Below are 56285 nucleotides of genomic sequence, written 5' to 3'. Positions count from 1 at the left end.
GTCGGCGAGAATCTTCTCGATGACCAGCCACCGATCGGGGCCGAGAAGTCCGCGTAGTTCGGTGAGGTAGCCGGCGGGGTCGGCCAGACCGTCGGGATGGTCGACGCGAAGTCCGTCGATCAGACCGTCCTCGATCCAACCGGCCACCTGACGATGGGAGTCGGTGAAGACGTCGAGGTCTTCCTGCCGAATTCCCGCCAGGCCGTTCACCGAGAAGAACCGTCGGTACCCGATCAGCCCGTCGGACCAGCTCACCAGTCGGTACGACTGACGGTCGTGCACGGCCTGCGCGTCGCCGCTGTCCGTGCCGTCGGCGATAGGGAAGCGGTGCTCGTAGAACGCGAGCAGAGGCTGGTCCTCGGAGCGGTCGACGGTCAGCTCGCCGACGTCGCTCGCGCTACCCAGGACGGGGATGGCGATCTTGCCGTCGACGCCGTTGTCGGCTCCGAAGTCGATGTCGAAGTACGTCGCGTACTCCGAGTCGCGACCACGCCGCAGTACGTCCCACCACCATCCGTTCTGCCGCGGATCCTCCACTCCGACGTGGTTGGGCACGATGTCGACGATGATCCCCATGCCCAGTTCGGCAGCACGAGAATGCAACTGCGTCAATGCCTCTCGGCCCCCGAGTGCGGCCGAGACAGTCGAGGTGTCGGTGACATCGTAACCGTGGGTCGAGCCCTCGGTCGCAGTGAGGATGGGCGACAGATAAAGGTGGGTGACCCCGAGGTCGTGTAAATAATCGACCACATCGGAGGCGTCGGCCAGGGTGAAGGCATCGCCCCGCAGTTGTAACCGGTATGTACTGGTGGGCAGCGGCATATGTCAGGCAGTCTTTCGTAGAACGAGCAAGGAACGAGCGGTGACTTCCACCGGTGTACCCGCTTCGATCGATTTCTCACTTGTCCCGGTTCGCGACGCGGTGTTCAGCGCCACCGTCCACTCCTTGGCGTAGTTTCCGTCCGGGGTCACGAACTCGATGGTCTCGTGATGTGCGTTGAAGCACAACAGGAACGAGTCGTCCACCACGCGCTCGCCGCGCTGGTTCGGTTCCGGGATTCCGTCACCGTTGAGGAACACGGTGAGCGATTTGCCGAATCCGCTGTCCCAGTCCTCCGGAGTCATCTCCTCGCCCGCGGGGGTGAGCCAGGCGATGTCTCGGGCCTGCTCGCCGGTTCGAATGGGACGGCCCTCGAAGAACCGTCGACGCCGGAACACCGGGTGCTCGGCACGCAGCGCGATGGCGTTGCGGGTGAACTCGATCAGTTCGGCGTTCTTCTCGGCCAACGACCAGTCCATCCAGGCCAGTTCGGAGTCCTGGCAGTAGACGTTGTTGTTGCCCTGCTGAGTGCGCGCCATCTCGTCGCCGTGGGCGATCATCGGCGTGCCCTGGCTGAGCAGCAACGTCGCCATGATGTTGCGGATCTGGCGAGCACGCAGGTCGAGGATCTCCGGATCGTCCGTCGGGCCCTCGACGCCGCAGTTCCACGAGCGGTTGTGGCTCTCGCCGTCGTTGTTGTCCTCGCCGTTGGCGTCGTTGTGCTTGTCGTTGTACGACACCAGATCGTTGAGGGTGAACCCGTCGTGCGCGATGACGAAGTTGATGCTGGCACCGGGGCGACGGCCGGTGGCCTCGTACAGATCCGAGGATCCGGTCAGTCTCGACGCGAACTCGCCCAGCGTGGCCGGCTCGCCCCGCCAGTAGTCGCGCACGGTGTCGCGGTACTTGCCGTTCCATTCCGTCCACAGGCCGGGGAAGTTACCGACCTGGTAGCCGCCTTCGCCGACGTCCCAGGGTTCGGCGATCAGCTTCACCTGGCTGACGACCGGATCCTGTTGCACCAGATCGAAGAACGCGCTCAGGCGGTCGACGTCGTGCAGTTCGCGAGCCAGAGTGGACGCGAGGTCGAAGCGGAATCCGTCGACGTGCATCTCGGTGACCCAGTAGCGCAGTGAGTCCATGATGAGCTGCAGCGTGTGCGGGTGTCGCGCGTTGAGGCTGTTGCCGGTACCGGTGTAATCCATGTAGTGCTCGAGGTCGCCGTCGACGAGCCGGTAGTACGCGGCGTTGTCGATGCCGCGGAAGCTGATGGTCGGGCCCATGTGGTTGCCCTCGGCCGTGTGGTTGTAGACCACGTCGAGGATCACCTCGATGCCGGCGGCGTGGAACGAACGAACCATGGCCTTGAACTCGGTGACCGCGGCACCGGGGGACTTGTGTGAGGAGTACTCGGCGTGTGGGGCCAGGAAGCCGAATGTGTTGTAGCCCCAGTAGTTTCGCAGTCCCTTGTCAAGCAGAACCTGATCTTGCATGAACTGGTGCACCGGCATCAGCTCGATGGCCGTGACACCGAGGTGGTTGAGGTGGTCGATGATCACCGGATGCGCCAGGCCTGCGTAGGTGCCGCGCTCGGTTTCGGGGATGTCGGGATGGTTGATCGTCATGCCCTTGACGTGGGCCTCGTAGATCACCGTCTCGTGATACGGGCGCTTGGGGGCGCGATCGGCCTGCCAGTCGAAGAAGGGGTTGATCACGACGGTGGTCATGGTGTGTCCGAGCGAATCGTGCTGGGGGAAGTCCCTGTTCGACGCGTCGTCGTGCGCGATGGGAGCGTCTTCGATGATCTCGTCGTCGGGATCGGCGAGATCGGTGGTGTCCTCGAACGGTGCCTCGGTGTCGAGTGAATCCACGGATTCCTCGTCGATCCGTACCTCGGCCTCGGGTTCGGGAGCCGGCGCGTCCATGTTGTACGAGAACAGCGATCGGTCGCCGTCGAACGATCCCTCGAACGCCTTGCCGTACGGATCGACGAGCAGCTTGCTCGGGTCACAGCGGTGCCCGGCTGCCGGATCCCATGGGCCGTGCACGCGGTAGCCGTAGCGCTGACCCGGTTCCACCGTGGGCAGATACGCGTGCCAGACGTAGCCGTCGGACTCCTCGAAGCGGATGCGGGTCTCGGTTCCGTCGTCGGCGATCAGGCACAGATCCACGGCCTCCGCGACCTCGGAAAACAGTGCGAAATTGGTTCCTGCTCCGTCGTAGGTCGCGCCGAGCGGATAAGCGGATCCCGGCCATACTGCGATGGCAGGCGTGTCGTCGGAGGCTTCGTGCAGCATGGATCAACCCTACTGTGACGGGTGGGCCCGGGCTTACCGAGCGCGAGCCGCTCCGCTCACGGTCCGGCCCACCAGCCGGTGGCCGATCCGATCTGTCGGCCCAGCTCGGTGGTGAGGGTTCGCACGTAGGTTGCGGTGAGATGGTGTTCGTCACGGTAGATCAAAACGTTGCCCTGCTCGACGCGGCATACGGTGTCGTCGCACACTGCGTCGGACAGGTCGAGAGCAGAGAACCCGGGCAGCTGGAACGAGGAGGCAAGGGCCGGGTTGACGGGGTCCAACGCCTCGTCCCTCGGGATACCGCACGAGGCGGCCGTGCCGCCGTCCGCGAGGCAGTCGATAGCCCGATACGCGAGCCACGGGGTGTCCCTGACACCCAGTATTCCCACTCCGTCGCCGATCAGTTGCTGCCACACAGAGGCGTACCAGTTGGGGGTGTAGTCGCCGGGAACGTCCTCTCGGGGGCGGGTGGCGGTGGTGAACACGTAGTCCGGCTGCATCGCGGCCACGTCGGCGAGCACGGTCTGCGTCCAATCCAGGCAGTCGGGGTACTCGTTGGGGCCGAGCATCGGCATCGTGTCCGCACTCAACGGACAGCCCATCTTGAGAAACGTGACGACCTTGAAGCCGTGCCGGAGGCCGAGTGTGTCGAGGGCCGTCACCCAGTGTTCGGCATGTGAACTGCCTGCCAGCACGATCGTCCGGTCCGAGTCGACGTCGCCGTAGGTGCAGGAGATCGCGTCCCGGGTCTCGAAATCCGCGATACAGCCTTCGAGGGTGGTGACGGGGAGATCCTCGGGAGCGGAATAGAGCGGCGGACTGACGTCGGCCGGCTCCACGCGAATCCCGTCGGTCAGCTCGAGCGCTCCGGGGTGAGTCAGTTCGTCGACCGATCCATCCGCCTGCACCGCGGTGATCGACCGATCGATGTGGACGTTCCATGCGACGGAGCCGGCCGTCACTGCGACGGCGGCGATCGCCGCGGTCGCAGTGACCGCGATGCGTCCTGGAGTGAACGTGCTCGACTGGGTGGGGCGCTCGACGAGACGGACGGTGAGCCATGCCAGTGCGACCGAGGCTCCGATGATGCCGAGACCGCCGAGTACGTCGGCGTGGGGCCGGCCGGTGGCCGACAGATAGAAGATCAGCAGCGGCCAGTGCCACAGGTACAGCGGAAACGCGATCGATCCGACCCAGGCGAAGAACCGATTGGAGAGCGTGGCCGCGACGGCGGTCTCGGAGCCGGCGACGATCAACGCGATGGTGGCCAACACCGGAACGAGGGCCAGGGGGCCGGGAAAGGCAGTCACTCCGTCGACCACGAAGCCGCACCCGACGATGACGGTCATGCCGAGCACGGCGAGAACCGAGCGCACGGTCGACGACGAGCGGGGGTATCGCGACGACGTCTCGGTCGGCCCGTGGCTTCGTGCGGCGAACACGGCGGCGACCGCGGCACCGAGCATGATCTCCCAGAGCCGCGCACCGGTGTCGTAGTAGTTCCACGCCTGATGGCGTTGCACACCGTCCGCTGCGTAGACGAAGGACACCACCGCTATCGCGGCGAATATCGCCGCGAACGTCTGCGGTCGGAGGCTTCGTGGTCCGTCGGGACGCACGGTGCGTCGTACCCACGCGAGACCGAACACGACGGCAATGGCCAGTAGATAGAACTGGAACTGCACGGCCACCGACCACAGGTGCTGCAGTGGGCTCACCGAGGGGTCGGCCGCAAGGTAGTCGTTGGCCGTCGTCGCCAGCTGCCAGTTCACGTAGTAGAAGACACCGGATACCAGTTGATCGCCCAGGTCGGCCCAACGAGTGCGCGGCAGCAGGAACACCGATGCGACGGCAACCGCAAGCAATGTGATCAGCAGGGGAGGCCCGAGCCTGCGCAGCACCCGCGTGATCCGGGTGAACGGATTCAGGCTTGCCCCGGCCTCGGCCGATCGAAGCAGAGATGCGGTGAAGAAGAAGCCGGACAGGGTCAGGAATACATCGACGCCGCCCGAGACCCGACCCATCCAGATGTGGAAGACGACAACGAGGGCGATCGCGACACCGCGCAGGCCGTTGAGATCTCGGCGTTGCGGTGGCCGGTGCGTACCGCTGGGCGGAGAATCTGCATCCCCCTGAGCCGCAACAACCGGGGCCGAGGTATCGGCGACCGAATCGGTGCCGGCTCTGCTGTGGGGTACGTGCATGGAGGAGAAGTGACTTCCCGGCTGTGTATCGACCACTCGGTCGGGGGTCGCGGACGGTGGTACCCGATCTTGATGAGACCGGGATTCTGGGGCAAACAATACGTGTACGTGAGGTGAAGTACTCCTCGGAGTCTGCTTTGCCGCAATCGGCCCAGTTCGGGGGCGGTTTCGGGCGCATTGCGCATCGTACGGCTTGCGCATGTATGAGGCGTATGCAAGCATTTATAAAGCGCGTGCAACTAAACGCGATAGCTCGATAAATGCGTACGCATCTTCCATTCAGGAGTTCAGACATGCCACTCGGCTTGCTCGCCCTCGCCATCGGGGGATTCGGAATCGGTTTGACCGAATTCGTCATCATGGGCCTACTGCCCGAAGTCGCGGCCGATTTCGCGGTCACCGAGGCCACCGCCGGCTGGCTCATCACCGGCTACGCGCTGTCCGTCGTCGTCGGGGCACTGTTCGTCACCGCAGCCGTGACACGGTTTCCTCGCAAGAACGTCCTGCTCGCACTGATGTGCCTGTTCATCGTCGGCAATCTCGTTTCCGCACTGTCGAGCAGCTACGAGATGATGCTGTTCGGCCGCGTCGTCGCAGCGCTGTGTCACGGAGCGTTCTTCGGCATCGGTGCCGTCGTCGCGGCGAGCCTGGTCGAGCCGGCGAAGAAGGCCGGAGCCATCGCCATGATGTTCGCCGGCCTCACCGCCGCCAACGTCCTGGGAGTTCCGTTCGGGACGTTCCTGGGTCAGAACCACGGTTGGCGCTCGACGTTCTGGGCGATCACGGTGATCGGCATCGTCGCGTCGATCGGCATCGCCGCCCTCGTTCCTCGCGACACCGGGAGCGGTGAGGTGAGCAATCTGCGGCGAGAGTTGCGCGCGTTCCGATCGGTGCAGGTATGGCTGTCCATCGTGGTCACGGTGCTCGGGTACGGCGGCATGTTCGGTGCGTTCACGTACATCGCGTTCACGCTCACCGACGTCAGTGGCTTCGCGTCGAGTTCGGTGCCGTGGCTCCTCGTGCTGTTCGGCGGCGGGTTGTTCGTCGGCAACTATCTCGGCGGCAAGGCGGCAGACCGCAACCTCACCGGCACGCTGACGATTCTGCTCGGTGCGCTGACCGTCGTACTCGTCTCCTTCGCGCTCACCGCGGAGAGTCGTCCGGCGACGATCGCATCTCTCGTGCTCATGGGTGCGTTCGGCTTCGCAACGGTCCCGGGGCTGCAGATGCGGGTGATGTCGTTCGCATCCGACGCTCCGACGATGGCGTCCGGCGCGAACATCGCCGCGTTCAATCTCGGAAACGCGTTGGGCGCGTGGCTCGGCGGTGTCACGATCTCGGCCGGTCTCGGCTACACCTCGCCCATCTGGGCCGGATCCGGCATCACGGCGGCTGCCTTGATGGTGTTGTTGTTCGCGACCGGTCTGCTCCGACGCGCCGACGCGAATCCGATCGCGGGGGCGGGCCGACCGAGCGCTGCAACCAGTGCCGCGGGATCGTCCACCTGAAGGCCGAAGGAGTGGGCGCTGCCCTCGACCCTCCACCGCTGCAGGGGCGCGGGCACGGCAACCGTTGTAGCGCAGGACAAATCGATGTCGACGGTGGTGCCGTCCTGATTCGGTAGGACGAGTCGGCCGCCGTCGAGCGTCGGCGACACGACGCCGTAGCGGCGGTGGATTCGGGCGGAGACGATGGTCGCTCGGTCCACCGTCGCGACGACCTTCCCGGAGGTTCGCAGAGTGAGCGTGGTCGGCGAAAGAACGTGAGGATGGACGCGGGCCAGCGCGACCGACGAGGTGAGCACCATCAGTGACGCCACCGACAGAGCTGCGAGGACTGCACTGATCCACAGCACCGGAATCAGCAGGTGCAGAACGACCATCTCGATGACGGTGACGACGCCGAACATCACCGGCATCGCAAGAGTTCCACGTACCGCGGTGAACACTGCCGAATCCGCGCCGATCGGCGCATGCCGTCGACGGCCCCACAGCAGCAATGCGTGCCATCTGCCGACCCGGACCGGGGTGTGGACCGTCATCGAGCAGCACCGGGGCGGCTGGGTTCGCTGGTCTGCAGACGTGCGATGGCTTCGATGCTCACTGCGCGCTGAGCGGGATCGGGCACGATGTCGTCGATACTCAGCGGGCCGGTCTCGTGGGTGGAGACCTCCGGCTCCGCCGAAACGAGAGCGGGAATATCGAGCACCGACGCCAATTCTGCTGCGAGCGAATCGATGTCGGCTGCGGCATCGTCGACCCCTCGGCCTTCGAGCGCGCTGAATCTGCGCAGGAGCGCCAGGTACTTCACCCGGGTGTCGGGATCGGCCAGCGTCGCTGTCATCGACTCGAAGAACGACGAGGGGACGGTGCCCGAGATCGCCATCACCTCGAGCAGGTCACGCTCACGGAGCAGCGCTTCGCGGTCGGTCTCGGCAGCGGCATCGATCAACGCGGCCAGTGTGTCCGCCGCATCGCGCGGCAGCGCGGTCAGTGGACGATGCTCGACGGCGTCGTCGAGCAGGGCCGACAAGCGAGTGTGCCGGTGCGCCAGAGCTTTCTGCTGCGATTCGATACCGGACAACAGAGCGCGTAGATCGGCGACCACGTCGCTCTCGTCCGCCTCGGACCGGTCGAGGGCGGCAGCTATTGCGCCGAGAGGCATTCCGCAGTCGGCAAGCCAGCGGATTCTCATCAGTCGAACCACGTCGTCGATCGTGTACTCGCGATAGCCGTTGGACAGACGGCGTGGCTCACCGAGCAGGCCGAGACGGTGATAGTGCCGCACTGTTCGAGGTGTCGTTCCGGCGGCGTCGGCCAGGGATCCGATTCTCATGTGTTCAGTGTGAACCGTGACGCTACGTCAAGGTCAAGATCGGCAGCGCCCTGCTCACAGGCGGCCCCTGTGCGACGCACCGAGTATTCTCGGTGGTCCGTGCGATTCGACGTGGTTCGCACTGTTCGAGGAAGAGACCTGGCTGAAGATGGTCGACACCGATCGTTGGTATCGGGAGATGTTCGAGGCCAGCACGGTCGGATTGGCACTGGCCGACGAGAACGGACTGTTGGTTCTCGCGAACGAGGCGTACGCGGCAATTGTCGGTTGTCCGCGTCATCTGTTGGCCGGCCGGTCCTCTCGCGAATTCACCCATCCCGACGATCTGGCCCAGCACGCCGCCATGGAACAGATCATGGACGACGCCAAGGCGCGTGGGGAATCGGTCCACGTCGAGAAGCGCTACCTGCATCCGGACGGCACGGTGCGGTGGGGGTGGATCTCGGCCAGTGAGGTCCCCGGCCCTGGGGGCATTCGGTGGACGATGGCCGTCGTGCACGACATCACCGATCGTCGGCGCCTCGAGGACGACCTCCGCCAGGCCGCGCACACCGATGCCCTCACCGGATTGCTCAACCGGCGTGGATGGCGCGATCGGCTGCATCAGTTGACGACACCGCGTGCTGCCGGTGTCGCACTGGCTCTGGCGATGGTCGACTTCGATCGATTCAAGTCGTACAACGACAAGTACGGTCACGGACGCGGAGATCGGCTGTTGATTCAGTTCTCTGCTGCTGCCGAGGACCTGCTCGGCAGTCGAGCCTCCATCGCCAGGTGGGGCGGTGAGGAATTCGCTGTCGTCATGCCCGATGTGGGTCCGACGACCATGTCGGCCGTGCTTGCCGAGTTGTCGGCGGTCGTGCCCGACGGACAGACATTCTCGGCCGGCTACACGACACTGCGTGTGGGGGAGTCCGTCGACGACTGCTTCGACCGCGCGGACATGTTGCTCTACCGAGCGAAACGCGACGGTGGTGCGCGTTCGTACGGGGATGCAGCCGCGATTCCGACGTGACGACCGTCAGTTCTGCAGACGACCGAATCCGACGACCCCGGAATCGGATGCGTAGTGCAGCGTGTGCACCCTGATCTTGCCGGCTTCGTTGCCGCCGACGGTGATGGCCTCGTCGCCGTCCACCGCGACGATCACGTTGGTGTGCTGGCCGGCCCAGCTGGCGTTGTCGTAGAGCACCACATCGCCCACCGAGGGCGTGTAGTCGCCGACCGCTTCGAATCGGCCCTGCTCCTGGTAGTACTCCTGCAGGGTGTAGACGCCGGGAATCCGCCACGAACCCGAATTGGGGTTCGACAACGGCAGGCCCGCCTCCTTCATGATCCAGCTGACGAAATCCGCGCACCACGCTTCGTCGACGCCCTCGGCGTAGAACGTCCCCGGCCGCTGCTGCTCGTGCTCGGTACGGAGGAGTTCGACCACACGGGCCTGATCGGTGGTCAGCTCGCCTGCGTTCACATCGGGGAAGGCTTCGGTGTCCCACGGGAGATACCGGCTCGGTGCCAGCCACAGAATTCCGACCGCCACCACGACGACGACAGCGGCGCAGGCCGCCGACCACAGGGGCCAGCGTCGTCGAGTGCGCGCGGTGGTGTCGATGCTCATGCGACCACGGTAGCGCGACGTGCCACACCGCTCGGCACAATGACCGTGTGACCACTTCCGAGAATCAGTCGCCCGTTGCCGTTCCGCAGCCTGTCGTGGACTCCGCGCGAGAGGCGTCGCGGATCACCGTACTGACCGGCGCAGGCATGTCCGCCGAGTCGGGGATCGCCACATTCAGGGACGCCCAGAGCGGGTTGTGGAAGGACTTCGACCCCAAGGATCTCGCCAGCCCGGAGGGGTGGCTGGCCGACAGTGACCTGGTGTGGGGCTGGTATCGATGGCGAGCCGAATTGGTCCGACGCTCCGAGCCCAACGCCGGTCACGTGGCACTGGCTCGGTGGCAGGCCCGCGCGCACGTCGACATCGCCACCCAGAATGTCGACGACCTCCACGAGAGGGCGGGCGCCACAGTCCTCGCGCACGTGCACGGCAGCCTGTTCGAGCCGTACTGCAGCGACTGTGGGGTACGAGCGCAGTTCGACGGTGCCGCCGACGCTCCGGCCGAGGCCGATCAGCGGGTTCCGCCGCCGGAGTGCCCGCTGTGCGGTGGGTTGATCAGGCCGGGAGCGGTGTGGTTCGGCGAATCGCTGCCCGAGGCCGCGTGGGAGGCGGCCGAGGACGCGGTGCGCACTGCCGACCTCGTTCTCGTCGTCGGCACGTCGGGAGTGGTGTACCCGTTCGCCGGGCTGCCTGCGATCGCGCGCAGCGCCGGAGCGACGGTGGTCGAGATCAACCCGGTCGAGACCGAGGTCTCGGACATGGCCGATCACCGGTGGCGCACCACGGCCGCGACGGGATTGCCTGCGTTGGTTGCTCAACTCTGATCCGCCACATCAGGCCGGTGGCCACTCGCCGCTTCGTCTGATGACGGACCTGCCGTCACGGGCGCAGCCGCCGAACCAGGAGCAGTGAAAGCCCACCGAACAGGCCGGCGATCACCAGGGTCAGGGCTGTCTCCATCGCTTGGAATCGCCAGAACAGTCGATCCTCGTGGTACTTCGTCTCGAAAGCCTCGGCACCCTGGGCGCGGATGCAGTCGATCTCGATTCTGGCGTTGTTCGCGCGCTGACGATCGGAGTACTGCTCGTATTCTGCGACCGTCTCGAATTCGCTCATGTCTCGGTAGTCGTCGGGCCAGTCACACTGCTGCAGGTCGATGGCTACGGCATCACCGTGTCGATCGACGTAGTCCGACGAGACGTTCCACCGCGGATAGATCCTGATCGAATCCATCGGCAGATAGAAGTCAGGGGTGCCGCCGTACATGTCGCCCACCTTCTGCTCCACCGTCAGTCGCTCGACTTCGGGGTTCGCGTAGTGCTCGCGGATCTGCGTCGGCAGCAGCGCCAGGAACGCAGTGGACACGACGAGGGTCGTGATCATCGCGGCGATCGTGTTCCTCGTGGCCAGCGCGCATGCTGCGCCGAGCATCAGTCCCACAGCCGTGTACGCGCCTGCTACGAACCCCGTTGCCCCGAATGTCGGGAAATCCAAGCGCGATTCGCCGGTGCTCATGAACGTGAACGATCCTGGGGAAGTTCGATATTTCGCCCAGTACAGGGCGCAGCCGAGCAGTGCCATGGCGAGCATCGTCGGTACGAACACGACGAGCACGCGCACTCCGTACCACCGTCGTCTGCTCACCGATTGGGTCAGACCGAGTACGTGAGTTCGACGTTCGAGATCGCGGGAGAACACGGTGACCCCGACGAAAGTTCCGAGCACGACCGGGAGGGCGATCGTGAGAAGAATCGCCAGGCTCTGCGCGGTCTCCGCTGTGCAGTAGTCCTCACCGATCCCGAGGCAGCCCTGCAGCGCGGGAATCGGTGCCACACCGCCGTCGATCAGCGTGATGGCAATCGTGATGGCCGCCAACAGCAGTGGGGTCAGCACTCCGAACAGAATCGTCGCGCGGAACTGTCTCCACGTCACCCAGATCATGCCGCTACCGCCGCTCCGAGGTGGGCGAGCACGACGTCGTCCAGGGTGGCGTCTTCGACGCTCCAGCCCGGTGGCGTCGTCTCCGGCCGGGTGCCGTGGACGACGAACACTGCTGCGCTGGAACCGGATACGTCGGAGACGATGGTCCCGTCCTCGACGGTGGGTTCGGCATCGGTGCTCCCGACGAGCAGGTAGTGCTCGGCCGTGATGGTGTCGAGTTCGCCGTCGAGTCGAATTCTCCCGTCGCGCAACAGGAGTAGTCGATCGGCGACGTCGACCAGTTCGGACAGAACGTGTGAGGACAGGACGATCGTCGTGCCGTTCTCTGCTGCGTCGCGCATCAGCGTTCGGGCCACAGCACGTCGGGCGACGGGATCGAGGTCTGCGAGCGGCTCGTCGAGTAGAAGTACCTCCGGTCGTCGGCCCAGCGCCAGAGCCATCGCGACGCGGGTGCGGTGACCGGGGGAGAGAGCTTTCACTCGCGCCGAGACGGAGATTCCGGCCGCATCGACGAGCTCGGCGGCGTAGGCATCGTCCCAGTGCACGTTGGTGTTTCGGCCGAATCGCAGCATGTCGTCGACGGTGAAGTGGGGGTAGAGGGGCTTGTGCTGGGCCAGATAGGACAGGCCGGGCGCTATTCCGCGTTGGCCCACGACCTCGCCGAGCACTCGGATGGATCCGGCGTCCGGTGCGAGCAGCCCGACTGCCAATGACATCAGAGTCGACTTACCTGCACCGTTGGAGCCGACGAGTGCTGTGACGCTTCCTTTTTCGATGTCGAACGAGCAGCCGTCGAGTACGGCCCTGCGTCGGAACGACTTGACCACCTCGTCCATGGTGAGAACCGCGTCGGTCATGAATCGCTTCCTTCGGGTCGGTCGAATTGTGTGTCGAGTGCTGCGGTGACGATGGCCTCAAGGTCCGGTCTGTCCAGTCCTGCTGCGAGGCAGTGGCGAATCCAGCGGCCGAGTTCGGCCTCGAGCGCCGACCTTTCGGCCATGCCGGGTTTCGCCAGCGAGGCGACGACGAAGGTTCCCGATCCGGTCCGTGGTTCGACCAGGCCTTCGCGCTCCAGTTCGCGGTAGGCCTTGAGCACGGTGTTCGGGTTGATGGCCAGTGCCGTGACCACGTCTTTCGCCGTCGGGAGCTTGTCGCCGACGGTGAGTGATCCGAGGCGTAGGGCCTGTTTGGTCTGCAGTATCAGCTGGACATAGGTGGGGATGCCGGACCGACGATCGATGCGGTACGCGATCATCAAGACCCTTTCACTAGTTGATTAGTGGAAGACGGTAATGCGGACTCCTCGGTTTGTCCAGATCTCACGGTCACTCGGTGGTCAATGCCTCGATCAGAGCGCTCATTGCCGATGCGGCACTGTCAGTTTCGCTGGGTCCCAGGGCGGCGAGGCTGGCGATGAGTGCTGCTATCTCGGGGGCGGTCAATCGCACTGGCCGGGGCGTGGCGACACTCGTCAGCCGAGATCCGCCGTGCACACCTGGCGCTGCATCGACAGGAACCCCGGACTCACGCAACCGGGCGAGGTCGCGCTCGACGGTGCGCACGGAAACCCCGAGCCGCTGCGCGAGTTCGGGCGAGGTCAACGGCGCAGCCGCCGACCCCAGCCATTCGACGATCCGCTGCTGACGCGCGACACGGCGCAGGGTGAGCACGCTGTCGAGCGACCGGGGCGCATTCTCCTTCGGCACCGTTCGAATTCTTCCCGATTCCCGACACAGCCCTGACGGGAATGAGTCCTACCGTTGTCGATATGACACCTGACACCGAATCGATCGACCGCTTCTTCGCTCGTTATACGGGGTACCTGACCTCGGGTGATCTCGACGGTCTGGCCGAGATCTACAACTACCCGGCTCTGGCGGTCACGGCACGTGGATGTGCGGCGATCGCCGATCCGCAGCAGACTCGAGAATTCTTTCGGCAGGGGCAGACCTACTATCGGTCGCGCGGAATAGAGGGTGTGCGGGCCCGCGACATCGTCACCGAGGCAGAGGTGCCGGGTATCTGGGTCGGGCATCTTCTTCTGGAGAACCTCGACTCCGACGGCTCGCCGGTGGGAACCGAGCGCAATGCCTATCAGGTGGTGACGCTGGACGACGGCACGCGCCGGATCGCGGTGACGACGCCGCTCGATGCCTAGCGCTGGGTGGGGCCGCACTCGGTACTGTGGGTGGGAACGGTTCTTCTTTCTCAGGTAGGGATTACAGATGGCTTTGGGCTCCGACCGATTCTGGCGTGTACTCGGCCGCTCAGCGCAGAAGGCGCAGAGCACCTCGCTTCGACGCGTCGACCGAGCCCAGGAGCACGCGGAGTGGGCAGCTGCCCTGAGCGAGAGCGAGTTGGCCTCCGAGGCGACCGCTCTGCGCGTCGACGATGCCGAGCGTCTCGACGTTCCGCGGTATCTGGCATTGACGCGCGAGGCGAGCGAGCGTGCGCTTAACCTACGGCCCTTCGATGTGCAGTTGCACGGCGCCGTGCGATTGCTCGCCGGTGACGTGGTGGAGATGGCGACCGGCGAGGGCAAGACGTTGGCCGGTGCCATCGCTGCCGTCGGATACGTGCTGTCCGGGCGCTCGGTGCACGTCATCTCGGTCAACGATTTTCTCGCGCAGCGTGACGCGCAGTGGATGCAGCCGCTGTTCGAGTCCCTCGGCATCACCGTCGGTTCCATCGGCGAGTCGTCGACGGCACAGGATCGACGCACCGCCTATGCCTGCGACATCAGCTATGCCTCGGTCAACGAGATCGGTTTCGACGTTCTGCGCGATCATCTGGTGAACGATCGAGACGATCTGGTCGCGCCCGTGCCGGACGTTGCCCTGATCGACGAGGCCGATTCCGTGCTGGTCGACGAGGCGCTCGTGCCGCTGGTGTTGGCCGGTTCGGTCTCCGGTGACGTCTCGACATCGACGGTCATGGAGGCAGTCCGGTTGTTGGACAAGGGAGTCGATTTCGACACCGATGCGGAAGGACGCAACGTGTTCCTCACCGACGAGGGCGCGCTGCGGATGGAGAAGGAACTGGGCGGAATCGATCTGTACTCCGAGCATCACGTCGGGACGACGTTGGTGGCGGTCAATGTGGCACTGCACGCCCAGGTGCTGGTGCAGCGCGACGTCGATTACATCGTCCGTGACGGCCGGGTGCAGCTGATCAACGCCTCGCGTGGCCGAGTGGCCGAACTGCAGCGCTGGCCGGACGGGTTGCAGGCCGCGGTCGAGATCAAGGAAGGGCTCGCCCCCACCGAGACCGGTGAAATTCTCGACACCATCACCGTGCAGGCGTTGATCAATCGGTACGCAACGGTGTGCGGTATGACCGGTACGGCCATGGCGGCGGGGGAGCAGCTTCGCACGTTCTACGGCCTCGGCGTCTCGGTCATTGCGCCCAATGTGCCGACGGTGCGCGTCGACGAAGACGACCGTGTGTACGACACGATCGAGCACAAGAACGCTGCAATTGCGCTGCAGGTGAAGGACATTCACGAGACCGGTCAGCCGATTCTCATCGGCACCCACGATGTCGCCGAGTCCGAGGCGCTGGCCGAGACGCTCACCGCGTCGGGCGTTGAGGTGGTGGTGCTCAATGCCAAGAACGACGCAGAGGAAGCGGCGGTCATCGCCGCGGCGGGTGTGCACGGCGCGGTGACGGTGTCGACTCAGATCGCCGGGCGCGGAACCGACATCAAGCTCGGTGGTCCCGACGGTGCCGATCGCGAACGTATCGCCGAGCTCGGCGGACTGTTCGTTCTCGGCACCGGTCGACACACCACCGAGCGACTCGACAATCAGCTTCGAGGACGCGCAGGCCGGCAGGGTGATCCAGGCCGGTCACTGTTCTTCGGCAGTTGGGAGGACGACGTCGTCGCGAACAACATCGGCGACAAGGATGCACCGAAGGGTATCGACGACAGCGGAAAGTTCACCTCGTCGGCAGCGGCCGACCGTGTCGATCATGCACAACGCATCGCCGAGGGGCAGATGCTCGAAATACATTCGCGCACGTGGCGCTACAACCAGCTGACGGCTCAGCACCGTGAGATCCTGGATCGCCGACGGGCCACGTTGCTCGACTCCGACGAGGCGTTGACGTTGCTCGAGCAGCACGCACCGACGCGCTCGAAGGAACTTCGCGAGACCGTCTCCGAGGAGACTCTGGTCGAGGTCGCCCGCCAGATCGTTCTCTACCACCTCGATCGATCCTGGTCGGACTACCTCGCGCACCTCGCCGACGTGCGCGAGAGCATCCACCTACGCGCACTGGGCCGAGAGAATCCACTCGACGAGTACCACCGTATCGCGGTCGAGGCGTTCAAGACGGTGTCCTCCAAGGCGATGGATCTCTCGCACGCGACGTTCGAGTCGGCCGAAATCACCTCGGACGGAATCGATCTGGACGAAGCCGGCTTGCGTCGACCGACGTCGACCTGGACGTACATGGTGCACGACAACCCGTTCGCGTCCCGCGGAAATGCCGGTGCGGCCGGTCTGGGGCCGATTTTCGGTGGCTGACGCGCGGCGCGCGTTTCTCGCTCTCGCGTTGGGTGCGAGTGCGGTGGCCTCCGGGTGCGCCGACTCGTACGGCGAATTCCCGGCAGGCAAGACGTATTCGTCGATCGAGGCACCCGACTCCTACACGCCGGTCGCCGGAACGACGGTCAGGCTCGAGTTCGTCGACGACCGAATCTCGGCCGAGGCGGGGTGCAACAGGTTGTTCGGCACCGTGGACACCTCGCAGGGCAGGATCACCGTCGACTCCCTCGGGTCGACGCGGATGGCCTGCCCAGAGGCGTTGATGGAGCAGGACATGTGGCTGTCGGCTTTCCTGACCTCCACTCCACTGTGGTCTCGGGACAACGGCACCATGACCTTGGACAACGGGAGTCAGCGCATCGTCTTCGCGGAATTCTGATCGATCAGCGGCGGATGCGGTCCGCCGCGGTGTGGCGTACTCCGTCGAGGAAGAGTTTCAGGCCGAAATCGAATCTGCTCGTCGGGTCGGGACTCTCGAAAAGCGGCGACGCGTCGGGCGTGAGGGCTCCGACCGAGTCCATCTGGAGTCGTGACTGCTCGTCCACGGTCTGACCCAGGATGTAGTACAACAACGTGTCGGCGGTGAGTTCCGCATCGCGGCGCGGCAGTCCCGCGCGAATGCACACGGCGGCAATACGTTCGCGAATGTGGTTGGTGGTCAGCCTCGACGCGTAGGTCGCGGCCACCAATTCCGCACCGTCGCGTCGGGAAAGCAGAGCATCGCGCAGCCGGTGCGCGATCTGTGCGATCTGTGCGTCCCACGAATCCTCGGTCGACGGTGCATCGGCACCCGAGAGTATGTGGTCGGCGATGGCACCGAGCAGCGTCTGCTTGTTGGGGAAGTGCCAGTACAGCGCGCCCGGCTGCACGTGCAGGGACGTCGCCAGACGCCGCATCGTCAGGTCTGCCAGGCCGTACTCGTCGAGAATGGCGATCGCGCCGTCCAGGACGTCCTGCCTGTTCAGTTGCACTGCTACCCCCAAGTCGTTCGACGCGTCTTCGCTTTGACAGTAGCCGAGCGCGGTGCCTAACGTGAACGCCGTTCAACTTGAACGGTGTTCAATGATGATGCCGTTCGACTACGAGGGGACCCGGAATGGACATTTTGCGCACGGCGCGTACACAGGTGCTCGGCGACGGCATCGCGCTCGATCGATCTCAGGTTCTCGAGGTTCTCGAGCTCGGCGACGACAGTCTCGAGGAGACGATGCTGTTGGCCCACGAGGTGCGGATGAAGTGGTGCGGGCCCGAGGTCGAGGTGGAAGGAATCATCAGCCTCAAGACCGGCGGGTGTCCCGAGGACTGCCACTTCTGTTCGCAATCGGGTCTTTTCGCGTCCCCGGTTCGTGCTGCGTGGCTCGATATCCCGTCGCTGGTCGAAGCCGCGAAGCAGACCGCGAAGACCGGAGCGACGGAATTCTGCATCGTCGCCGCGGTACGCGGACCCGACGCTCGGCTGCTCGCGCAGGTCGCCGCAGGTATCGAAGCCATCCGGAACGAGGTCGAGATCGATATCGCCTGCTCGTTGGGAATGCTCGATCAAGATCAGGTCGATCAGCTCGCGGCGATGGGTGTACATCGCTACAACCACAACCTCGAGACCTCCCGCTCGTACTTTCCGAACGTGGTGACCACCCACACGTGGGAGGAACGGTGGAACACACTGCGGATGGTGCGCGAGGCAGGCATGGAGGTGTGCTGCGGCGGAATTCTCGGTATGGGGGAGACGCTGGAGCAACGTGCCGAGTTCGCCGCCGATCTCACCGCGCTCGAACCCGACGAGGTGCCCCTGAACTTCCTCAACCCGAGACCGGGAACGCCGTTCGGAGACCTCGATGTGCTGCCTGCATCCGATGCTCTGCGCGCCGTCGCCGCGTTTCGTCTCGCTCTGCCGCGCACGATTCTCAGATTCGCCGGTGGCCGCGAGATCACTCTCGGAGATCTGGGTGCCAAGCAGGGCATTCTCGGCGGCATCAATGCCGTCATCGTCGGCAACTACCTGACGACGCTCGGTCGTCCGGCAGAGCAGGATCTCGATCTTCTCGGCGAGCTGCAGATGCCGATCAAAGCGCTCAACTCGACGATCTGATGGGCGTATTAGGGTGGGTCGAATGACGAGCGAGACCCACTACGACCCGTACACCGGTCGGCCTGTCGACGCCGGAGCCGAGGCGGGTGCGGATTCGTTGTCGGTCGCCGTCCGGCTCGGGTTGGAGCCGCCGCGGTTCTGCGCAGAATGCGGTCGCCGCATGGTGGTCCAGATCGTCCCCGACGGGTGGACGTCGCTGTGCTCGCGTCACGGCCTCGTCGATTCGGCCGCGACGGGTAGGCGCTAGGTGGTGGTCATGTCGGACGTTCTCGAAACGCCACCGCGGAGCAGCACCGTTCGTGTGCTGTCGGTGGTCGTCGGAATCTCGGTGGCAGTGTCGGCTCTGGGCGGGGTGCTGTGGGGGTTCTTGGCACCGGCGCAGCAGTTGCTCGTGGTGGCGCAGGATCGCGGGGCGGCCCTGACCGGGGAGAGCCTGCACAGCTTCGACGGCCTCGCACTGTTCGCGTTCGTGTCCCTGGCCCTCGGTCTCGTTCTTCCGATCGGGTGGTGGTTGTGGAGATCGGAGCGGGGTCCGCGGCTGTTCGGTGCCGTCTTCGTCGGTGCACTCGCCGGCTCGGTCGCTGCGGTCCTGGTGGGTAACGGGATTGCTGCTCTTCGGTTTCCGAAGGCCGGCGACCCGGCGGTCGGGTCGATCGTCACCGTTGCGCCCAGTGTCGATACTCCGCTGGTGCTGATCGTTCAGGCGCTGACGGCTTCGCTGGTGATCCTGCTGCTGGCGGCGATGAATCCCAACGACAATCTGCAACACACCGATCCCGATCCGGACGACCTCGATGTCGAGTTCTTCCCGCCGCCACCGTCGTTCGACTCGAATCGAGCCGACTGACAGCAGCAGTTCACGCCTGGGGTGGCCTCAGTGCGGCGAACTCGTCGGTGACTCGAATGCTGTTGTCGGCAAAGCGAAACAGTGCAGGCGGTCTGCCACCGGCCTTGCCGGACGGCGCGCGCCGTCCGGTGGGTTCGATGACACCGCGCCGGCTCAGCACCCGCTGCAGGTTGGTGGCATCGACCTGATATCCGAGTGCGGCACCGTAGATCTCGCGCAGCGACGAGATCGCGAAATCGACCGGAGCCAGTGCGAATCCGATGTTGGTGTACGAGAGTTTCGCGACCAGTCGATGTCTCGCGTGCGCGACGACGGTTCCGTGATCGAAGGACATGTCGGGCAGTGCCGAAACCGGGTGCCATGCGGTGTCCGAAGGGAGTGTCGGTTCTGCCGAGATCGGCACCAAGCCGAGGAAGGTCGACGCGATCCGCCGATCTCCCGGTACGCGTTCGGGTTCGCTGAAGACGGACAGCTGCTCGAGGTGCGCCACCGAGCGCACGTCGACCTTCTCGGCAAGCTGACGGCGCGCGGACGCGGCGAGATTTTCGTCGTCGCGCAGGGTGCCACCGGGCAGCGACCAGGTGCCGGCCTCGGGGTCGAGCGCGCGTTGCCACAGCAGCACCCCCAGTTCCGGGGCGTCGGGGTCGGAAAAGGGTCGAACTTGGAACACCGCGATGAGTACTTCGTGGACGGTGCTACGATGAATCATGTTTTCGATCATAGGTCGAAAACTCCCTCGGAGGAAATTCGGTCACCGACGACCGGATGATCGGTGAAGGAGAACCGTCATGACCAGCAGCGCTACCCGGGTGAACATCCTGTACTCGGCATTCGCCGGAGTTCGCGACATCGTCGATGGAGCAGGTGGTTACGGGGGAGTGGAGGCAACTCCGGAATGGGCGGCCGAGGTTCGACGGCTCGCCGATCTGCGCGGCGCGACGCTGCTCGCGCACAATTACCAGCTGCCTGCGATTCAGGACGTTGCCGACCATGTCGGCGACTCGCTCGCGCTCTCGCGGATGGCCGCCGAGGTCCCCGAGGACACGATCGTGTTCTGCGGAGTGCATTTCATGGCCGAGACCGCCAAGATCCTGAGCCCACAGAAAACGATCCTCATCCCGGACCAGCGCGCCGGCTGCTCACTGGCCGATTCCATCACCGCAGACCAGCTCCGCGAATGGAAGGCCGATTTTCCGGACGCCGTCGTCGTGTCGTACGTCAACACCACCGCCGAGATCAAAGCACTGACCGACATCTGCTGCACCTCGTCGAACGCCGTCGAGGTGGTCGAGTCGATCGATCCTGGCCGCGACATCCTGTTCCTTCCCGATCAGTTCCTCGGCGCGCACGTCAAACGCGTCACCGGGCGCGAGAACCTGCACATCTGGGCCGGAGAATGCCACGTGCACGCCGGCATCAACGGCGACGAACTGGCCGAGAAGTCGCGCACCCACCCCGATGCCGAGCTGTACGTGCACCCCGAATGCGGCTGCGCAACATCGGCGCTGTACCTCGCAGGCGAGGGATTCGTACCCGCCGACAAGGTCAAGATCCTCTCCACCGGCGGCATGCTCGACGCTGCCCGCACCACCGCGTCCAAGCAGGTTCTGGTCGCCACCGAGATCGGCATGCTGCATCAACTGCGGATGGCGGCACCCGACGTCGACTTCCTCGCCGTCAACGACCGCGCATCGTGCGGCTACATGAAGATGATCACCCCAGCCGCTCTGCTGCGCTGCCTCGTCGAGGGGCGCGACGAGGTGCACGTCGACCTCGAGACCGCGAACATCGCGAGCAAGTCGGTGCAGCGGATGATCGAGATCGGTACCCCGGGCGGCGGCGAGTGAATCCAACGGTCGCGTGGGAAACCGCGGCCGATCTCGTCGTCGTCGGCGGTGGAATTGCCGGACTCACCGCGGCCCGGACTGCGGCGGCCCGCGGCCTGCGGGTGGCGACCGTCAGTAAGGGACATTCCACCGACACGGCGACGCAGTACGCCCAGGGTGGGATCGCGGTCGTCGGTCCCGCACTCGAGGATTCGATCGAATCGCATGTGGCCGACACCTGCGTCGCCGGTGCAGGCCTGTGCGACGAGGACGCTGTGCGCTCCATCGTCTCGGGCGGACGCGCGGCGATCACCTCGCTCGAAGCTGCGGGTGCCGAGTTCGATCGCGCTGCCGACGGCTCCGTCGCGCGCACCAGGGAGGGCGGCCACAGTGTGCGCCGCATCATCCATGCCGGCGGCGACGCCACCGGGGCCGAGGTGCAGCGCACCCTCGACGGTGCAGTGCCGACGGTGCAGTTCGACACCACCGCTCTGCGGGTGCTGACCACCGACGGCGAGGTCGTCGGCCTCCTCGTGCGTGGGCCTCGCGGCGTCGGCGTCGTCCATTGCCCGACGGTTCTCCTGGCCACCGGCGGACTGGGACAGCTGTACTCGTGCAGCACCAACCCACCGGGTGCCACGGCCGACGGCATCGCACTCGCCCTCGATGCAGGTGCACGGATCGCGGATCTGGAATTCGTGCAGTTCCATCCGACGGTGCTGTTCGCCGCCGGGTCCACGGGCCGTCGTCCGTTGATCAGTGAGGCGGTACGCGGCGAGGGTGCCCATCTGGTCGATGTCGCAGGCCGTGCGTTCATGGCCGGAGTGCACCCGCTCGGTGATCTTGCGCCCCGCGACGTGGTGTCCCGGGCCATTGCCGAACTGCTGCACGAGCGCGGTGACGACCACGTGCTGCTGGACGCCCGCCTCGTGGAGCACTTCCACGAGCGATTCCCGACCGTGACCGCCTCGTGCCTCGAGGCCGGAATCGATCCGGCGACGGACCTGATCCCGGTGGCACCCGCAGCGCACTACTCGTGTGGGGGCGTGGCGACGGATACATCCGGGCGCACCTCTGTTCCCGGCTTGCTCGCCGCAGGCGAAGTGGCGCGCACCGGCTTGCACGGTGCCAACAGGTTGGCGTCGAACAGTCTGCTCGAGGGTCTTGTCGTCGGTGAGCGCGCGGCCTACGTGGCTGCCGAACGGGTCGGCCGACACGGCAGCATTTCGGATGTCGCATTGCCCACGTATCGCCGCATCGACCGCGCGGTGCTGCAGCGAACCATGACCGCCGAGGTCGGCGTGGTACGCGATGCAACGGGTCTTGCTGCGGCGCAACGCGTCCTGGCCCACGGTGTCGTGTCGGAACCGCCGGTCGATGCACGTGCTGTCGAGGATGCTGCGTTGACCGCTGCGGCGGAGGTCATCGTGCTGGCCGCGTCCGAGCGCCGTGAGAGCAGAGGGTGCCACACCCGACGGGATTTCCCCGAGAGTGCACCGGCGCAACGTCGAAGCCTGCACATCGAACGAGATCCCGAGGGACGGTTGGCGATCGTGAACGACGAAGTGATGACGGGAGCACGCTGACATGACCGATACTGCGAACGAGGTGAACCCGGGCGTCGATCGCGCCGAGGTACTCGCACTGATTCGGACCGCGCTCGACGAGGACCTGCGGTTCGGGCCCGACATCACCACGCTGGCAACGGTTTCCGAGGATGCCATCGCCACGGCGTCGGTGGTCTCGCGTCACTTCGGCACGATCGCCGGGATCGATGTCGGCCTCCTGGTTCTCGACGAGGTGATCGGAGCCGACGGATACTCCGTCGTGCATCGCATCGAGGACGGATCCGAAGTCGAACCAGGACAAGCCGTGCTGACGGTCGAGGCCCCGACTCGGGGCTTGCTCACCGCCGAACGGACGATGCTCAACATCGTCTGCCATCTCTCGGGGATCGCCACCGCGACGGCCGGCTGGGTCGCCGAGGTCGCAGACACCGAGTGCAAGATCCGGGACAGTCGAAAGACGTTGCCGGGGTTGCGTTCGCTGCAGAAGTACGCGGTGCGTGCCGGTGGCGGCGTCAATCACCGGATGGGTCTGGGCGATGCTGCGCTGATCAAGGACAATCACGTGGCAGCGGCCGGTTCGGTCGTCGCTGCGTTGAACGCGGTGCGGGCCGCTGCGCCGAACATCGCCTGTGAAGTGGAGGTCGACAGCCTCGAGCAACTCGACCAGGTGCTCGCCGAGAACGTCGAACTGGTTCTGCTGGACAACTTCGCGCTGTGGCAGACACAGATGGCCGTGCAACGTCGCGATACGTTCGCGCCGCAGACCAAGCTGGAATCCTCGGGCGGACTGACCGTCGACGTGGCACGGGACTACGCGCGCACGGGGGTCGACTTCCTGGCGGTGGGCGGTCTGACACACTCGGTGACAGTGCTCGATCTCGGCCTGGACATGTAGTCGAGCCTCGCAATGTGAGGAATTCGTACGAAGATGGAAGTTCAGAGTGTCCGCCTCGACAGTTGGATCTGGGCGGTCCGGTTGTTCAAGACGCGGTCTGCCGCCGCTGCTGCCTGCCGCGGCGGCCACGTCCGTGTCAACGGAACTCCTGCCAAACCCGGGCATCGCATCGGCCCCGACGACGAGATCAGGCTCCGGTCCGACGGAGTGGAGAAGATCGTCGTCGTGGTGCGGGCCATCGGCAAACGCGTCGGCGCAGCGGTCGTTCCCGAGTGCTTGATCGATCGCAGTCCGCCGCCGCCCCCGAAAGAAGTTCTGGCTTCCGTACCGAGACGGGATCGAGGGGCGGGTAGGCCCACCAAGCGCGATCGTCGTGAGATCGACCGACTGCGGGGCCTTGGCCTCTAGTGCGCCCGGTTCTTCGCAGGGTGTGAGCCCGTCTAGCGGCGCTTTCCGCTGCGTCGGGCGTTCGTCTTCGTCTTGGCAACGGGGCGAGCAGGTTTGGAGGGGTGCGCTTTCTTCTTCTTGACCGGCACCTCGTCCGATGCACCGCGCGAGCTACGGGTCGACCGTCCTCGAACGATGCCGATGAACTCCTCGATGCGGTCGTCCTCGTGTTCTGCGACCCAGGCCAACGCAATCTGGGACTGCTCTATGTCGGTCACAGGGCGGTAGACGAGATCTTTGCGCGCGTTGAATCGGGCCACCGAGTGCGGCACTATTGCCACCCCCAGCCCGGCAGCCACGTACTCGAATGTCTCCGCGACGGTATTCATCGGGGGTAGTTCCGGGCGGTTGCCGACTTCGAGTTCCGTTGCCACAGCTGCCCATTCGGGTACCGTCGCGGGATCGGCCAGCAGATGCTCGTCGGCGAGATCGCTCGCGGTGACCGAATCGAATGCGGCGACTGCATGGTCCTTCGGGACCACCACGACCTGGACTTCCTGATACAGGCCGATGGCGTTGAGGCCCTGACGATCGAGCGGCGGTCGGACGAAGCTCACATCGACCGTTCCGTCGCGCAACGCCGCCACCTGTGTCTCGGGTGTGGTCGCGACCACGGAGAGCGTGACATCGGGGAACCGATCAGCCCAGATGCGCGTCCACTTCGTCAGCGTCACTCCCTCGGCGTACCCGATGGTGAACGTGGTCGGCTCGGCAGCAGCAACCTGCGCGAGTTCCGAGAGTCGATCGTCCTCGGCGATCTCCACCAGCGCCCGCTCGAGCAGAGCGCGGCCGTCCTCGGTGAGCTCGGTGGGGGATGCCCCGGGCACGAACAGATCGACGCCGAGCTGTTCCTCGAGTTCCACGACCGTCTTGCTCAAGCGGATTCGAGAGATTCCCAGTGACTGAGCAGCGCGCGCGAAATGCAGTTGCTGCGCCACCGCCGCGTACCAGCGCAGTGTCTGCACATCGATGTTCACGGTGTCGAGCCTATGGGACGACGCGGACCGGGAGCGACCGTGGCGTCGAGAGTGCCGATGGCCGGATAAGCTGTTCCGGTGAGCCCGGAGAACAAGCAGCAGACCATGAAGCCATTGACCGCGGCGAACAAGCTCGGCATCTACCTTCCCGCAGCACCCGAAGAGTTCCAGAACTCGATGGTCAGCAGGTCCGAACTGGACGCACTGCGCAGCGATCCGCCGCAGTGGTTGACCGAACTGCAGACCAACGGACCCTTCCCCCGCGACGTCATCGCGAAGAAGCTGGGCGTGTCCATCGCGGGGCTGGCCCGTGGTGGTGTCACCGAGGCGCTGACCAGCGAGGCGATCGAGGAACTCGTTGCCAGCCCACCTCAGTGGCTCGTCCGGGAGCGTCGCACCCAGATTCAGGTGCGCAAGGATGCCGAACGCATCAAGGAGAAGCAGGAAGCGCGTCGTACGTCGGGCAACCGACCGACCAAGCTGCGCAACCTCTAGCTCGAGACGATCCCGTCGAGGTAGAGCCACCGGCCGTCCACGCGGACGAAGCGGCTCACCTCACTCATCGAGCCCGCCCCGCCCGGATGCTTGTATCGAGCTCGGAACTCGACGGTTCCCGCGTCGTCGAACAGCCCGCCGGCGTCGGTCGCGAGAATGTCGAGTCGGTACCACCGTTGATCGGGGTCCAACTCCAGCTCGGCCGGTGCGGTGTCGGGATGCCACGATGCGCGGAGATAGTCCACGTCTGCGACGGCGAACGCAGTGAATCGAGATCGCATCAGCTTCTCGGCTGTCGGCGCGCTCGCATCGCCGCGCAGGTACGGCTCGCAACACGCGTCGAACGTGTCACCGCTCGAACACGGACACCGCCGACTCACTCGTCGACAACCTCGACCGTATAGGTGCCTAGTTCGTGCTCGTCACGCTTGCCGACGTCCTGGATCCAGGTGTTGGCCTCGAGGAGTGTGTCGAACAGTCCCAACGGAATCGGGTCACCGCCGAGGGCGTTCTTCATGATCACGCGGTATTTCCTCACGGTGTCACGCGCCGGACGGTCGCAAGGAACGTTGCAGCAGCGAAGAACATCCCGGCGAACGTGCGATTCATCGTTTTCTGCTGGCGCTGCGAGCGCATCAGCCGCAGAACCCGAGATGCCAGCGAGGTGTATCCGGTCATCACCAACATGTCGACCGCGACCATCGTGGCCGCGATGACGAGGTACTGAGTGAGCAGAGGCCGCGCTGGATCGAGGAATTGGGGAAGGACGGCAACCATGAACACGACGGCCTTCGGGTTGCTGGCGTTGACGAGGAATCCTCGTACCAGCATCGTCGTTCCGCGATCGGCCACCGCGGGGGCGTCGGCGACGTCGGTCGGGGCTGCCCGCCACTGCCGAATGCCCAGGTAGACCAGGTATGCGACACCGAACCACTTGATGGCAGTGAACGCGAGCGCCGAGCTGGCGAGCACTGCCCCCAGTCCGACGGCGACGATGCCGATCTGCAGGAGCAGACCGATCTGCAGACCGAATATGTTCCAGTATCCGCGGCGCAGGCCGTAGCGAAGCCCGGTGGACATCGACGCGATGGCGCCTGCACCGGGGGAGAGACTGATGACGATGCTCGCGCCGAGGAAGGCGAGCCACACTGACCAGGACATGCGTTCATTGAACTACGACCGTCAACTCGAATTCGGCCCGGCCGTGGGTGTCGAACGCGCCGAAGCAGGGTAGGCCACTGAGATGGCAGACATCAGAAGTATCGACACCGGCCCCCAGCAGGTCACCCGGCAGACCGAAGTTCGGGCACCGGCATCCGAATTGTTCGACATCGTGGCCGATCCCAACCGGCACGGTGAGCTCGACGGGTCCGGGACGGTCAAGGACACCGTCCGCGGCCCCGATCGACTGAGCACCGGCGCGAAGTTCTCCGTCGGCATGAAGCAGTACGGCGTGCCGTACAAGATCACCAGCACCGTCACCGAGTTCGTCGACGCCGACAAGCACAAGGTGATCGAGTGGCAGCACCCGATGGGGCACACCTGGCGCTGGGAGTTCGAGGAAAAGCAGCCGGGGCTGACCACGGTCACCGAGAGCTTCAAGTACGGCACCGCCAAGGTCCCGAAGATGCTCGAGCTGTTCAAGATGCCGCAGAAGAATGCCCAGGGCCTCGAGAGCACGCTGCACAACCTCGCTGCCCGCTACGCCTGACAGATCTGGCGACAGCCCTCGCTGTCCACAATTCGGGTTCGGATGCACAACCGGCGATCGACGACGCGAATTGTGGACACCGAGGCGTCCCTTTCTCTGATCTATTCTGACCGGCATGCCGATCGATCCCGACACCAAGAACTGGACCTGGGTACTCGAACGAGCGTGCCCGGATTGCGGGTTCGACTCGAGTGCCGTCGAATACGACGCTATCCCGGACCTGATCCGCGCCGACGTCGAGCGTTGGGAAGCGGTTCTGCGGCGCGTGAACGTTGCACTGCGTCCCGACGACTCGACGTGGTCCGCGCTCGAATACGCCGCGCACGTACGTGACGCGCACCGCATCTTCCGGACCCGGCTCGCACTGGTGTTGACCGAGGACGATCCCGAGTTCGCGAACTGGGACCAGGACGCCACCGCGCTGGCCGAGGACTACAACTCCCAGAATCCTGCGGAGGTGGCGTCGGAACTCGGCGACGCCGCCCGCGCTCTGGCCGACGATTTCGCCGCTGTACCGCCGGAGAATCGGCATCGGACCGGTCGGCGCAGCGACGGATCGAACTTCTCGGTCGAATCACTGGCCGCCTACTACATTCACGACCCCATCCATCATCTGTGGGACGTGCGGGGCTGAGCGGAATTCGGTGGAACTATCCTGGGTGTTCGAACCACACTGTTTCGACCGAACCCCGGCTTCGACCGAACTCCGGCACCGAACCGACTTCACGAAGGGGCCCACTATGCCTGCCCGCATCGAGCTCGCCCGCGTCGATCTACGCGGACGAACTCCATCCACTGCCGAACTACGCGGCGCACTTCCCCGAGGCGGAGTGGATGTCGATTCGGTGCTGCATCAGGTTCGCCCCGTCGTCGATGCCGTCCGCGAACGCGGCACCGAGGCCGCACTCGAGTTCAGTGAGAAGTTCGACGGCGTCCGACCGGGCCGCGTTCGCGTCCCGCAGGAAGAACTGGTCAAGGCCCTCGCAGAGCTCGACTCCGATGTTCGCGCGGCCCTCGAGGTCGCCATCGAACGGACCCGCCTGGTGCACTCGGATCAGCGCAGAACCGACCACACCACCCAGGTGGTACCCGGCGGCACCGTGACCGAACGCTGGATCCCCGTCGATCGCGTCGGCCTGTACGTGCCCGGCGGCAACGCTGTGTACCCGTCGTCGGTCGTGATGAACGTGGTGCCCGCGCAGATCGCCGGCGTCGGATCTCTGGTGGTGGCGTCGCCGCCGCAGAAGAACTTCGGCGGACTGCCGCACCCGACGATCTTGGCTGCGGCGCAGCTGCTCGGCGTCGACGAGGTCTGGGCGGTCGGCGGTGGCCAGGGTGTCGCGCTGCTCACCTACGGAGGCGTCGACACCGACGGCGGCGAGTTGGCACCGGTCGATCTGATCACCGGTCCGGGCAACATCTACGTCACGGCGGCCAAGCGGCTGTGTCGCTCGCTCATCGGAATCGACTCCGAGGCAGGACCGACCGAGATCGCGATTCTCGCCGACGCCACCGCGGACCCGATTCACGTGGCGGCGGACCTCATCAGCCAGGCCGAACACGACGTCATGGCGGCCAGTGTGTTGGTCACCGACAGCATCGACCTGGCCGATGCCGTGGACCAGGCCGTCAACGCACAGATGGCATCCACCCGGCATGCAGAGCGCGTGGCCACCGCACTGAACGGAAGCCAGTCCGGCATCGTGCTGGTCGACGACGTCACTCAGGGATTGGCCGTGGTCAACGCCTACGCCGCCGAGCATCTCGAGATTCAGACGAAGGACGCGTCCGACGTCGCATCCCGGGTGCGCAGCGCCGGTGCCGTGTTCGTGGGAGCATGGTCGCCGGTGAGCCTCGGTGACTACTGCGCCGGCTCCAACCACGTACTTCCGACGGCGGGATGCGCACGCCACTCGTCCGGCCTGAGTGTGCAGACGTTCCTGCGCGGCATCCATGTGGTGGACTACAGCGAAGCCGCGCTGAAAGATGTTGCGGCGCACGTCATTGCGCTGGCCAACGCGGAGGATCTCCCGGCTCACGGAGAAGCGGTGCGGCTGCGGTTCGAAGGGCTGCGTACCGGTGATCCATCATGACCGATGCTCTGGGACAAGCGGTCTCGCTGGACGACCTCCCGCTGCGTGAGGCACTGATCGGCAAGTCACCGTACGGTGCGCCGCAGCTCACCGTGCCGGTTCAGTTGAACACCAACGAGAATCCGCACCCGCCGACGCAAGCGTTGATCGACGATGTGGCGGACTCCGTTCGGCTCGCCGCCGGGCAGCTGCACCGCTACCCGGATCGCGATGCCGACGAATTGCGGGCCGACCTCGCTCGCTACCTCACCGAGCAGACCGGCTTCGCTGTCGAAACCGCCAACGTGTGGGCGGCCAACGGGTCCAACGAAATTCTGCAGCAGTTGCTGCAGGCGTTCGGGGGACCGGATCGCACCGCGCTGGGCTTCGTGCCGTCGTACTCGATGCACCCGATCATCTCCTCCGGGACGCAGACCGAATGGATTCCGGCGAAGCGTCGGGCAGATTTCTCTCTCGACGTCGACTACGCAGTGCAGGCGATCGAGGAACGAAAGCCCGACGTCGTGTTCGTCACCAGCCCCAACAATCCGACGGGCCACAGCATCGACGAGGCGGATCTGCGCCGAATCCTCGACGCCGCACCGGGAATCGTGGTGGTTGACGAGGCGTACGCGGAATTCTCCTCTGCGCCCAGCGCGATCGGGTTGATCGAGAGCTACCCCAGCAAGATCGTGGTCAGCCGAACCATGAGCAAGGCGTTCGCGTTCGCCGGCGGTCGGTTGGGATATCTGGTGGCCGCCCCGGCCGTCGTCGACGCAATGCTGTTGGTGCGCTTGCCCTATCACCTCTCGGTCGTCACGCAGGCAGCTGCGCGGGCGGCGCTACGGCACGCCTCGGACACACTCGGGAGCGTGGCCGAACTCTCCGCCGAACGAGATCGTGTGGCAGCGGCGCTCGGCCACCAGGGGTACGACGTGGTGCCGTCCGACGCCAACTTCCTGCTCTTCGGCCGGTTCTCCGATGCGGCCGCGACCTGGCAGCGGTACCTGGACGACGGCGTGCTCATCCGGGACGTCGGAATTCCCGGGTATCTTCGCGTCACCATCGGACTGGCGCACGAGAACGACCGATTCCTCACCGTCAGCGCAGCACTCGCATCGACCGAAACAGCAGAGGCACCGAAGTGACAACACCCGCTCCCCGCATCGCCAAGATCGAGCGCACCACCAAGGAATCCGACATCTCGGTCGAGCTGAACCTCGACGGGACCGGCATCGTCGACATCTCCACCGGCGTTCCGTTCTACGACCACATGCTCACCGCGCTCGGCACCCATGCTCGTTTCGACCTGACGGTGCGCGCGAAGGGCGACATCGAGATCGAGGCGCACCACACCGTCGAGGACACCGCGATCGTGCTCGGGCAAGCTCTCGGCCAGGCCCTCGGCGACAAGGCGGGCATCACTCGGTTCGGCGACTCGTTCATTCCGATGGACGAAACGCTCGTGCACGCGGCTGTCGATGTGTCCGGTCGTCCGTACTGCGTACACACCGGTGAGCCCGACTACATGGTGCACTCGGTGATCGGCGGCTACCCCGGTGTTCCGTACTCCACCGTGATCAACAAGCACGTGTTCGAGACGCTGGCCTCGAACGCTCGGATCGCACTGCACGTCCGGGTGATCTACGGCCGCGATCAGCACCACATCACCGAAGCCGAGTTCAAGGCCGTGGCTCGGGCACTGCGTCAGGCCACCGAGTACGACCCTCGCGTGACCGGTGTGCTGTCCACCAAGGGAAGTCTGTGATCGGTCGATCGGCGCTCGTGCGTTGAGTGGCCTGAGCTCCATCCGCGGTCTTCCGGCCGCGATGGCCATGGGCGCGGCCTCCTTCGGCGGGTGGGGGTTGCTGCTCCCGGTGGTTCCCCTCGCGGTGTCCCAGTCGGGGGCATCGGACGCGGTGGCCGCGGCCAGTACCGCGATCTTCATGGCCACGACGGTGATCACTCAGCTGTTCGTGCCGGGCATGCTGATGCGAGTCGGCCACCGCGCGGTTCTGGCCGCCGGGTGTCTGCTTCTCGGGCTGCCTGCACTGCTGTTCATCGTCTCCGTCGAGGCCGTACCGGCGCTGGCGGTGTCGGCCCTGCGGGGCACCGGTTTCGGAATGTTGACCGTCGCCGGTGCCGCCATCGTCGCCGAGCTCGCTCCGACAGCGCTGCTCGGCCGGGCGACGGGCGCGCAGGGCATCGCCGTCGCCTTGGCTCAGATGGTCACGCTGCCATTGGGTCTGGTGATTTTCGCCGCGAGTCCTACTGCCGTGTTCGTACTCGGTGCTCTGGTGCCCGCAGCAGGCCTGATCGGCGTGGCGCTGTTACCGCCGACCCGGCCCGCGCCGCAGCCGCCGAGGATCGAGCGGGTTCGCCTCGACGTTCGTCAATTTCTGGTGCCGTGTCTCGTCGTGGCCTCGGTGTCCGCGGCCTACGGGGGAATCACCAGTCTGCTGCCCATCGCCGAATCGAACCGAGCCGCGATGATCGGACTCGCCTTGGCCGTCGTCAGTGCCTCGATGCTCGTCGGGCGTTACGCCGCGGGGTCGGTGGCGGACCGCATCGGAATCGGACGCTCTGTGCTTCCGGCGCTGGTGTCGGCGGCGATCGGCATCGCCCTGTTCGCGATCGCTGCGCTCGGCAACATGCCCGCGGCGCTGTTCTTCGTCTCAGCCGTCCTGTTCGGAATCGGGTACGGCGCATGCCAGAACGACAGCCTCGTGATGGCGTTCGACGCAGCCGGACCCGCCCGCTACAGCAGCGCGAGCGCCGTCTGGAACATCAGCTTCGACGCGGGCACCGGGGCGGGCGCACTCGCCCTCGGTGTCCTCGCGACAAGTGTGGGGTACACCGCGGGATTCACCGCAGCCGCTGCCACGGTGGTCGTCGTCGCGGCGGTGGCGCTCATCGCGAGACCACGCCCCGATAGACTTCGCGCATGACTTCTGTGGTGTTGCTCGATTACGGCTCGGGCAATCTGCACTCGGCGAAGAGGGCTCTGGCCCGGGTCGGTGCCGATGTGACCGTGACCTCGGACTTCGACGAGGCCCTGAATGCAGAAGCGCTGGTCGTTCCCGGTGTCGGTGCGTTCGCCGCCTGCATGGAAGGTCTGCTGGCGGTGAAGGGCGATCGCATCATCGGGCGTCGTCTCGCCGGTGGGCGTCCCGTGCTCGGCATCTGTGTCGGAATGCAGATCCTGTTCGACCGCGGCGTCGAATTCGGTGTCGAAGCCAACGGGTGCGGGGAGTGGCCGGGAACGGTCGAGCGCCTGCAGGCCGAGGTGCTGCCGCACATGGGCTGGAACACAGTCGAGGCACCGGAGAAGAGCGTGCTGTTCGACGGCATCGATCCCGAGACCCGGTTCTATTTCGTCCACTCCTACGCTGCCCAGCAGTGGGAGCTCGAACCCAGCGACACCATCGCTGCGCCGTTGCTCACGTGGGCCGATCACGGCGGCCGATTCCTCGCTGCCGTGGAGAACGGCGCTCTCTCGGCCACTCAGTTCCACCCGGAGAAGTCCGGTGACGCCGGGGCTGCGCTGCTGGAGAACTGGGTCCGATCGGTGTGAGCGACCGCGAGTTCTCACTCGGGCGCTTGGCCTTTCGCGCACTCGGTTCGGCTGTGATCGTGCTCGCCCTTGCGACGGCACTGATCGCTGTGCTGCAGCCGAGTGCCGGGGTGGGTCTGGTCATCGCGTTGGCCGGTGTGGTCGGCGCGATCGCGGCCATGGGTGTGGTGTCCACGCGCATGACGCGCAAGGAACTCCGGTAGGACGACAGACGACCCGTTTTGAGTTCACAGCCGCTCGGCCCGTAGCATAACCGCACGTGAGCCTGGTCTTATTGCCTGCTGTCGATGTCGCAGGCGGCGAAGCTGTCCGTCTCGTTCAAGGAGAAGCAGGAAGCGAAACGAAGTACGGGTCGCCTCGCGACGCTGCACTCGCGTGGCAGAACGACGGCGCCGAGTGGGTCCATCTCGTGGATCTCGACGCCGCGTTCGGACGCGGATCCAACCGCGAGCTGCTGGCGTCCGTCGTCGGCGAGCTCGACGTCAAGGTGGAGCTGTCCGGCGGAATTCGTGACGACGAGTCGCTGCGCGCGGCGCTGGCGACCGGTTGCGCGCGAGTCAATCTCGGCACCGCGGCCCTCGAAGATCCGCAGTGGTGCTCCCGCGCGATCGGCGAGTTCGGCGATCGCGTTGCCGTCGGTCTGGACGTGCTGATCGTCGACGGAGCACCGCGGTTGCGCGGTCGCGGCTGGGTGAGCGACGGCGGCGACCTGTGGGAGGTTCTCGAGCGGCTCGAACGCGACGGGTGCTCACGCTACGTCGTCACCGACGTCACCAAGGACGGCACGTTGACCGGGCCCAACCTGGAACTGCTCGCCGAGGTGTGTGCCAAGACCGACAAGCCGGTCATCGCATCGGGCGGCGTGTCCACGATCGCGGACCTGGAAGCGATTGCCGGACTGGTCGACCGCGGCGTGGAGGGTTCCATCGTCGGAAAGGCGCTGTACGCCGGACGTTTCACGCTCCCGGACGCCCTCGCTGCGGTGTCGCGGTAACACAGGGATGACCCTTCCCGAGGAACCGACTCGTCTGCTCGAGATCGCCGGTGGTCTGCTCGACGGCATCCACGATCGGTTCGTCGCCGGCGTCGGCGCGCCGAGCGCAGTGCAGAAGGGCCCCGACGACTTCGCCACTGCGGTGGATCTGGAACTCGAGCGGCGGCTCGGTGCGGAATTGCTCGAGGCCACCGGAATTGCCGTTCACGGTGAGGAGTTCGGCGGACCGGATCTGAATTCGGGACTCGTCTGGGTGCTGGACCCGATCGACGGCACCTTCAACTACTCGTCGGGATTGCCTTCGGCCGGAACGTTGTTGGCGTTGCTCGACGATGGAGAACCGGTCCTCGGACTCACCTGGCTGCCGTTGGTGGATCAGCGTTTCGCCGCTGTGGCGGGCGGCCCCCTGATGCTCAACGGTGTCGCGCTTCCGGCACTGCAGCCGAAAGTGCTGCGCGAATCCATGATCGGGTTCGGTGCGTTCAATGTCGCCAGCCGCGGTTCGCTGCCGGGTCGGTTCCGGTTCCGCATCCTCGAAGAGTTGTCGATGCATTCCTCGCGATTGCGGATGCACGGTGCCACCGGGGTCGATCTGGCCTACACGGCCAGTGGAGTACTCGGCGGCGCGGTCGTATTCGGTCACCGGGCCTGGGACAATGCAGCCGGTGCGCTGCTGGTGCGCGCGGCTGGCGGAATCGTCACCGACCTCGCGGGCGAACCCTGGACGGTCGACTCGGCGTCGGTCCTCGCAGCCGGACCGGGAGTGCACGAACAATTGCTGAAGGTGATCACCGAACTCGGTGATCCCGTCGACTATCTGGAAGGACCGGTGCGATGAGCGTCGCGGTCAGAGTGATTCCGTGCCTGGACGTCGACGCCGGACGTGTCGTCAAGGGAGTGAACTTCGAAAACCTCCGTGACGCAGGCGATCCCGTGGAGCTCGCGGCCGCCTATGACGCGCAGGGTGCCGACGAACTGACCTTCCTCGACGTCACCGCGTCGACGTCGGACAGAGGCACGATGCTCGACGTCGTCAGCCGCACCGCCGAGCAGGTGTTCATCCCGCTCACCGTCGGCGGGGGAGTGCGCACCGTCGCCGACGTGGATCGACTGCTGCGAGCCGGGGCGGACAAGGTCAGTGTCAACACCGCTGCGATCGCCCGGCCGGAGTTGCTGCGTGAGCTCAGCGAACGGTTCGGCTCACAGTGCATCGTGCTCTCGGTCGACGCCCGAACCGTCCCCCAGGGGCAGCAGGACACCCCGTCGGGCTGGGAGGTCACCACGCACGGCGGCAAACGTGGCACCGGCATCGACGCCGTCGAATGGGCGGTACGTGGTGCAGAACTGGGCGTCGGAGAGATTCTGCTCAATTCGATGGACGCCGACGGAACGAAGGCCGGATTCGATCTGCCGATGATCGCCGCCGTCCGGTCCGCGGTACATGTGCCGGTGATCGCCAGCGGCGGAGCAGGCGTGGTGGAACACTTTTCGCCGGCCGTGCACGCCGGAGCGGACGCGGTGCTTGCCGCGAGCGTGTTCCATTTCGGCGATCTCACCATCGGCCAGGTCAAAGATGCGATGCGCGCCGAGCACATCGTCGTTCGATAGCGAAGAGGATTTCCGATGACACTCGATCCCACGCTGTCCGCGCGGCTCAAGCGCAACGAGGCCGGGCTGTTCAGCGCTGTCGTGCAGGAACGGTCGACCGGTCAGGTACTCATGGTGGCGTGGATGGACGACGAGGCACTCGCTCGAACCCTCGAAACCCGCAAGGGCACTTACTATTCCAGGTCCAGGCAGCAGTACTGGGTCAAGGGTGAGACGTCGGGTCACACGCAGTACGTGCACGAGGTTCGGCTCGACTGCGACGGTGACACCGTGCTCCTGATCGTCGATCAGGTCGGCGCGGCGTGCCACACCGGCACACATACCTGCTTCGATGCCGACGTTCTGTTGGGCCCCGACACTCAGGCGTGACCGGTTCCCGCTGCAATTCCCTTGTCCAACTGCGCCAGCAGAGTCGAACTCAGGGTCGCGAGCTGCTCGACCTCCGCGTCGGACAGACCCTCGAACACCAGCGACTGCACCGTGCCGACGTGCCCGGGCGCCGCTTCCACCACCTTGGCCATGCCTGCGTCGGTCAGTACCGCATAGGAACCGCGGCTGCCCGGGATGCTCTCGCGCTTGACCCACCCGGCCTTCTCGAGCTTCGTCACCACGTGTGACAGGCGCGAGAGCGAGGCGTTCGCGTACTCGGCCAGATCGCGGAGTTGGATCCGTCGCTGTGGATTCTCGCTGACCGTGGCGAGGACGAAGTAGTCGAAGTGGGTCAGTTGCGAATCGCGCTGCAACTGCGCGTCCAACGCTGCCGGCAACCGAGTGACCAGAGCGACGAGTGATCGCCAGGCCTCCTGCTGACTCTCGGTGAGCCAACGGGGATCCACCGTGTGTTGCGGTGTCGCCGACGTATCCATCGCGGGGAACCTCTCGATCAAGTTGGTTGTTGCCTGCACATGATGCCTCGAGGTTCCCCCCACCCGAGGCATCGCGTCGGACGGTGCTCTAGGTGCGATGTGCCCGCAGGTACTCGAGAGCCTTGTCCGCATGCGCTTCGAACCGTACTTCGCTGGAGAAGGTCTCGAGAACCTTCCGGTCGGTGCCGATGACGAACGTCGCGCGCTTGACCGGGGAGAGTTTGGCCAGCAGGCCGCGCTTGACTCCGAATGCGGTGGCGACGGTGCCGTCTTCGTCGGAGAGCAGCGGGTAGTCGAAGGATTTCGAGGCGGCGAACTCTGCCTGCTTGGCGACGGCATCGGCACTGATTCCGACACGGGTTGCTCCGACCTCGGCGAACTCCGATGCCAGGTCCCGGAAGTGGCACGCCTCGGCGGTGCACCCGGGGGTGAATGCAGCGGGGTAGAAGAACAGCACTATCGGACCGTTCGCCAGCAATTCGGTCAGTGTTCGGGTCTCTCCGGTCTGGTCCGGCAGGGAAAAATCGGGAACGAGCTCGCCTGGTTTCATGCTCGGCAGGTTACCGCGAGCGACGACCCTGCTGCCGGAGCGGAGCCTGCGGAGTGACCGTTGGGTCCGGAGCGGAGCCTGCGGAGTGACCCGTTGTGCCGCACCTGGGAGGATGGAGCAATGCACGGCGAGACGACCACCGACCCCAGCCCCACTCCCGACACCGAGAACTCGGACTCGACCACCTCGCGTGAGGTGTTCCGGCATCTCGCCGCAGAGCACCGCGTGGTGCCCGTGACGCGAAAGGTGCTCGCCGACTCCGAGACTCCTCTGTCGGCGTACCGCAAGCTCGGTGCCGACCGACCCGGAACCTTCTTGCTCGAGTCCGCACAGAACGGCAGTTCGTGGTCCAGGTGGTCGTTCATCGGTGCAGGTGCTCCGGCATCGCTCACGGTCATCGACGGTGAGGCCGCGTGGCGTGGCAACGTCCCCGCCGGGGTGCCGAGCGGCGGCGATCCTCTCGAAGTGCTGGCGCGGACATTGGAGCTGCTGCACTCGGAGCGGCTGCCGGGTCTGCCCCCGTTGACCGGTGGCATGGTGGGTTACCTCGGATACGACTCGGTGCGGCGCATCGAGAAACTGCCCGAGCACGCGCAGGACGACCTCGGTGTTCCGGAGATGGTCATGCTGCTCGCCACCGATCTCGCGGCCGTCGACCATCACGAAGGCGCGATCACCCTGATCGCGAACGCCGTGAACTGGAACGGCACCGACGATCACGTCGACGAGGCGTACGACGACGCAGTGCGCCGTCTCGATCGCATGTGTGCGGACCTGTCGAAGCCCGCTGCCTCCACCGTCTCCACCGTGTCCAGGCCTGCGCCGCAGTTCCGCCGGCAGCGCACGTCCGAGGGGTTCGGTGCCGACGTCGCTCGCCTGGTCGAGGAGATCGAAGCAGGTGAGGCGTTCCAGGTGGTGCTCTCCCAGCGTTTCGAGATGGACACCGATGCGTCGCCTCTCGACGTCTACCGAATGCTGCGGGCCTCCAATCCCAGCCCGTACATGTATCTGATGCACGTACCGGGCGAGAACGACGAGACGGCGTTCTCCATCGTCGGATCGAGCCCCGAGGCATTGGTGACGGTGGTCGACGGTCTGGCCACCACACATCCGATCGCGGGTACGCGTTGGCGCGGCACGTCCGAGGAAGAGGACGTGCTGCTCGAGAAGGATCTGCTCGCCGACGAGAAGGAGAACGCCGAGCACCTGATGCTCGTCGATCTGGGCCGCAACGATCTCGGGCGTGTCTGCGCTCCCGGCACCGTGCGCGTGAGCGACTACCGCCACATCGAGCGATACAGCCACGTCATGCATCTGGTGTCGACGGTCACCGGACGGTTGGCCGAGGGCAAGCGTGCCCTCGACGCGGTCAAGGCCTGCTTCCCGGCAGGCACCCTGTCCGGGGCACCGAAGGTGCGCGCGATGGAACTGATCGACGAGCTGGAGCCGACGCGACGCGGCATCTACGGCGGCATCGTCGGCTACCTCGACTTCGCGGGAGACGCCGACACTGCCATCTCGATTCGCACCGCCCTGATCAAGGACGGCACTGCATACGTTCAGGCCGGGGCAGGCGTCGTGGCCGACTCGGTTGCCGAATACGAGGACGACGAGGCGCGGAACAAGGCGATGGCGGTGCTGGGAGCCGTCGCCGCAGCGGAATCGCTCCGTGAGGTCGGTGGCCGATGAGCGAGCGATCCGGTCGCCGCGGGTCGGCCGCTCTCCCCGTCGCCCTTCTCGTGGTTGCAGCGGCGTGCCTGTGGGGCGCGTCGAGAATGACCTGGGTCCGGGTGACGTCGTTCGACGGACTCGGCGAGAGCCGGACCGACGAGCTTCTCGGCAGCACCTGGGCTGCCGCCACGACGCCGCTCGCGCTGGTGCTGGTGGCCGCGATCGCCGCGTCGTTCGCCGTGCGGGGGTGGGCCTCTCGGGTGCTGGCCCTGTTGATCGCCGTTGTGGCCGTGGCGGCTGCGATTCCGGCAGTTCGATTGCTCACCGCCGGGGCGTCGGATTCGGAGTCCGCGGCGCTCGCGGAGCTTCCGGCACGCGCCCAGGTCTCGATGACGGACGTCTCGGTTCTGCCGGCGATCGTCACCCTCGTCGGTGCCGTCTGCGCCTTCGCTGCTGCCGTGGTGTCGATTCGGAAAACGTTTGCCACGCAGGTACTCTCGTCCAAGTACGACGCCCCGGCGGTGCGTCGCGACGAGGTCGCTCGGCGCGCGCGCACCACGGCATCCGGTGCCGGCGTGCAGGACGAGGGAGAGGACCTCACCGAACGCATGATGTGGGACGCGCTCGACGCCGGTGAAGACCCTACCGACGAGTCCGGTACCCGGCGTTCGTCGGATTGAAACGGACCTCTACGCTAGGTCCGACCCCGATGAGATTCCTCACATCGGACGTCGACGCTCAGAAAGGACTGGGGGCACCATGACTGTTCTCGACTCGATTCTCGACGGTGTACGAGCCGACGTGGCCGCGCGCGAATCGGTGGTCGATTTCGCCGCCGTGAAAGCAGCAGCGAAAGCAGCCCCGGCCCCCCTCGACGCGGCAGCCGCCCTCCGTGAGGACGGTATCGGCGTCATCGCCGAAGTGAAGCGGGCGAGCCCGTCCAAGGGCGCGTTGGCAGACATCGGTGATCCAGCTGTTCTCGCTCGCGCATACGAGCAGGGCGGCGCTCGCATCATCAGCGTCCTCACCGAAGAGCGTCGCTTTCACGGATCTCTGGCAGACCTCGACGCGGTTCGTGCCGCCGTCTCGATTCCTGTGCTGCGCAAGGACTTCATCGTCGGTCCGTATCAGATCCACGAGGCTCGGGCGCACGGTGCCGACGTCATCCTGCTGATCGTCGCGGCTCTCGAACAGGACGCGTTGACGTCGTTGCTCGATCGCACCGAGTCGCTGGGTATGACGGCGCTGGTCGAGGTGCACACCGAGGCCGAGGCGGATCGCGCCCTCGAGGCCGGTGCCAGCGTCATCGGCATCAACGCCCGCAATCTGAAGACGCTCGAGATCGATCGTGACAGCTTCGGCCGTATCGCGCCCGGGTTGCCCAGCGAGATCATTCGTATCGCGGAGTCCGGGGTGCGGGGCACTGCAGATCTGCTCGCCTACGCCGGTGCCGGTGCCGACGCGGTACTCGTCGGCGAGGGCTTGGTCACCGCAGGGGATCCGCGCACGGCCGTCTCGGACCTGGTGACGGCGGGAACGCATCCGTCGTGCCCCAAGCCCGCACGCTGACCCGGCACCCGACCCGAGCGCGGCGGCGGTCCGCCGTTGGGGCACACTGGACCGGTGAGCACCAGCAATTCTTCTTCCATCACGGACGCCCCGCAGGCAGTCCGTTTCAAGGGCGCTGATCTGCCGCAGAGCAGCATCGGCCTCACCGATCGCAGCGCGCACGAGCCCGATGTGGGCGGCCATTTCGGTGTCTACGGCGGCAGATTCGTGCCCGAGGCGCTGATGGGTGTGATCGAGGAAGTCACCGCCGAGTACGAGAAGGTGCGCAGCGACAACGAGTTCCTCGGTGAACTCGACCGACTGCAGCGCGATTACACCGGTCGCCCCTCGCCGGTCTTCGAGGCGACACGGTTGTCCGAGCACGCAGGCGGCGCTCGAATCCTTCTCAAGCGAGAAGACCTCAACCACACCGGTTCTCACAAGATCAACAACGTTCTCGGCCAGGTACTCCTGGCCAAGCGCATGGGCAAGACACGGATCATCGCCGAGACCGGTGCAGGCCAGCACGGAGTGGCCACCGCCACGGCGTGCGCGCTCCTCGGACTCGACTGTGTCGTGTACATGGGCGAGGTCGACACCGAACGGCAGGCACTCAACGTCGCTCGGATGCGTCTGCTCGGGTCCAGTGTCGTGGCCGTCAAGTCGGGATCGCGCACCCTCAAGGACGCCATCAACGAGGCGCTGCGCGACTGGGTCACCAACGCGGACAACACCTACTACTGCTTCGGCACCGTCGCCGGGCCGCACCCCTTCCCGGTCATGGTGCGCGATTTCCAGCGCATCATCGGCCTCGAAGCGCGGCAGCAGGTCCTCGCGTCCACGGGCCGGCTGCCCGACGCCATCGCTGCCTGCGTCGGCGGTGGCTCCAACGCGATCGGCATCTTCCACGCCTTCATCGACGACGCGGATGTTCGACTGATCGGCTTCGAGGCGGCGGGTGACGGCGTCGAGACCGGCCGCCACGCTGCGACGATCAGCGGTGGAACTCCGGGAGCCCTGCACGGTGCGTACTCCTACCTGCTGCAGGACGAGGACGGTCAGACCGTCGAATCTCATTCCATCTCAGCGGGATTGGACTACCCGGGCGTCGGTCCGGAGCATTCCTACCTGCACGACATCGGGCGTGCCGAGTACCGCGGCATCACCGATACCGAAGCCATGAACGCCTTCAAGCTGCTGTGCCGAACCGAAGGCATCATCCCGGCCATCGAGTCCTCGCACGCCATCGCCGGCGCGCTCACCCTCGGCAAGGAGTTGGGCAAGGACGCGATCATCCTGGTGAACCTCTCCGGACGTGGAGACAAGGACGTCGACACCGCGGCCGAATGGTTCGGTCTGATCGACGGAGACGGCGAAGCGAACGTGGACGACGAAGCAGGTATCAAGCCATGAGCAACAACGACTCTCGCCTCTCCGGGACCTTCGCGCAGTGCCGTGCCGAAGGGCGCGCAGCACTCGTCGGGTACCTCCCGGCAGGTTTTCCGACGGTGCCGCGGTCGGTCGAGGTGTTCAAGACGATGGTCGACGCTGGATGCGACATCGTCGAGGTCGGCATTCCGTATTCCGATCCGGTGATGGACGGCCCCACGATCCAGGCCGCGGCTGATGTGGCGCTGCGAGCCGGGGCCCGGGTCAAGGACGTCTTCGCCGTCACCGAGCAGGTCGCTGCTGCGGGCGGAAAAGCGGTCGTCATGACTTACTGGAACCTGGTGCTCAAGTACGGCATCGAGAACTTCGCCCGGGATCTCGCAAATGCGGGTGGGCTCGGAATCATCACCCCGGATCTCATTCCCGACGAAGCGCAGGAATGGATCGAGGTCTCGAACCGCTACGAACTCGACCGAATCTTCCTCGTCGCCCCGTCGTCCACCGAGGAGCGGCTCGTCAGCACCGTCGAAGCCAGTAGCGGCTTCGTCTACGCGGCCTCGACGATGGGTGTCACCGGTGCCCGCGACGCGGTGTCCTCGATGGCACCTGCACTCTCGGCCCGGATCCGTCAACACTCCGACATTCCCATCGGCGTGGGGCTCGGGGTCCGCTCGGGTTCGCAGGCCGCCGAGATCGCCCGCTACGCCGACGCCGTGATCGTCGGTTCGGCACTGGTCAGTGCCGTCGACAAGGGACTCGACGCCGTGCGCGACCTGACGACGGAACTCGCCGAGGGTGTCCGTTCCGCTAACGTAGCGTCGTGACTTCGACCGCGATCCTGGCCTACATTCCCAGTCCGCCGCAGGGGGTGTGGCACGTCGGACCGCTGGCTCTGCGGGCCTACGCCCTGTTCATCATCATCGGCATCATCGTTGCCGTGGTGTGGGGTGATCGACGCTGGGTGGCCCGAGGTGGAACCAAGGGCACAGTCCTCGACGTCGCGGTCTGGGCGGTCCCGTTCGGCCTGCTGGGCGGGCGGCTGTACCACGTGGCAACCGACTGGAAGACGTACTTCGGTCCCGGCGGAAACCCGATCGAAGCGCTGTACGTGTGGAACGGCGGTCTCGGAATCTGGGGAGCAGTGTTCCTCGGCGGCGTCGGTGCCTGGATCGCCTGCCGTCGACGCGGAATCCCGTTGCCCGCGTTCGGTGACGCCGTCGGTCCACCGATTCTGCTGGCCCAGGCGATCGGCCGCATCGGCAACTACTTCAACCAGGAACTGTACGGTCGCGCCACCACCCAGCCGTGGGGTCTGGAGATCTACGAACGGGTCGACGCCAACGGACGGCTCGATCCACTCAACGGGATCTCGACCGGTTTCGTGGAAAAAGTGGTGCATCCGACGTTCCTGTACGAACTGTTGTGGAGCGTCGCGGTCGTCGTGCTTCTGGTTCTCGTCGACCGCAAGTACACGATCGGCCACGGTCGATTGTTCGCGCTGTACGTGGCCGGATACTGCGCCGGACGGTTCTGGGTGGAACTGATGCGCAACGACTTCGCCACGACGATCGCCGGCATACGCATCAACACCTTCACCTCCGCCATCATCTTCGTTCTGGCGATCGCGTACTTCGTGATCGCCACCAAAGGCCGTGAGGAACCGGCGACGCTGAGGTCGAACGACGACGAGGATCGCGAGGTTGCTCCCGAGGACACCTCCTCGGATGCGGAAGGCTCGCGCCCGACGCCGGCCGACGACACCACGGCCGACGACACCACGGCCGCAGGCACCGTCGACGCGCAGCCCGTTCGGGCAACCGACAAGAAAGCCGAGGAAGAAGGCAGTACCCGTGGTTGATTTCGACAAGACCCCTGATCCGGAATCGGGTTCCGGCACCGCCGATTCGAGCGACAGCGTGACGAAGCCGACCGCGTCGTTCGGCACGCCGTTCGACTACGACGCCACCGCCGAAGCGTCGCTCTCGGAGGCACCCGGTACCTCGGAGTCCGCGCCCTCACACGGCCCGACCGGCCCCACGGGTCCGGGGTGGGACACGTACTCGGGTATCGGAAACGGACCGGGTTGGTCCAGCACGCCGAGCTACCCGGCACCGAGCCCCGACGGCAGTACCGATAATCCTCTCGGTGGGTTTCCGGCACCTCCCGGCTACCCGCAACAGGAGTACGGCCAGCAGGGCTATTCGCAGCCGAACTACGGACAGCAGGGCTACCCGCAGCAGGGTTACGGCCAACAGCAGGGGTACGGCCAACAGGGCTTCGGGCAACAGCAGGGTTACGGCCAGCAGGGGTACGGCCAGCAGGGCTTCGGGCAACAGCAGGGGTACGGCCAGCAGTACGGCTACGGCCCGCAGGGTTACGGGATACCCCCTGGCTACCAGGGTGGACCCGCGTTCGGTGTAGGCCCCGACGCGCCGTACGGGCGTGATCCGATGACCGGCGAGGCGCTGTCGGACAAGTCCAAGATCGTCGGCGGCCTGCTGCAGATATTTCTCGGCTGGTTGGGTGTCGGTCGTTTCTACCTCGGCAGTATCGGGATCGGCGTCGCACAGCTGTTGGTGTTCTTCTTGGGGGTGCTGCTCATCGCAGCGTTCGGCCTCGGACTGGTCGTGTTGTTCGGGCTGTTCGTCTGGCATCTCGTCGACGGCGTTCTGATACTGGTGGGCAATGTGAAGGATCCTCAGGGGCGAAAGCTGAGAGACTGATGCCCTCGCTGATACTGCATCGGACGTAAGGGAGCTCGACATGGGTGAATCGGGTACACCGTCTTCGGACGGATCCTCGGGCGATGGATCCACTCCGTCGGAGCCGACCATCTCGTTCGAAAAAGGCACTCCCGCAGAGTCGGGTCCCGTCTACGGGGTTCCCGACCCGAACTACAGCACGCCGAACTACAGCACTCCCGACGTCGACGAGCAGGGCCGGTTCGGACCTCCGCCCGGAGCGGGTTACCCACCGCCATCCGAAGGGTCCGGCCAGTACGGTGCGCCGCCGCCGCCGTATGCGGGCGGGCAGTACGGCGCTCCCCAATACGGCGGCCCTCAGTACGGCGCTCCCCAATACGGTGGTCCCCAGTTCCCAGGCGGGCCCGGATACATGGATCCGATGGCTCCGTACGGTCGGCACCCGGTCACCGGGGAGCCGTTCTCCGACAAGCAGAAGCTGACGGCAGGTCTGCTCGGCATCCTGTTGGGCGCGTTCGGTGCAGGGCGTTTCTATCTGAATCAGCCGGGCATCGCGGTGGCGCAGATAGCCGTCACGTGGCTCACCTGCGGTATCGGCGGAATCTGGCCGTTGATCGACGGCATCATGATGCTCACCGGCAGCGTGCGTGATGAGCACGGTCGACCGTTGCGCGACTGACGATCACATTCGTCACAGCTGTCATTCGCGATTGCATCGTTGCGAATGACAGCTGCTACGATTTCGCCATCCGGGAGAGATCTCGGATTCTTTCGCGGGCCAGAGCTGTCCCGGTGAATTCCCGATAGGCAGTTCAATTCGGCTCATCCGACCGTTTCGGTCGACTCGAGCCGACCAGCCGGCGGGGTTGCCGAGACTTCCGATGCAGGGTCGAAGACACTGCACCGCTTGCACGCACCCCACCGGCCTACGTGGAGGTGATCGTGGTGCTGTTTTCTCGGATGCCTGCGGAGCAAGGTCTGTACGACCCGAGCTCGGAGAAGGATTCCTGTGGCGTGGCGATGATCGCCGACATCGCGGGTCGCCGCTCCCACGCGATCGTCGCCGACGGCGTTCTGGCACTGGAGAACCTGGAGCATCGCGGAGCTGCCGGTGCCGAGCCCAACAGTGGTGACGGCGCGGGCATTCTGATCCAGCTGCCGGTCGAACTCCTCGCCTCCCTCGCGCCGTTCGATCTGCCCGCGGCCGGAGCCGACGGCGACAACACGTTCGCGGCCGGAGTGTGTTTTCTGCCGCAGGGCATCCGTGAGCGCGCGATCGCCGTCGAGCGCGTCGAAAGCGTTGCGGCCAAAGAGGGTCTGGACATCCTGGGCTGGGTTCCGGTCGAGGTCGATCCCGATCGAGCCGATGTGGGCCTCACCGCCCTCGGCTGCATGCCCTACATGAGCTACCTCTACGTCACCGCCCCCGAGGTCGACGGCACGCGTCCCGCCGGTCTCGCGCTCGACCGTCTCGTCTACGGATTGCGCAAGCGTTCCGAGCGGGTCACCCCCGAGATCGAGGCCGAGGGGTCGGGGCTGTTCTTTCCGTCGCTGTCCTCGCGCACCATCGTCTACAAGGGCATGCTCACCACGATGCAGCTGCCGCTGTACTTTCCGGAACTTCGTAACCCTTTGTGCACGAGCGCCATTGCCATCGTGCACAGTCGCTTCTCGACCAACACCTTCCCGTCGTGGCCGCTGGCGCACCCGCATCGCTACGTCGCGCACAACGGCGAGATCAACACCGTCAAGGGCAACCGAAACAGGATGCGGGCTCGCGAAGCGTTGCTGTCGAGCGACCTGATCCCCGGGGACCTGGAGCGTTTGTTCCCGATCTGCAACCCCGATGCCTCGGACTCGGTGTCCCTGGACGAGGTGCTCGAACTACTGCACCTCGGCGGACGCAGCGTGCCGCACGTGGTGATGATGATGGTGCCCGAGCCGTGGGAGAACCACCGCACGATGGATCCGCGAGTGCGAGCGTTCTACCAGTTCCACTCGTCGATGATGGAGGCCTGGGACGGTCCGGCCTGCGTGACGTTCACCGACGGCAGCTATGTCGGAGCCGTGCTGGATCGCAACGGCCTTCGCCCCGGCCGCTGGTGGCAGACGGCGGACGGTCGCGTGATCCTCGCCAGTGAGGCAGGCGTGCTCGACGTGCCCCAATCCGAGGTCGTCGCCAAAGGTCGCCTCGAGCCCGGCAAGATGTTCCTGATCGACACTGTCGCCGGACGTCTCGTGCCGGACGAGGAGATCAAACTCCAACTGGCAACCGAACATCCGTACCAGGAGTGGCTGCACGCGGGCCTGCTCGAGATCAAGAGCCTGCCCGAGCGCGCTCACATCCAGTACAACCACGACTCGGTGGTGCGCAGGCAGGTCGCTTTCGGCTACACCGAGGAAGACCTCCGCGTCGTACTGACGCCGATGGCCGCATCCGGAGGCGAGCCGCTCGGTTCGATGGGTACCGATACCCCGGGCGCAGTGATGTCGCAGCGATCGCGCCAGCTCTACGACTACTTCATCGAACTGTTTGCGCAGGTCACCAACCCGCCGCTCGACTCGATCCGCGAGGAGATCGTGACCTCGCTCGCGCGGGTGATGGGTCCGGAGCAGAACCTGCTCGAGCCCACTGCGGCGTCGTGCAGGCAGATCGTGTTGCCGTGGCCGGTGCTCGACAACGACGAGCTCAACAAGATCATTCATATCAACGACGACGGCGACCATCCGGGACTGTCGGCCACGGTGTTGCGTGGGCTGTACGAGGTCGAGCGCGGCGGCGAAGGTCTCGCCGAGGCCATCGAGGAGTTGCGTGCCCGGGCATCGGAGGCGATCGCTGCGGGGTACACCACGCTGATCATCTCCGATCGCGATTCGGACCACACCCGCGCCCCGATCCCGTCCCTGCTGGCCACCTCGGCGGTGCACCATCACCTGGTTCGCACCAAGGAGCGCACCAAGATCGCGCTCGTCGTCGAATCCGGTGACGCGCGCGAGGTGCACCATCTGGCGCTGCTCATCGGCTTCGGTGCCGCAGCGGTCAACCCGTATCTGGCGATGGAGTCGATCGAGGATCTGGTCGGCGAAGGCGAACTCACCGGAGTCGAACCGACGATCGCGGTCCGGAATTACCTGTACGGGCTCGGCAAGGGCGTACTCAAGGTGATGTCGAAGATGGGCATCTCGACCGTCGGGTCCTACACCGGCGCACAGGTTTTCGAGGCCGTCGGTCTCGATCGCGAGGTGGTGCGCGAGTACTTCAAGGGCACGGTCAGCAAGCTCGGCGGCGTCGGTCTCGACGTGCTCGCCGAGGAGGTCAAGCTGCGCCATCGTCGGGCGTACCCCGAGAATCCGACCGATCGCGTCCATCGCCGGTTGGAGATCGGCGGTGAATACCAGTTCCGGCGCGAAGGCGAGCTGCACCTGTTCACCCCCGAGACGGTGTTCCTGCTGCAGCACGCAACGCGTACCGGTCGATACGACGTGTTCCAGAAGTACACCGACGAGGTGGACCGGCTCGCTCGCGAAGGCGGTGCGCTGCGCGGTCTGTTCGAGTTCAAGGACGGTGTCAGGCCGCCGGTTCCGCTCGACGAGGTGGAATCGGTCGAGTCGATCGTCACGCGGTTCAACACCGGCGCGATGAGCTATGGATCCATCTCCGCCGAGGCGCACGAGACGATGGCCGTCGCGATGAACAATCTGGGCGGACGGTCCAACTCGGGGGAGGGCGGCGAGGACGTCGACCGGCTCTACGACCCGACGCGACGCAGTGCAGTCAAGCAGGTAGCCAGTGGTCGGTTCGGTGTCACCAGCGACTATCTGGTCAACGCGACGGACATTCAGATCAAGATGGCGCAGGGTGCCAAGCCGGGCGAGGGTGGCCAGCTGCCCGGTTACAAGGTGTACCCGTGGGTGGCCAAGACCCGACACTCGACGCCGGGTGTCGGCCTCATCTCGCCGCCCCCGCACCATGACATCTATTCGATCGAGGATCTCGCGCAGCTGATCCACGATCTCAAGAACGCCAACGAGAAGGCGCGCGTGCACGTCAAACTCGTCAGTTCCGTCGGCGTCGGCACGGTGGCGACGGGCGTGAGCAAGGCCCACGCCGATGTCGTCCTGATCTCCGGATACGACGGCGGAACCGGTGCTGCGCCGTTGACCTCGCTCAAGCATGCAGGCGCTCCATGGGAGATCGGCCTTGCCGACGCCCAGCAGACATTGGTGCTCAACGGCTTGCGTGATCGCATCACCGTGCAGTGCGACGGCGGCATGCGCACCGGACGCGACGTCATCGTCGCGGCGCTGCTCGGTGCGGAGGAATTCGGGTTCTCGACGGCCCCGCTGATCGTGGCCGGGTGCATCATGATGCGCGTCTGCCACCTCGACACCTGCCCGGTCGGTGTCGCGACGCAGAACCCGGAGCTGCGCAAGCGGTTCACCGGCAAACCCGAGTTCCTCGAGGACTTCTTCAAGTTCATCGCCGAGGACGTGCGAAAGTACCTCGCGCAGCTCGGTTTCCGGAGCATCGACGAGGCCGTCGGTCACGCCGATGTGCTCGAGACGGCAGCGGGAGTGGCGCACTGGAAGAGCAAGGGACTCGATCTCGCACCGATCTTCGCGATGCCCGTCGACCGACACGGTGCCCCGATGACGCAGCGTCGACGCCTCCGCGCGCAGGACCACGGTCTCGATCTCGCGTTGGACCGCACTCTGATCCAGTTGGCCGAGGGAGCGCTGGAGGACGCGCATCCGGTGAAGCTCGAGCTGCCGGTACGCAACGTCAATCGCACCGTCGGAACTCTGCTGGGGTCCGAGGTCACCCGGCGTTACGGCGCGGTCGGGTTGCCGGACGACACCATTCGCATCGCGTTCACCGGATCGGCCGGTCAGTCTCTCGGGGCCTTCCTGCCGCCGGGCATCACCATCGACCTGGTCGGTGATGCGAACGACTATGTCGGCAAGGGATTGTCGGGCGGCCGAATAGTCGTGCGTCCCGCCGAGGATGCGCCGTTCGTCGCAGAGGACAACGTGATCGCAGGAAACACGATTCTCTACGGTGCCACCTCGGGCGAGGTGTACCTGCGCGGTAAGGCAGGGGAGCGGTTCGCGGTCCGTAACTCGGGAGCGATCGCGGTGAACGAGGGCGTGGGCGACCACGCGTTCGAGTACATGACCGGCGGTCGTGTCGTGGTGCTCGGGCCCACCGGTCGCAACATGGCTGCGGGTATGTCCGGCGGTATCGCGTTCGTCCTCGGTCTCGATCCGGCGGACGTGAACATGGCGATGGTCGAACTGCAGGTGCCCAACCCGGACGATCTGGTGTGGCTGCGCGAGACCGTCGAGAATCACCGACGGTGGACCGGTTCCACCGTCGCGACCTCGTTGCTGGCCGACTGGCCCCGCCGGTCTGCGCTGTTCACCAAGGTCATGCCCGTCGACTACCAGCGGGTGCTGGAAGCGACAAGAATGGCGCGCGCCGAAGGGCGCGACGTCGATGCTGCGATCATGGAGGCTGCACGTGGCTGATCCACAGGGATTTCTGAAAGTCGTCAAGCGTGAGGCTGCCAAGCGTCCGATCGGCGAGCGCGTCAAGGACTGGAACGAGGTGTACTCGCACCAGCCGGCGAGCGAGCGTGCCGCCGAGGTCTCCGATCAGGCTCGTCGCTGCATGGACTGCGGTATTCCGTTCTGCCACTCGGGAACTGCGGGCTGCCCGCTGGGAAATCTGATTCCCGAGTGGAACGACCTGGTGCGTCGCGGCCGCTGGGATGCGGCCAGCGACCGACTGCATGCGACCAACAACTTTCCGGAGTTCACCGGGCGGGTCTGCCCGGCCCCGTGTGAATCGGCGTGTGTGCTCTCGATCTCCGAGGCGGCCACCGGCGGAAGCGTGACGATCAAGCGGGTCGAGCAGACCATCGCAGACCTGGCCTGGGAAGACGGCAGCATCGTTCCGCAGCCGCCGACGATCACCACCGGCAAGCGGGTCGCCGTCGTCGGCTCGGGCCCTGCGGGATTGGCTGCGGCGCAACAGCTCACGCGCGCCGGGCACGACGTCACCGTGTACGAGCGTGACGATCGTCTCGGCGGACTGCTCCGCTACGGCATCCCCGAGTTCAAGCTCGAGAAGTCCGTGCTCGATCAGCGCCTCATGCAGATGCGGGCCGAGGGAACGCACTTCGTCACCGACTGCGAGGTCGGGATCGACTTCACCGTCGAGCAACTGCGCGAATCCTTCGACGCAGTCGTTCTCGCGATCGGAGCTCTGCGGGCCCGTGACAATGCCGAGGTCATCGGTCGCGAGCTCGACGGTATCCACCTGGCCATGGAGCATCTGGTGCCGTCGAACAGGGAATGCGAGGGCGACGGTCCCACCTCCATCTCCGCAGCGGACAAGCACGTGGTCATCATCGGTGGCGGTGACACCGGAGCCGACTGCCTGGGTACGGCCCACCGCCAAGGTGCCGCTTCGGTCACTCAGCTCGACTACAACCCGGCTCTGCCCGGGGCTCGCGACGACAGTCTCTCGCCGTGGCCGTCGTGGCCGCTGGTGCTGCGCACCTCGCCCGCGCACGCCGAGGGTGGCGTCGTGCGTCATCAGGTCGCGGTTCAGCGATTCCTCGGTGACGAGCGCGGGCACGTTCGTGCGATGGTGCTCGCCGAGGTGGAGGTGCAACGCGACGCGGACGGTCGACGCATCGTCACGCCCATCGGGGAGGAGATCGAATTGCCCTGTGATCTGGCGTTGTTCGCCATCGGTTTCGAGGGCGTCGAGCACGGTCCGCTGCTCGACGAATACGGCCTGACGCTGACCAAGCGGGGCGCGCTCTCGTGTGGTCCCGACTGGCAGACCACGGCACCCGGCGTGTTCGTGTGCGGGGATGCGCATCGCGGTGCTTCGTTGGTCGTGTGGGCGATCGCGGAGGGTCGATCGGCGGCCCATGGAGTCGATGCTTTCCTCACCGGACACTCGGAATTGCCGTCGCCGGTACACCCGACCGCACTGCCGCTGGCGGTCGTGTGACCCCCGTCTCTGAACCGGTACAGGCCATCCCAGCAGCGGGGTAGCGTGGCTACCGATCGGTAGTATTGAAGTGGATGCGTCTTCGATAGAGAACGGGGCGTCCAGCGGCTAGGCTCGCTTTCGTGAGCCGACGTACTAAGATTGTCTGCACCCTTGGACCTGCAACCGCAACCACAGAGCGCATCCGTGAACTCGTCGAGAGTGGAATGGATGTCGCACGACTGAACTTCAGCCATGGTGATCACCCCGATCATCAGGCCAACTACGAGAGGGTTCGCGCAGCATCGGACGCCACCGGCAAAGCCGTGGGCATTCTGGCCGACCTGCAGGGACCGAAGATTCGTCTCGGGCGTTTCGCCGAGGGCTCGACCACCTGGGCGGCCGGCGAGCTGATCCGCATCACCGTCGAAGAGTGCGAGGGCACTCACGACCGGGTGTCGACCACGTACAAGGAGCTGGCCCAGGACGCCAAGGAAGGCGACCGTCTGCTCGTCGACGACGGCAAGGTCGGCCTCGTGGTCACCGGCGTCGAAGGCAACGACGTGCTGTGCCGTGTCACCGAAGGTGGACCGGTCAGCAACAACAAGGGTGTGTCCCTGCCGGGCATGGACGTGTCCGTTCCCGCCATGAGCGAGAAGGACATCGCCGACCTCGAGTTCGCCCTCGCTCTGGGATGCGACTTCATCGCACTGTCGTTCGTGCGTTCCCCCGCGGACGTCGAACTCGTCCACGCCGTCATGGACCGCGTCGGCCGCCGAGTTCCGGTCATCGCCAAGCTCGAGAAGCCCGAAGCCGTGGACAACCTCGAAGCCATCGTGCTCGCGTTCGATGCGATCATGGTCGCCCGCGGTGACCTCGGCGTCGAGTTGCCCCTCGAGCAGGTGCCGCTGGTGCAGAAGCGTGCCATCCAGATCGCCCGCGCCAACGCCAAGCCCGTCATCGTCGCGACCCAGATGCTCGAATCGATGATCGAGAACTCCCGCCCGACGCGCGCCGAAGCGTCCGACGTCGCCAATGCCGTGCTCGACGGCACCGACGCGGTCATGCTCTCCGGTGAGACCTCGGTCGGTAAGTACGTCATGGAAACTGTGCGGACCATGGCCCGCATCGTCGAGACGGTCGAGACCGAGGGCGACAGTGTTCCTCCGCTGACGCACGTCCCGCGCACCAAGCGTGGCGTCATCTCCTACGCCGCCCGTGACATCGGTGAGCGCTTGGACGCAAAGGCACTCGTGGCGTTCACCCAGTCGGGAGACACCGTTCGACGGTTGGCTCGTCTGCACACCAAGCTTCCGTTGCTCGCCTTCACCTCCATCTCCGAGGTCCGCAGCCAGTTGTCGCTGAGCTGGGGCACCGAGACGTTCCTGGTCCCGGATGTGGGTTCCACGGACGCGATGGTCAAGGAAGTGGACCGGGCGCTGCTCGAGCTGGGTCGATACAGCAAGGGCGATCAGGTCGTGATCGTGGCCGGTGCCCCTCCCGGCACAGTAGGCTCGACCAACTTGATCCATGTGCACCGAATCGGAGAAGAGGACCGGTAAGTGGTCGAAGCGGGGGGAACCGGCGTCAGCGAAAGCGCGCCGAGCAGTACGGCAGTACGCAAGACCGATCTCGAGACGCTCCTCGATCTCCTCGCACTGGAGGAGATCGAGGAGGACGTGTTCGTCGGCGTTCACCCCGAGCAGGTGGGCAGCCGTACGTTCGGGGGACAACTGGTCGCTCAGGGCCTGATCGCGGCGGGTCGCACCGTCTCCGGTACCTCGCGAGACGTGCACGCGATCAACGCCCATTTCATCCGCGGTGGTGACGTCAAGAAGCCCATCGAATACCGGGTCTCGCGCCAGCGCGACGGACGCGCTTTCGCCAACCGGCAGGTCACCGCAGTTCAGGACGGCAACGAGCTGTTCGTCATGCTCGCTGCCTTCCAGGATTTCGGTACAGGACTCGAACACAGTGTCGAGGTGCCCGAGGTTCCGTACCCCGACGCACTACCACCGCTCGGCGATCACTTCGTCGGGTACGAGGATCGACTGCAGATGTTCGTCGACGCCCTCAAACCGATCGACATGCGCTATGCGAACGATCCGGCGTGGATCATGCACGGCACCGGCGAGAAGCTCAACCACAATCGCGTGTGGATGAAGGCCGACGGGGATCTGCCCGACGCCTCGATCTTCCACGCCGCAACCATGGGCTACGCGTCGGACACCACGGTGCTCGACTCGATCATCACCACCCACGGTCTCTCGTGGGGACTCGATCGCATCGTGGCGGCGACGGTCAACCATTCCATCTGGTTCCATCGCCCGTTCCGATTCGACGAGTGGGCGCTCTACGCCACCGAATCACCGGTCGCTGCAGGGTCCCGTGGCCTGGCCACCGGACGGTTCTTCTCGATGGACGGCCAATTGCTGGCCACCGTCGTGCAGGAAGGTCTCATTCGCCACTTCCCGAAGCGGGTCCGAGCCTGAGTGCATCCGACCACGCGTGCGTCTTCGCATCCAGGTTCAGTGAGGCGTGCGCCGGGCTGGTCGACGGTAATCGAGTGAATTCGACGTGGGGGAGCGGCAGTTTCGTCGCGACGTACCGTCGGTAGCTCTCGGCTGCTTTGGCTCCGTTGAAGAACACCCTGACGATGCCGGGATGCTCGGCGAACAACTCGTTGAAATCGTTTGTCTCGATGGTGGATTCGATGATCGCCGAGTCCAGACTTCCCTCGCGAGTGCACAACTTCAGCACGTCCCACACCGCGACGCCATGGCTGCGCAGGCGCTCGGTGCGCGCGTCGTAGTGGAGTTCGGGGCCGGCATCGAACACCGTTCCCATGATCGGCCAGAACGCATTTCGTGGATGGGCGTAGTACTGCTGCGCGGCCAGCGAGGCGACGCCGGGCATGGACCCCAGGATCAGGATGATTGCGCCCGGTCCGACGATCGGCTCGAAACTGTGCACCACGGTCATTGCGTGATTACAGCAAATCCCCGCGGGGGCACCGGACGGGGGACCACAATGGACGTCATGTTGGATCCACGCGTACTCGACAACAACGAACTCGAAGCCGAACTCGCCGCACTGCGCCGGGGGCGTGATGCGGCGATGGACGAAGGCGCGCGAGATGTCTCGACCGCCGACACCGACCACCTCATCGCGCGGTTCGAAGAAGAAATTCGCAAGCGACACCAGGATTCGGTGTCCGATCAGCCCAGTGCCGATCTACCCTGACCCACGATCAGGACGGCGCAGGCGGCCGTCGCCGCAACCGTCCTGACGTTGTTCCATCGCGTCCACTTGTCGGTGAAGTTCTGCCACACCGCCGTGCCTGCCGCACTGCCGGGATCCACACCGGCCAGTGCGTCGTTGAGGGGGACGTTCAGAACGGCCGTGATCGCGAAGCATCCGAGAATGTAGAGAACGGCACCGCTCACGACGAGCAGGGGTGAACCCCGACCGGTCGACACGGCGAGAATCGCTGCGAGAGTGCACGATACGGCCGTTCCGAAGAACAGGCCGAGAAACATCGGGTTGAGAATCGCCGCATTGAATCTCTGCATGGCGGCGATGGCGTCGGGTACCGGCAGTGTTGCCAGGCCGGGGAGCACGCTGATGGAGAAGGCGAGAAGCACTCCTGCGACCAGCCCGCATCCGATGGCGGACACGAGGGTGGCGACCGAGGACGCCCGCTCCATCACGACGGGTCTATTCGGTTGATGTTCACGGTCGGTGATCCTTTCGACGGGATTTGTCCTGTCGTCCACTGTTGCTCGGAACAGCAGGATGATCAATGCTCGAAACGCCGGATTCGATGTCCGATCGTCCAAGTGGTGCAACAATCGATCGATGCGTGGACTCGACCCCTGGAAGTCGCCCGATCCGCTCGGTGAGGCCCTGCACTTTCTGCGGTTGACCGGATCGTTCTACGTACGATCCGAGATGAGCGGTTCGTGGGGTCTCGACCTGCCCGCCATGGAGGACGCGCTGTGGTTTCACACGGTGGTGGACGGTCGGTGCCTGCTGTCGGTTCCCGATGAGCCGATGCGTGAGTTGGTGCCCGGCGATTTCGCATTGGTCCCGCATGGGCGAGGTCACGTTCTCGCCGCCGACGAGGATGCGGCGACACGGGCGGTGAGTGTGTACGACCTCCCGCACGAGTACGTCAGCGACCGATACGCGGTGATCACTCACGGTGAGGGAGCAGGACCGGCCGCCACCCTGGTGTGCGGAGCGGTGCGGCTGGATCACCCTGCGGCGCAACAGCTCGTCCGTCTGCTGCCTGCTGTGGTGTTCGTCGATGCGGAGCCCGGACCGAAACAAGCGAGAATGCAGAACGTCCTGGCGATGGTGGCGGACGAAGCCCGAGTCCTCGAGCCCGGGGGAGAGGCGGTCATCACCCGGCTGTCCGACATTCTGGTGATCCTCGCACTGCGGTCGTGGATCGCCGGCAGTCCGCGAGCGCAGTCCGGGTGGCTCGGAGCGTTGCAGGACGACCGAATCGGAGCTGCGTTGGCTCTGATTCATCGACATCCCCACGAGCGGTGGACCGTTGCGGCTCTGGCGTCGAGCGCCAACATGTCGCGTTCGGCGTTCTCGGCGCGTTTCACCGAACTGGTCGGCGAATCGGTGATGAGCTACCTGGCGACGTGGCGAATGCAGGTCGCGTATCAGACCTTGCGTTCCGAGGACGTCGTGCTGGCCGAATTGGCCCGACGCAGTGGGTATCTCTCGGAGGCGGCATTCGGTAAGGCCTTCAAACGGGCGATGGGGGTTTCCCCGGGAAGTGTGCGTCGGCGTCGTGAGGTGTCGATGGCCGACGGTCAGTCGAGCAGATGACGGAGATAGCTGTTCGGGTCCTCGAGGTAGCGACGCCAGTGCTGTACCAATTCGAGTTCGTCCCAGGTACTTCGGCGTAGACCGTGTTCGCCGACTTCGACGATGTCCGCCCCGGGGGTCGACGCCAGAATCGGTGAGTGGGTGGCGCAGACGATCTGCGCGCCCTCGTTACCCAGCTCGGACATCAGTGCAACGAGCTGAAGGCTCGCGGTGAACGACAGGGCCGATTCCGGCTCGTCCAGAACGTAGAAACCGGGTTCGGCCAACATAGCGCCGAACATGGTCAGGAAACCTTCGCCGTGGCTCATCTCCGCGGTGTTCTCGTCCCAGAAGCCCG

General features: G+C 65.5%; 59 protein-coding genes and 1 pseudogene (2 of these 60 cut by a window edge). 40 read left to right on the top strand and 20 right to left on the bottom strand.

All coding sequences use genetic code 11. The features are described from left to right. The 3 genes in view from treY to CH271_RS25695 are tightly spaced (at most 56 nt apart) and all read right to left on the bottom strand, a layout consistent with a single transcriptional unit that may run on beyond the window. A protein-coding gene (gene treY / locus CH271_RS25705; protein WP_037192766.1) for a malto-oligosyltrehalose synthase crosses the window boundary here: on the bottom strand, positions 1-822 show its 5' portion. The gene continues 1554 nt to the left of window position 1, outside the view; only the first 822 of its 2376 coding nucleotides appear in the window; its start codon is at positions 820-822; its stop codon lies beyond the left edge, outside the window. A gap of 3 nt (positions 823-825) precedes the next feature. Beyond that, the gene (glgX, locus tag CH271_RS25700) at positions 826-3117 is read right to left on the bottom strand and encodes a glycogen debranching protein GlgX (protein ID WP_094635434.1); all 2292 of its coding nucleotides are present in this window, start codon (positions 3115-3117) and stop codon (positions 826-828) included. Positions 3118-3173: 56 nt separating this feature from the next. After that, the gene (locus CH271_RS25695; RefSeq protein WP_094635433.1) at positions 3174-5321 is read right to left on the bottom strand and encodes an acyltransferase family protein; all 2148 of its coding nucleotides are present in this window, start codon (positions 5319-5321) and stop codon (positions 3174-3176) included. Positions 5322-5614: 293 nt separating this feature from the next. Here CH271_RS25695 and CH271_RS25690 point away from each other — a divergent pair, with 293 nt between their 5' ends. After that, a complete protein-coding gene (locus CH271_RS25690; protein ID WP_094635432.1) occupies positions 5615-6829 on the top strand; it encodes an MFS transporter in 1215 nt (404 codons plus the stop codon). A gap of 529 nt (positions 6830-7358) precedes the next feature. On the opposite strand, the gene CH271_RS25685 is transcribed toward CH271_RS25690, so the two are convergent. Beyond that, positions 7359-8156, bottom strand: a complete 798-nt coding sequence (locus CH271_RS25685; RefSeq protein WP_094635431.1) for a MerR family transcriptional regulator — start codon at positions 8154-8156, stop codon at positions 7359-7361. A gap of 16 nt (positions 8157-8172) precedes the next feature. Here CH271_RS25685 and CH271_RS25680 point away from each other — a divergent pair, with 16 nt between their 5' ends. Continuing rightward, positions 8173-9171: a GGDEF domain-containing protein gene (locus CH271_RS25680; RefSeq protein WP_094635430.1), complete on the top strand. Its 999-nt coding sequence runs from the start codon at positions 8173-8175 to the stop codon at positions 9169-9171. 6 nt (positions 9172-9177) lie between these two features. Here CH271_RS25680 and CH271_RS25675 read toward each other — a convergent pair whose 3' ends face one another. After that, the gene (locus tag CH271_RS25675) at positions 9178-9774 is read right to left on the bottom strand and encodes a CHAP domain-containing protein (RefSeq protein WP_094635429.1); all 597 of its coding nucleotides are present in this window, start codon (positions 9772-9774) and stop codon (positions 9178-9180) included. Positions 9775-9821: 47 nt separating this feature from the next. Between CH271_RS25675 and CH271_RS25670 the strand changes: the two genes are divergently transcribed. Continuing rightward, the gene (locus CH271_RS25670; RefSeq protein ID WP_094635428.1) at positions 9822-10598 is read left to right on the top strand and encodes an SIR2 family NAD-dependent protein deacylase; all 777 of its coding nucleotides are present in this window, start codon (positions 9822-9824) and stop codon (positions 10596-10598) included. Positions 10599-10653: 55 nt separating this feature from the next. Here CH271_RS25670 and CH271_RS25665 read toward each other — a convergent pair whose 3' ends face one another. From CH271_RS25665 to CH271_RS25650, 4 genes are all read right to left on the bottom strand, one after another. After that, positions 10654-11715, bottom strand: a complete 1062-nt coding sequence (locus tag CH271_RS25665; RefSeq protein ID WP_094635427.1) for an ABC transporter permease — start codon at positions 11713-11715, stop codon at positions 10654-10656. Then, complete coding sequence (locus CH271_RS25660; RefSeq protein WP_441347155.1) at positions 11712-12551, bottom strand: ABC transporter ATP-binding protein; 840 nt, start codon at positions 12549-12551, stop codon at positions 11712-11714. Before CH271_RS25660 ends, CH271_RS25665 begins: the two co-directional genes overlap by 4 nt. A gap of 17 nt (positions 12552-12568) precedes the next feature. Beyond that, positions 12569-12970, bottom strand: a complete 402-nt coding sequence (locus CH271_RS25655; protein WP_037192750.1) for a GntR family transcriptional regulator — start codon at positions 12968-12970, stop codon at positions 12569-12571. A 70-nt stretch (positions 12971-13040) separates the two neighbouring features. Beyond that, positions 13041-13421, bottom strand: coding sequence for a helix-turn-helix transcriptional regulator (locus CH271_RS25650; protein WP_256986557.1), 381 nt, complete (start codon positions 13419-13421; stop codon positions 13041-13043). 62 nt (positions 13422-13483) lie between these two features. On the opposite strand from CH271_RS25650, the gene CH271_RS25645 reads away from it, so the two are divergent. The 3 genes from CH271_RS25645 (at position 13484) to CH271_RS25635 (ending at position 16644) form a co-directional block, all read left to right on the top strand. Continuing rightward, complete coding sequence (locus tag CH271_RS25645; RefSeq protein ID WP_094635424.1) at positions 13484-13873, top strand: hypothetical protein; 390 nt, start codon at positions 13484-13486, stop codon at positions 13871-13873. Positions 13874-13940: 67 nt separating this feature from the next. After that, a complete protein-coding gene (secA2, locus tag CH271_RS25640; RefSeq protein WP_094635423.1) occupies positions 13941-16244 on the top strand; it encodes an accessory Sec system translocase SecA2 in 2304 nt (767 codons plus the stop codon). Next, positions 16237-16644 (top strand): META domain-containing protein, encoded by a 408-nt coding sequence (locus CH271_RS25635; protein WP_179274616.1) that lies wholly within the window; start codon positions 16237-16239, stop codon positions 16642-16644. The genes secA2 and CH271_RS25635 overlap by 8 nt, the downstream gene beginning before the upstream one ends. Positions 16645-16648: 4 nt before the next feature. Here CH271_RS25635 and CH271_RS25630 read toward each other — a convergent pair whose 3' ends face one another. Further along, complete coding sequence (locus CH271_RS25630) at positions 16649-17236, bottom strand: TetR/AcrR family transcriptional regulator C-terminal domain-containing protein (RefSeq protein ID WP_037192738.1); 588 nt, start codon at positions 17234-17236, stop codon at positions 16649-16651. A 125-nt stretch (positions 17237-17361) separates the two neighbouring features. On the opposite strand from CH271_RS25630, the gene bioB reads away from it, so the two are divergent. Genes bioB through CH271_RS25615 form a run of 3 tightly spaced genes read left to right on the top strand, consistent with a single transcriptional unit; the run spans position 17362 to position 19201 of the window. After that, positions 17362-18354, top strand: coding sequence for a biotin synthase BioB (gene bioB, locus CH271_RS25625; protein ID WP_094635421.1), 993 nt, complete (start codon positions 17362-17364; stop codon positions 18352-18354). 22 nt (positions 18355-18376) lie between these two features. Beyond that, the gene (gene bsaP, locus CH271_RS25620) at positions 18377-18601 is read left to right on the top strand and encodes a biotin synthase auxiliary protein BsaP (protein WP_094635420.1); all 225 of its coding nucleotides are present in this window, start codon (positions 18377-18379) and stop codon (positions 18599-18601) included. Positions 18602-18610: 9 nt separating this feature from the next. Beyond that, positions 18611-19201, top strand: coding sequence for a DUF2567 domain-containing protein (locus CH271_RS25615; RefSeq protein WP_256986556.1), 591 nt, complete (start codon positions 18611-18613; stop codon positions 19199-19201). A gap of 10 nt (positions 19202-19211) precedes the next feature. On the opposite strand, the gene CH271_RS25610 is transcribed toward CH271_RS25615, so the two are convergent. Then, the gene (locus tag CH271_RS25610) at positions 19212-19910 is read right to left on the bottom strand and encodes an NUDIX hydrolase (protein WP_037193481.1); all 699 of its coding nucleotides are present in this window, start codon (positions 19908-19910) and stop codon (positions 19212-19214) included. Between the two features lie 79 nt (positions 19911-19989). Between CH271_RS25610 and nadA the strand changes: the two genes are divergently transcribed. From nadA to CH271_RS25590, 4 genes are read left to right on the top strand one after another with little or no spacing between them, the layout of a single operon-like run. Next, positions 19990-21048, top strand: coding sequence for a quinolinate synthase NadA (gene nadA, locus CH271_RS25605; protein ID WP_094635419.1), 1059 nt, complete (start codon positions 19990-19992; stop codon positions 21046-21048). Beyond that, entirely contained in the window at positions 21045-22613 is a 1569-nt protein-coding gene (locus tag CH271_RS25600) for an L-aspartate oxidase (protein WP_094635418.1), read from the top strand. Before nadA ends, CH271_RS25600 begins: the two co-directional genes overlap by 4 nt. A gap of 1 nt (position 22614) precedes the next feature. Then, entirely contained in the window at positions 22615-23490 is an 876-nt protein-coding gene (gene nadC / locus CH271_RS25595) for a carboxylating nicotinate-nucleotide diphosphorylase (protein ID WP_037192728.1), read from the top strand. Between the two features lie 33 nt (positions 23491-23523). Further along, the gene (locus CH271_RS25590; protein WP_037192726.1) at positions 23524-23898 is read left to right on the top strand and encodes an RNA-binding S4 domain-containing protein; all 375 of its coding nucleotides are present in this window, start codon (positions 23524-23526) and stop codon (positions 23896-23898) included. 32 nt (positions 23899-23930) lie between these two features. On the opposite strand, the gene CH271_RS25585 is transcribed toward CH271_RS25590, so the two are convergent. Further along, positions 23931-24914, bottom strand: a complete 984-nt coding sequence (locus CH271_RS25585; protein WP_094635417.1) for a LysR family transcriptional regulator — start codon at positions 24912-24914, stop codon at positions 23931-23933. A 78-nt stretch (positions 24915-24992) separates the two neighbouring features. On the opposite strand from CH271_RS25585, the gene CH271_RS25580 reads away from it, so the two are divergent. Continuing rightward, positions 24993-25409, top strand: coding sequence for a DUF5997 family protein (locus tag CH271_RS25580; RefSeq protein ID WP_094635416.1), 417 nt, complete (start codon positions 24993-24995; stop codon positions 25407-25409). On the opposite strand, the gene CH271_RS25575 is transcribed toward CH271_RS25580, so the two are convergent. The 3 genes from CH271_RS25575 to rhtB are packed head-to-tail and all read right to left on the bottom strand — an operon-like array spanning position 25406 to position 26570. Beyond that, on the bottom strand, positions 25406-25789 hold the full coding sequence (locus CH271_RS25575; protein WP_037192719.1) for a YchJ family protein: 384 nt from the start codon (positions 25787-25789) through the stop codon (positions 25406-25408). The genes CH271_RS25580 and CH271_RS25575 overlap by 4 nt on opposite strands. Next, entirely contained in the window at positions 25786-25932 is a 147-nt protein-coding gene (locus CH271_RS29035; RefSeq protein WP_155292933.1) for a hypothetical protein, read from the bottom strand. Before CH271_RS29035 ends, CH271_RS25575 begins: the two co-directional genes overlap by 4 nt. An 11-nt stretch (positions 25933-25943) precedes the next feature. Continuing rightward, positions 25944-26570, bottom strand: coding sequence for a homoserine/homoserine lactone efflux protein (rhtB, locus tag CH271_RS25570; RefSeq protein WP_094635415.1), 627 nt, complete (start codon positions 26568-26570; stop codon positions 25944-25946). Positions 26571-26652: 82 nt separating this feature from the next. On the opposite strand from rhtB, the gene CH271_RS25565 reads away from it, so the two are divergent. The 12 genes from CH271_RS25565 to hisI all read left to right on the top strand — a co-directional run bounded on the left by CH271_RS25565 (position 26653) and on the right by hisI (position 35737). Then, complete coding sequence (locus CH271_RS25565; protein ID WP_094635414.1) at positions 26653-27120, top strand: SRPBCC family protein; 468 nt, start codon at positions 26653-26655, stop codon at positions 27118-27120. A 115-nt stretch (positions 27121-27235) separates the two neighbouring features. Then, positions 27236-27754, top strand: a complete 519-nt coding sequence (locus tag CH271_RS25560; protein WP_094635413.1) for a DinB family protein — start codon at positions 27236-27238, stop codon at positions 27752-27754. A 106-nt stretch (positions 27755-27860) separates the two neighbouring features. Beyond that, positions 27861-29213, top strand: a complete 1353-nt coding sequence (gene hisD / locus CH271_RS25555) for a histidinol dehydrogenase (protein ID WP_094635638.1) — start codon at positions 27861-27863, stop codon at positions 29211-29213. Next, positions 29210-30340, top strand: a complete 1131-nt coding sequence (locus CH271_RS25550; RefSeq protein ID WP_094635412.1) for a histidinol-phosphate transaminase — start codon at positions 29210-29212, stop codon at positions 30338-30340. The genes hisD and CH271_RS25550 overlap by 4 nt, the downstream gene beginning before the upstream one ends. Beyond that, the gene (gene hisB, locus CH271_RS25545; protein WP_032394340.1) at positions 30337-30960 is read left to right on the top strand and encodes an imidazoleglycerol-phosphate dehydratase HisB; all 624 of its coding nucleotides are present in this window, start codon (positions 30337-30339) and stop codon (positions 30958-30960) included. Before CH271_RS25550 ends, hisB begins: the two co-directional genes overlap by 4 nt. Before the next feature lie 61 nt (positions 30961-31021). Continuing rightward, a complete protein-coding gene (locus CH271_RS25540; protein WP_094635637.1) occupies positions 31022-32140 on the top strand; it encodes an MFS transporter in 1119 nt (372 codons plus the stop codon). Continuing rightward, positions 32137-32766 (top strand): imidazole glycerol phosphate synthase subunit HisH, encoded by a 630-nt coding sequence (hisH, locus tag CH271_RS25535; RefSeq protein WP_037192708.1) that lies wholly within the window; start codon positions 32137-32139, stop codon positions 32764-32766. The genes CH271_RS25540 and hisH overlap by 4 nt, the downstream gene beginning before the upstream one ends. After that, positions 32763-32969, top strand: coding sequence for a hypothetical protein (locus CH271_RS25530; protein WP_037192707.1), 207 nt, complete (start codon positions 32763-32765; stop codon positions 32967-32969). Before hisH ends, CH271_RS25530 begins: the two co-directional genes overlap by 4 nt. A 56-nt stretch (positions 32970-33025) precedes the next feature. Further along, the gene (gene priA, locus CH271_RS25525) at positions 33026-33760 is read left to right on the top strand and encodes a bifunctional 1-(5-phosphoribosyl)-5-((5-phosphoribosylamino)methylideneamino)imidazole-4-carboxamide isomerase/phosphoribosylanthranilate isomerase PriA (protein ID WP_094635411.1); all 735 of its coding nucleotides are present in this window, start codon (positions 33026-33028) and stop codon (positions 33758-33760) included. Between the two features lie 7 nt (positions 33761-33767). Continuing rightward, positions 33768-34598, top strand: coding sequence for an inositol monophosphatase family protein (locus tag CH271_RS25520; protein WP_037192705.1), 831 nt, complete (start codon positions 33768-33770; stop codon positions 34596-34598). Then, positions 34595-35368: an imidazole glycerol phosphate synthase subunit HisF gene (gene hisF / locus CH271_RS25515; protein ID WP_037192703.1), complete on the top strand. Its 774-nt coding sequence runs from the start codon at positions 34595-34597 to the stop codon at positions 35366-35368. The genes CH271_RS25520 and hisF overlap by 4 nt, the downstream gene beginning before the upstream one ends. 15 nt (positions 35369-35383) lie before the next feature. Further along, entirely contained in the window at positions 35384-35737 is a 354-nt protein-coding gene (gene hisI / locus CH271_RS25510; protein WP_037192701.1) for a phosphoribosyl-AMP cyclohydrolase, read from the top strand. Here the strand turns inward: hisI and CH271_RS25505 are convergent. Next, positions 35728-36234, bottom strand: coding sequence for a MarR family winged helix-turn-helix transcriptional regulator (locus CH271_RS25505; RefSeq protein ID WP_037192699.1), 507 nt, complete (start codon positions 36232-36234; stop codon positions 35728-35730). The genes hisI and CH271_RS25505 overlap by 10 nt on opposite strands. A gap of 88 nt (positions 36235-36322) precedes the next feature. Further along, the gene (locus CH271_RS25500; protein WP_037192697.1) at positions 36323-36784 is read right to left on the bottom strand and encodes a peroxiredoxin; all 462 of its coding nucleotides are present in this window, start codon (positions 36782-36784) and stop codon (positions 36323-36325) included. Positions 36785-36904: 120 nt separating this feature from the next. Here CH271_RS25500 and CH271_RS25495 point away from each other — a divergent pair, with 120 nt between their 5' ends. The 12 genes and pseudogenes from CH271_RS25495 (at position 36905) to CH271_RS25440 (ending at position 53592) form a co-directional block, all read left to right on the top strand. Then, entirely contained in the window at positions 36905-38473 is a 1569-nt protein-coding gene (locus CH271_RS25495; protein ID WP_037192694.1) for an anthranilate synthase component I, read from the top strand. Then, the gene (locus tag CH271_RS25490; RefSeq protein WP_094635410.1) at positions 38470-39135 is read left to right on the top strand and encodes a TIGR02234 family membrane protein; all 666 of its coding nucleotides are present in this window, start codon (positions 38470-38472) and stop codon (positions 39133-39135) included. The genes CH271_RS25495 and CH271_RS25490 overlap by 4 nt, the downstream gene beginning before the upstream one ends. Before the next feature lie 79 nt (positions 39136-39214). After that, the gene (trpC, locus tag CH271_RS25485) at positions 39215-40024 is read left to right on the top strand and encodes an indole-3-glycerol phosphate synthase TrpC (protein ID WP_037192691.1); all 810 of its coding nucleotides are present in this window, start codon (positions 39215-39217) and stop codon (positions 40022-40024) included. A 120-nt stretch (positions 40025-40144) separates the two neighbouring features. Continuing rightward, entirely contained in the window at positions 40145-41416 is a 1272-nt protein-coding gene (gene trpB / locus CH271_RS25480) for a tryptophan synthase subunit beta (protein WP_052047895.1), read from the top strand. Then, positions 41413-42216, top strand: a complete 804-nt coding sequence (gene trpA, locus CH271_RS25475; protein ID WP_094635409.1) for a tryptophan synthase subunit alpha — start codon at positions 41413-41415, stop codon at positions 42214-42216. Before trpB ends, trpA begins: the two co-directional genes overlap by 4 nt. Further along, positions 42213-43250 (top strand): prolipoprotein diacylglyceryl transferase, encoded by a 1038-nt coding sequence (gene lgt, locus CH271_RS25470; protein WP_094635408.1) that lies wholly within the window; start codon positions 42213-42215, stop codon positions 43248-43250. Before trpA ends, lgt begins: the two co-directional genes overlap by 4 nt. Next, positions 43243-44115: a TM2 domain-containing protein gene (locus CH271_RS25465; protein ID WP_094635407.1), complete on the top strand. Its 873-nt coding sequence runs from the start codon at positions 43243-43245 to the stop codon at positions 44113-44115. Before lgt ends, CH271_RS25465 begins: the two co-directional genes overlap by 8 nt. 43 nt (positions 44116-44158) lie before the next feature. Further along, positions 44159-44773 (top strand): annotated as a pseudogene (locus tag CH271_RS29675) (TM2 domain-containing protein); the annotation flags it as partial. A 266-nt stretch (positions 44774-45039) separates the two neighbouring features. Further along, on the top strand, positions 45040-49623 hold the full coding sequence (gene gltB, locus CH271_RS25455) for a glutamate synthase large subunit (protein ID WP_094635636.1): 4584 nt from the start codon (positions 45040-45042) through the stop codon (positions 49621-49623). Continuing rightward, the gene (locus CH271_RS25450; RefSeq protein WP_094635406.1) at positions 49616-51121 is read left to right on the top strand and encodes a glutamate synthase subunit beta; all 1506 of its coding nucleotides are present in this window, start codon (positions 49616-49618) and stop codon (positions 51119-51121) included. The genes gltB and CH271_RS25450 overlap by 8 nt, the downstream gene beginning before the upstream one ends. 122 nt (positions 51122-51243) lie before the next feature. Beyond that, the gene (gene pyk / locus CH271_RS25445; RefSeq protein ID WP_082323730.1) at positions 51244-52662 is read left to right on the top strand and encodes a pyruvate kinase; all 1419 of its coding nucleotides are present in this window, start codon (positions 51244-51246) and stop codon (positions 52660-52662) included. A gap of 96 nt (positions 52663-52758) precedes the next feature. Continuing rightward, a complete protein-coding gene (locus CH271_RS25440) occupies positions 52759-53592 on the top strand; it encodes an acyl-CoA thioesterase (protein WP_230596361.1) in 834 nt (277 codons plus the stop codon). Here CH271_RS25440 and CH271_RS25435 read toward each other — a convergent pair. Then, a complete protein-coding gene (locus CH271_RS25435) occupies positions 53558-54082 on the bottom strand; it encodes a DNA-deoxyinosine glycosylase (protein ID WP_094635405.1) in 525 nt (174 codons plus the stop codon). The two genes, CH271_RS25440 and CH271_RS25435, sit on opposite strands and share 35 nt — an antisense overlap. A gap of 57 nt (positions 54083-54139) precedes the next feature. Here CH271_RS25435 and CH271_RS25430 point away from each other — a divergent pair, with 57 nt between their 5' ends. Continuing rightward, a complete protein-coding gene (locus CH271_RS25430) occupies positions 54140-54343 on the top strand; it encodes a hypothetical protein (protein WP_141217065.1) in 204 nt (67 codons plus the stop codon). Here the strand turns inward: CH271_RS25430 and CH271_RS25425 are convergent. Further along, positions 54319-54939 (bottom strand): anthrone oxygenase family protein, encoded by a 621-nt coding sequence (locus tag CH271_RS25425; RefSeq protein WP_256986555.1) that lies wholly within the window; start codon positions 54937-54939, stop codon positions 54319-54321. The two genes, CH271_RS25430 and CH271_RS25425, sit on opposite strands and share 25 nt — an antisense overlap. A 19-nt stretch (positions 54940-54958) precedes the next feature. Here CH271_RS25425 and CH271_RS25420 point away from each other — a divergent pair, with 19 nt between their 5' ends. Beyond that, complete coding sequence (locus CH271_RS25420) at positions 54959-55948, top strand: AraC family transcriptional regulator (protein ID WP_094635403.1); 990 nt, start codon at positions 54959-54961, stop codon at positions 55946-55948. Here the strand turns inward: CH271_RS25420 and CH271_RS25415 are convergent. Then, on the bottom strand, positions 55933-56285 hold the 3' end of the coding sequence (locus CH271_RS25415) for an AAA family ATPase (protein WP_094635402.1). 379 nt of this gene lie beyond the right edge of the window; 353 of the gene's 732 nt are visible here — the last part of the coding sequence; the start codon falls outside the window, past its right edge; its stop codon occupies positions 55933-55935. The two genes, CH271_RS25420 and CH271_RS25415, sit on opposite strands and share 16 nt — an antisense overlap.

The sequence above is a fragment of the Rhodococcus sp. 05-340-2 genome (assembly GCF_002258915.1).
Lineage (GTDB): Bacteria > Actinomycetota > Actinomycetes > Mycobacteriales > Mycobacteriaceae > Rhodococcoides.
This window is presented reverse-complemented; position numbering and strand designations above follow the sequence as displayed.

What these genes read in the sequence shown, in the direction of transcription:
- CH271_RS25685 (WP_094635431.1), bottom strand. Translation starts at nt 8,156, where the DNA reads ATGAGAATCGGATCCCTGGCCGACGCCGCCGGAACGACACCTCGAACA.
- CH271_RS25690 (WP_094635432.1), top strand. Translation starts at nt 5,615, where the DNA reads ATGCCACTCGGCTTGCTCGCCCTCGCCATCGGGGGATTCGGAATCGGT.
- CH271_RS25550 (WP_094635412.1), top strand. Translation starts at nt 29,210, where the DNA reads ATGACCGATGCTCTGGGACAAGCGGTCTCGCTGGACGACCTCCCGCTG.
- CH271_RS25590 (WP_037192726.1), top strand. Translation starts at nt 23,524, where the DNA reads ATGGAAGTTCAGAGTGTCCGCCTCGACAGTTGGATCTGGGCGGTCCGG.
- CH271_RS25615 (WP_256986556.1), top strand. Translation starts at nt 18,611, where the DNA reads ATGTCGGACGTTCTCGAAACGCCACCGCGGAGCAGCACCGTTCGTGTG.
- CH271_RS25560 (WP_094635413.1), top strand. Translation starts at nt 27,236, where the DNA reads ATGCCGATCGATCCCGACACCAAGAACTGGACCTGGGTACTCGAACGA.
- glgX (WP_094635434.1), bottom strand. Translation starts at nt 3,117, where the DNA reads ATGCTGCACGAAGCCTCCGACGACACGCCTGCCATCGCAGTATGGCCG.
- bioB (WP_094635421.1), top strand. Translation starts at nt 17,362, where the DNA reads ATGGACATTTTGCGCACGGCGCGTACACAGGTGCTCGGCGACGGCATC.
- hisH (WP_037192708.1), top strand. Translation starts at nt 32,137, where the DNA reads ATGACTTCTGTGGTGTTGCTCGATTACGGCTCGGGCAATCTGCACTCG.
- nadC (WP_037192728.1), top strand. Translation starts at nt 22,615, where the DNA reads ATGACCGATACTGCGAACGAGGTGAACCCGGGCGTCGATCGCGCCGAG.
- CH271_RS25520 (WP_037192705.1), top strand. Translation starts at nt 33,768, where the DNA reads ATGACCCTTCCCGAGGAACCGACTCGTCTGCTCGAGATCGCCGGTGGT.
- CH271_RS25610 (WP_037193481.1), bottom strand. Translation starts at nt 19,910, where the DNA reads ATGATTCATCGTAGCACCGTCCACGAAGTACTCATCGCGGTGTTCCAA.
- nadA (WP_094635419.1), top strand. Translation starts at nt 19,990, where the DNA reads ATGACCAGCAGCGCTACCCGGGTGAACATCCTGTACTCGGCATTCGCC.
- CH271_RS25435 (WP_094635405.1), bottom strand. Translation starts at nt 54,082, where the DNA reads ATGACCGTGGTGCACAGTTTCGAGCCGATCGTCGGACCGGGCGCAATC.
- CH271_RS25675 (WP_094635429.1), bottom strand. Translation starts at nt 9,774, where the DNA reads ATGAGCATCGACACCACCGCGCGCACTCGACGACGCTGGCCCCTGTGG.
- hisF (WP_037192703.1), top strand. Translation starts at nt 34,595, where the DNA reads ATGAGCGTCGCGGTCAGAGTGATTCCGTGCCTGGACGTCGACGCCGGA.
- CH271_RS25665 (WP_094635427.1), bottom strand. Translation starts at nt 11,715, where the DNA reads ATGATCTGGGTGACGTGGAGACAGTTCCGCGCGACGATTCTGTTCGGA.
- CH271_RS25565 (WP_094635414.1), top strand. Translation starts at nt 26,653, where the DNA reads ATGGCAGACATCAGAAGTATCGACACCGGCCCCCAGCAGGTCACCCGG.
- CH271_RS25420 (WP_094635403.1), top strand. Translation starts at nt 54,959, where the DNA reads ATGCGTGGACTCGACCCCTGGAAGTCGCCCGATCCGCTCGGTGAGGCC.
- trpA (WP_094635409.1), top strand. Translation starts at nt 41,413, where the DNA reads ATGAGCAACAACGACTCTCGCCTCTCCGGGACCTTCGCGCAGTGCCGT.
- CH271_RS25495 (WP_037192694.1), top strand. Translation starts at nt 36,905, where the DNA reads ATGCACGGCGAGACGACCACCGACCCCAGCCCCACTCCCGACACCGAG.
- hisD (WP_094635638.1), top strand. Translation starts at nt 27,861, where the DNA reads ATGCCTGCCCGCATCGAGCTCGCCCGCGTCGATCTACGCGGACGAACT.
- trpC (WP_037192691.1), top strand. Translation starts at nt 39,215, where the DNA reads ATGACTGTTCTCGACTCGATTCTCGACGGTGTACGAGCCGACGTGGCC.
- secA2 (WP_094635423.1), top strand. Translation starts at nt 13,941, where the DNA reads ATGGCTTTGGGCTCCGACCGATTCTGGCGTGTACTCGGCCGCTCAGCG.
- CH271_RS25540 (WP_094635637.1), top strand. Translation starts at nt 31,022, where the DNA reads ATGGCCATGGGCGCGGCCTCCTTCGGCGGGTGGGGGTTGCTGCTCCCG.
- CH271_RS25655 (WP_037192750.1), bottom strand. Translation starts at nt 12,970, where the DNA reads ATGATCGCGTACCGCATCGATCGTCGGTCCGGCATCCCCACCTATGTC.
- CH271_RS25645 (WP_094635424.1), top strand. Translation starts at nt 13,484, where the DNA reads ATGACACCTGACACCGAATCGATCGACCGCTTCTTCGCTCGTTATACG.
- hisI (WP_037192701.1), top strand. Translation starts at nt 35,384, where the DNA reads ATGACACTCGATCCCACGCTGTCCGCGCGGCTCAAGCGCAACGAGGCC.
- CH271_RS25430 (WP_141217065.1), top strand. Translation starts at nt 54,140, where the DNA reads ATGTTGGATCCACGCGTACTCGACAACAACGAACTCGAAGCCGAACTC.
- rhtB (WP_094635415.1), bottom strand. Translation starts at nt 26,570, where the DNA reads ATGTCCTGGTCAGTGTGGCTCGCCTTCCTCGGCGCGAGCATCGTCATC.
- bsaP (WP_094635420.1), top strand. Translation starts at nt 18,377, where the DNA reads ATGACGAGCGAGACCCACTACGACCCGTACACCGGTCGGCCTGTCGAC.
- CH271_RS25695 (WP_094635433.1), bottom strand. Translation starts at nt 5,321, where the DNA reads ATGCACGTACCCCACAGCAGAGCCGGCACCGATTCGGTCGCCGATACC.
- CH271_RS25500 (WP_037192697.1), bottom strand. Translation starts at nt 36,784, where the DNA reads ATGAAACCAGGCGAGCTCGTTCCCGATTTTTCCCTGCCGGACCAGACC.
- CH271_RS25660 (WP_441347155.1), bottom strand. Translation starts at nt 12,551, where the DNA reads ATGGACGAGGTGGTCAAGTCGTTCCGACGCAGGGCCGTACTCGACGGC.
- CH271_RS25505 (WP_037192699.1), bottom strand. Translation starts at nt 36,234, where the DNA reads ATGGATACGTCGGCGACACCGCAACACACGGTGGATCCCCGTTGGCTC.
- CH271_RS25490 (WP_094635410.1), top strand. Translation starts at nt 38,470, where the DNA reads ATGAGCGAGCGATCCGGTCGCCGCGGGTCGGCCGCTCTCCCCGTCGCC.